Origin of the sequence: Clostridium neonatale, assembly GCF_001458595.1 — a bacterium.
Lineage (GTDB): Bacteria > Bacillota > Clostridia > Clostridiales > Clostridiaceae > Clostridium > Clostridium neonatale.
In genome coordinates, this window is sequence record NZ_LN890328.1 from 2,133,847 (window position 1) to 2,177,742 (window position 43,896).

Annotated in this window: 39 protein-coding genes, 1 riboswitch and 1 other annotated feature; of the genes, 10 read left to right on the top strand and 29 right to left on the bottom strand. The window is 28.3% G+C overall.

Features of this window, described 5'->3' with window-relative positions:
• Positions 1–191: 191 nt before the first annotated feature.
• On the top strand, positions 192–659 hold the full coding sequence (locus tag BN2920_RS16560) for an Lrp/AsnC ligand binding domain-containing protein (protein WP_058296087.1): 468 nt from the start codon (positions 192–194) through the stop codon (positions 657–659).
• Between the two features lie 164 nt (positions 660–823).
• A complete protein-coding gene (locus tag BN2920_RS16565; RefSeq protein WP_058296088.1) occupies positions 824–1,021 on the top strand; it encodes a DUF378 domain-containing protein in 198 nt (65 codons plus the stop codon).
• Positions 1,022–1,156: 135 nt separating this feature from the next.
• On the opposite strand, the gene BN2920_RS16570 is transcribed toward BN2920_RS16565, so the two are convergent.
• Positions 1,157–2,911, bottom strand: a complete 1,755-nt coding sequence (locus BN2920_RS16570; RefSeq protein ID WP_058296089.1) for a phosphoenolpyruvate carboxykinase (ATP) — start codon at positions 2,909–2,911, stop codon at positions 1,157–1,159.
• Between the two features lie 393 nt (positions 2,912–3,304).
• On the opposite strand from BN2920_RS16570, the gene BN2920_RS16575 reads away from it, so the two are divergent.
• Complete coding sequence (locus BN2920_RS16575) at positions 3,305–4,183, top strand: ComEC/Rec2 family competence protein (protein WP_058296090.1); 879 nt, start codon at positions 3,305–3,307, stop codon at positions 4,181–4,183.
• A 165-nt stretch (positions 4,184–4,348) separates the two neighbouring features.
• Positions 4,349–5,806, top strand: a complete 1,458-nt coding sequence (gltX, locus tag BN2920_RS16580; RefSeq protein ID WP_058296091.1) for a glutamate--tRNA ligase — start codon at positions 4,349–4,351, stop codon at positions 5,804–5,806.
• 99 nt (positions 5,807–5,905) lie between these two features.
• Here the strand turns inward: gltX and BN2920_RS16585 are convergent, their stop codons facing one another.
• The 8 genes from BN2920_RS16585 to BN2920_RS16620 all read right to left on the bottom strand — a co-directional run bounded on the left by BN2920_RS16585 (position 5,906) and on the right by BN2920_RS16620 (position 14,922).
• On the bottom strand, positions 5,906–6,679 hold the full coding sequence (locus BN2920_RS16585; RefSeq protein ID WP_058296092.1) for a ribonuclease H-like domain-containing protein: 774 nt from the start codon (positions 6,677–6,679) through the stop codon (positions 5,906–5,908).
• 14 nt (positions 6,680–6,693) lie between these two features.
• The gene (locus BN2920_RS16590; protein ID WP_058296093.1) at positions 6,694–7,422 is read right to left on the bottom strand and encodes an HAD-IB family hydrolase; all 729 of its coding nucleotides are present in this window, start codon (positions 7,420–7,422) and stop codon (positions 6,694–6,696) included.
• A 168-nt stretch (positions 7,423–7,590) separates the two neighbouring features.
• Complete coding sequence (locus BN2920_RS16595; protein ID WP_058296094.1) at positions 7,591–8,127, bottom strand: nitroreductase family protein; 537 nt, start codon at positions 8,125–8,127, stop codon at positions 7,591–7,593.
• Between the two features lie 152 nt (positions 8,128–8,279).
• Positions 8,280–9,395 (bottom strand): AI-2E family transporter, encoded by a 1,116-nt coding sequence (locus BN2920_RS16600; protein ID WP_097919332.1) that lies wholly within the window; start codon positions 9,393–9,395, stop codon positions 8,280–8,282.
• Positions 9,396–9,944: 549 nt separating this feature from the next.
• Positions 9,945–11,636 (bottom strand): arginine--tRNA ligase, encoded by a 1,692-nt coding sequence (argS, locus tag BN2920_RS16605; protein WP_058296095.1) that lies wholly within the window; start codon positions 11,634–11,636, stop codon positions 9,945–9,947.
• Positions 11,637–11,829: 193 nt separating this feature from the next.
• Positions 11,830–12,048, bottom strand: a binding site (T-box leader).
• A gap of 43 nt (positions 12,049–12,091) precedes the next feature.
• Complete coding sequence (locus BN2920_RS16610; RefSeq protein ID WP_058296096.1) at positions 12,092–12,736, bottom strand: site-2 protease family protein; 645 nt, start codon at positions 12,734–12,736, stop codon at positions 12,092–12,094.
• A gap of 91 nt (positions 12,737–12,827) precedes the next feature.
• Positions 12,828–13,865 (bottom strand): hypothetical protein, encoded by a 1,038-nt coding sequence (locus BN2920_RS16615; RefSeq protein WP_058296097.1) that lies wholly within the window; start codon positions 13,863–13,865, stop codon positions 12,828–12,830.
• A gap of 19 nt (positions 13,866–13,884) precedes the next feature.
• On the bottom strand, positions 13,885–14,922 hold the full coding sequence (locus BN2920_RS16620) for a phosphodiester glycosidase family protein (protein ID WP_058296098.1): 1,038 nt from the start codon (positions 14,920–14,922) through the stop codon (positions 13,885–13,887).
• Positions 14,923–15,062: 140 nt separating this feature from the next.
• Here BN2920_RS16620 and BN2920_RS16625 point away from each other — a divergent pair, with 140 nt between their 5' ends.
• Positions 15,063–16,040: a biotin--[acetyl-CoA-carboxylase] ligase gene (locus tag BN2920_RS16625; RefSeq protein ID WP_058296099.1), complete on the top strand. Its 978-nt coding sequence runs from the start codon at positions 15,063–15,065 to the stop codon at positions 16,038–16,040.
• Between the two features lie 92 nt (positions 16,041–16,132).
• Here the strand turns inward: BN2920_RS16625 and BN2920_RS21120 are convergent.
• The 3 genes from BN2920_RS21120 to BN2920_RS16645 form a co-directional block, all read right to left on the bottom strand.
• Positions 16,133–17,556 (bottom strand): IS3 family transposase gene (locus tag BN2920_RS21120; RefSeq protein WP_230132317.1). Its coding sequence is split into 2 segments (ribosomal slippage): positions 16,133–17,067 and positions 17,067–17,556, totalling 1,425 coding nucleotides; the frame shifts between segments, so codons are not numbered across the junction.
• A 92-nt stretch (positions 17,557–17,648) separates the two neighbouring features.
• Positions 17,649–18,656, bottom strand: a complete 1,008-nt coding sequence (asnA, locus tag BN2920_RS16640; RefSeq protein ID WP_276325930.1) for an aspartate--ammonia ligase — start codon at positions 18,654–18,656, stop codon at positions 17,649–17,651.
• 232 nt (positions 18,657–18,888) lie between these two features.
• Positions 18,889–19,845, bottom strand: a complete 957-nt coding sequence (locus BN2920_RS16645; protein WP_058296101.1) for an L-lactate dehydrogenase — start codon at positions 19,843–19,845, stop codon at positions 18,889–18,891.
• Between the two features lie 246 nt (positions 19,846–20,091).
• On the opposite strand from BN2920_RS16645, the gene BN2920_RS16650 reads away from it, so the two are divergent.
• Both BN2920_RS16650 and rd read left to right on the top strand, forming a co-directional pair.
• Entirely contained in the window at positions 20,092–20,712 is a 621-nt protein-coding gene (locus BN2920_RS16650) for a 3'-5' exonuclease (protein WP_058296102.1), read from the top strand.
• A 200-nt stretch (positions 20,713–20,912) separates the two neighbouring features.
• Complete coding sequence (gene rd / locus BN2920_RS16655) at positions 20,913–21,074, top strand: rubredoxin (protein WP_058296103.1); 162 nt, start codon at positions 20,913–20,915, stop codon at positions 21,072–21,074.
• 87 nt (positions 21,075–21,161) lie between these two features.
• On the opposite strand, the gene pflA is transcribed toward rd, so the two are convergent.
• A complete protein-coding gene (pflA, locus tag BN2920_RS16660; protein WP_058296104.1) occupies positions 21,162–21,881 on the bottom strand; it encodes a pyruvate formate-lyase-activating protein in 720 nt (239 codons plus the stop codon).
• 266 nt (positions 21,882–22,147) lie between these two features.
• The gene (gene pflB / locus BN2920_RS16665; RefSeq protein ID WP_058296105.1) at positions 22,148–24,382 is read right to left on the bottom strand and encodes a formate C-acetyltransferase; all 2,235 of its coding nucleotides are present in this window, start codon (positions 24,380–24,382) and stop codon (positions 22,148–22,150) included.
• 382 nt (positions 24,383–24,764) lie between these two features.
• Positions 24,765–24,842, bottom strand: a riboswitch (ZMP/ZTP riboswitch).
• A 188-nt stretch (positions 24,843–25,030) separates the two neighbouring features.
• On the opposite strand from pflB, the gene BN2920_RS16670 reads away from it, so the two are divergent.
• Positions 25,031–26,404: a DUF2334 domain-containing protein gene (locus BN2920_RS16670; protein ID WP_058296106.1), complete on the top strand. Its 1,374-nt coding sequence runs from the start codon at positions 25,031–25,033 to the stop codon at positions 26,402–26,404.
• A 104-nt stretch (positions 26,405–26,508) separates the two neighbouring features.
• Here the strand turns inward: BN2920_RS16670 and pyrE are convergent, their stop codons facing one another.
• The 13 genes from pyrE to ychF form a co-directional block, all read right to left on the bottom strand.
• Complete coding sequence (gene pyrE / locus BN2920_RS16675) at positions 26,509–27,183, bottom strand: orotate phosphoribosyltransferase (protein WP_058296107.1); 675 nt, start codon at positions 27,181–27,183, stop codon at positions 26,509–26,511.
• A gap of 123 nt (positions 27,184–27,306) precedes the next feature.
• Positions 27,307–28,203, bottom strand: coding sequence for a dihydroorotate dehydrogenase (locus tag BN2920_RS16680; RefSeq protein ID WP_058296108.1), 897 nt, complete (start codon positions 28,201–28,203; stop codon positions 27,307–27,309).
• Positions 28,204–28,384: 181 nt separating this feature from the next.
• Complete coding sequence (locus BN2920_RS16685) at positions 28,385–29,128, bottom strand: dihydroorotate dehydrogenase electron transfer subunit (protein ID WP_058296109.1); 744 nt, start codon at positions 29,126–29,128, stop codon at positions 28,385–28,387.
• Between the two features lie 144 nt (positions 29,129–29,272).
• The gene (gene pyrF, locus BN2920_RS16690; RefSeq protein WP_058296110.1) at positions 29,273–30,136 is read right to left on the bottom strand and encodes an orotidine-5'-phosphate decarboxylase; all 864 of its coding nucleotides are present in this window, start codon (positions 30,134–30,136) and stop codon (positions 29,273–29,275) included.
• Between the two features lie 186 nt (positions 30,137–30,322).
• On the bottom strand, positions 30,323–31,519 hold the full coding sequence (locus BN2920_RS16695) for a dihydroorotase (protein WP_058296111.1): 1,197 nt from the start codon (positions 31,517–31,519) through the stop codon (positions 30,323–30,325).
• A gap of 26 nt (positions 31,520–31,545) precedes the next feature.
• Positions 31,546–31,977, bottom strand: coding sequence for an aspartate carbamoyltransferase regulatory subunit (locus tag BN2920_RS16700; protein WP_058296112.1), 432 nt, complete (start codon positions 31,975–31,977; stop codon positions 31,546–31,548).
• Complete coding sequence (pyrB, locus tag BN2920_RS16705; protein WP_058296113.1) at positions 31,978–32,904, bottom strand: aspartate carbamoyltransferase; 927 nt, start codon at positions 32,902–32,904, stop codon at positions 31,978–31,980.
• A 482-nt stretch (positions 32,905–33,386) separates the two neighbouring features.
• Positions 33,387–34,163 (bottom strand): serine hydrolase, encoded by a 777-nt coding sequence (locus BN2920_RS16710; RefSeq protein WP_058296114.1) that lies wholly within the window; start codon positions 34,161–34,163, stop codon positions 33,387–33,389.
• 53 nt (positions 34,164–34,216) lie between these two features.
• The gene (locus tag BN2920_RS16715) at positions 34,217–35,314 is read right to left on the bottom strand and encodes a 6-phosphofructokinase (protein WP_058296115.1); all 1,098 of its coding nucleotides are present in this window, start codon (positions 35,312–35,314) and stop codon (positions 34,217–34,219) included.
• Between the two features lie 367 nt (positions 35,315–35,681).
• Positions 35,682–36,542 (bottom strand): undecaprenyl-diphosphate phosphatase, encoded by an 861-nt coding sequence (locus BN2920_RS16720; RefSeq protein WP_058296116.1) that lies wholly within the window; start codon positions 36,540–36,542, stop codon positions 35,682–35,684.
• A gap of 45 nt (positions 36,543–36,587) precedes the next feature.
• Complete coding sequence (locus tag BN2920_RS16725; protein WP_058296117.1) at positions 36,588–37,694, bottom strand: transglutaminase domain-containing protein; 1,107 nt, start codon at positions 37,692–37,694, stop codon at positions 36,588–36,590.
• Between the two features lie 293 nt (positions 37,695–37,987).
• A complete protein-coding gene (locus BN2920_RS16730) occupies positions 37,988–39,715 on the bottom strand; it encodes a tetratricopeptide repeat protein (protein WP_058296118.1) in 1,728 nt (575 codons plus the stop codon).
• A gap of 272 nt (positions 39,716–39,987) precedes the next feature.
• Positions 39,988–41,085: a redox-regulated ATPase YchF gene (gene ychF / locus BN2920_RS16735; protein ID WP_058296119.1), complete on the bottom strand. Its 1,098-nt coding sequence runs from the start codon at positions 41,083–41,085 to the stop codon at positions 39,988–39,990.
• A gap of 419 nt (positions 41,086–41,504) precedes the next feature.
• Here ychF and pdaA point away from each other — a divergent pair, with 419 nt between their 5' ends.
• The gene (pdaA, locus tag BN2920_RS16740) at positions 41,505–42,338 is read left to right on the top strand and encodes a delta-lactam-biosynthetic de-N-acetylase (RefSeq protein WP_242868465.1); all 834 of its coding nucleotides are present in this window, start codon (positions 41,505–41,507) and stop codon (positions 42,336–42,338) included.
• A gap of 113 nt (positions 42,339–42,451) precedes the next feature.
• Here the strand turns inward: pdaA and BN2920_RS16745 are convergent, their stop codons facing one another.
• Positions 42,452–42,946 (bottom strand): hypothetical protein, encoded by a 495-nt coding sequence (locus tag BN2920_RS16745; protein ID WP_058296120.1) that lies wholly within the window; start codon positions 42,944–42,946, stop codon positions 42,452–42,454.
• 164 nt (positions 42,947–43,110) lie between these two features.
• Here BN2920_RS16745 and BN2920_RS22430 point away from each other — a divergent pair, with 164 nt between their 5' ends.
• On the top strand, positions 43,111–43,248 hold the full coding sequence (locus tag BN2920_RS22430) for a clostri-philic family protein (protein ID WP_230143753.1): 138 nt from the start codon (positions 43,111–43,113) through the stop codon (positions 43,246–43,248).
• Positions 43,249–43,291: 43 nt separating this feature from the next.
• On the opposite strand, the gene BN2920_RS16750 is transcribed toward BN2920_RS22430, so the two are convergent.
• Positions 43,292–43,896 (bottom strand): transposase (locus tag BN2920_RS16750; RefSeq protein WP_198157496.1); only part of this gene is annotated, 605 nt, incomplete at its 5' end.

Consider the following 43,896-nt stretch of genomic DNA (forward strand, 5'->3'; position numbering starts at 1 on the left):
GAATATTATCAAGCATTATAAAGATTTTTATAACTTTCCATATTTACTATTCAGAATACATAAGTGTAAAATTTTATTAAAATATCAATATTTCAAAAATATTTTTCTAAATCGTTATTTTCTTCTTTAAATTTAACATAATATTTGATAAAATAAAAATAAATTATATAAAATTAATTTGAGGTGATATTATGGGTAGTATATCTAACGCTAATTTAGATGAATTAGATTTACAAATACTTGATTTATTAATAAAAGATTGCAGAACTCCTTATTTAGAAATTGCAAGAATCTGTCATGTAAGTGGCGGAACAATACATGTTAGAATGAAAAAGATGGAGGACCTTGGTATAATTAAAGGTTCTAGAATAATTTTAAACTTACCAAAACTCGGCTATGATGTTTGCTGCTTTGTAGGTATCTACGTTGATAAAGCATCATCATTTAATTCAGTATTTGAAGAAATGTCTCATATTAAAGAAGTTGTGGAATTACATTTAACTACTGGTAATTTCTCTATGTTTGCTAAAGTAGTTTGTAGTAATATTTCTGACCTTCAAGACGTGCTTCTTAATAAAATAAATACTATTACAGGCATTCAAAGAACTGATACATTTATTTCATTATCTCAACCAATAGATAGAAATATTTCATTATAAAGAAGAAAGTTAAATTTCTTCTTTAATTTTTGTTAAAATATGGCCTATACATTGCTTTAACAAATGTAATTTATTTATAATGCATAAAATATATACCACTAACGCATACTATTCTTGAATTAAATTATTAATTTTATTTTTTAAATTTAAGGAGTGTGTTTTTAATGAAAGTATTAGATACAATTGCACTTATATTAGTTATAATAGGCGGAATTAATTGGGGATTAATTGGATTCTTTCAATTTAACCTAGTTGGATCTCTTTTCGGATCTTTCTCAATGCTAAGTAGAATTATCTACGCTTTAGTTGGCATTGCTAGTCTTTATAGTATTTCATTCTTTATGAAGGATAAAGTTTCATAAGATAATACATTCTAAAATAAAATAATTTATTATATGTTTTAAATATTGTATATACAATAAATTAAAATTAAAACAACAAGCATGACGTATTAATTACTTTCATACATCATGCTTGTTGTTTTACAAATTAATTTTTTATTTTTTTACTCTTTTAATTTCATCAAATAATTCTATTGCTGCACTTCTAGGACCAGTTTTTTCTTGCCCTTTAACACCCAAACATGTTTTAATTTGACCAACTTTGACTTGATTAGATTTGAACATTAAATCAAAATATTCATCTATTAATATATCAGTTTCTATTTGCTTTTGTGCTGGTCCAAATGGATTTGCAAAATATGATTCTACAAGGCCTTTTTCTGTTGTTGTTCCTTTAGCAATTCTGGCACCTGCTTTAAATGTCTTTTTAGCATCATCCACATTTTCAAAGTAATTAAGATATTTATCGCCTTCTCTTACTTCATCATAATTATTTGCATAGAAGAAGAAATCTATTGGATAGCCCTTAGTTATTTCTTTGTATGATGCAACTGGCATAACTAATCTTGCATTAATCTTATCAGGATTCATAAATATACTTCTATCTATTTCCTTGAATGCATAACCTTGATCTAAGTCATCTAATCTTACAAATGCGCCTATTTCTGTTCCGTAGCCTTTTATTACGCCATCTTCAATCTTAAATGTTCCCATATCATCAAAGATTATTGTCATATCTGAAATATAATCTTCACTTAAACTTCTAAAGGCTTCTAAGCTTTCTGATTTACCAGCGCCACTGTCTCCCATAATAACTACATTAGCAACATCACCGCTCTTTAATACAATGTTAACCATAGAACCATGGATTGGTAAGTAGCCACGCTTAATCATAAGAAGATTATAAAGAGTTAATGTCATCTTCTTCATATAACCAAAGTAATCTATTTTCTCTGAATGATTTACATATCCAAGCATTATATCATTTTTCTTATCATCATAGAAAACTGTTTGAAGCTCTTCTCCGTCATCTTTAGCGCCAAAAACATATATCATTTCTGGCTTTCTTCCTCTAGTTTCTTCACTTCTAGCCATTTCAAACAAGTTACATAATGTTATTCCATGTTCCATAAAATCTCTATGGAAGTATATGAAAATTAGCATCCCACCTATTTTAGCTGGATAGCAGAACCAATGCTCTTTATTTATTTGTGCATATTTTAATGGATTGTAGTCAATCTCAGTAAACATTCCGTCTCTTGTATTTCTCTTAGGATATGTTATAAATGGAGTCTCTAAAAGAATTTTATCTATAAATGGAATATCTTCTAATAGCTCATATCCTTGTGGTCTAGCCCATTCCATTTCATGTATCATAACACATGCATTTCCACCTGCAGGTATTTGTCTATATACTTGTGGTTCATATCCAAGCATGCTCTTTTCTATTTTTCTATACAATTTTAATATTAATACCGAAAAGTTATCATTAGCTTCAGTAAAACTTGCTGCTGCGAGTCCTTCTTGCACTTTATATCTATGAATTATTGTGTACCTCTCAAGTCTTCTCCAGAAAAGATAAAAATCTTCTACAAAAGCTATAAAATCATCTTTTAAACTTAGTAAATCTAAAAACCTTTCATTATGCTCAATAATTTCTTCCACACTCATAACTGTTAAATATTTAATTATCTGAATTATATCTCTTCTTACATCTATTAAGCTATCTGTATTTAATGAATTACTTAAATATCTATATGATTTAGAATTTTTCTTTTTAGATCTTCTTAAATAGATATCTAAAATTCGTCTAAATCCGTCACTTTCTAATACAGCCTCAAAGCTATCACAATACTTTGCAGTAAAGTTAATCATAACTTTGTCATTACTCATTGAAAATTCTTTTTTCATTTTTCGTCCCCCCATTATGAATTTTTTATATCAAAAAAATTTCATTTTATTTCACTTTGCCACGTTCTTATAACATTATACCATATTTTTTGCAATATTCAACCTATCAATTTTTCATTTGTTGCATTTTTCATTTAAAACTTTCTTACTTCATTTAGCTATTTTAGAGTGAAATACGCAGTTTGTAATTATATTTTCATTCAATATATTAATCTTATGCTAAATGAATAATTAATGTGATTTTAAGAACGTTAATATATTTTTCAAACTTTTTATTCGCATTTCATATTTTTCCTTAATATTCTAATTCTTTTTATAATCCTTCCATTCTTGTTAATTTAATGGTAAAATATCCCTAATTCATTATGTATTATTTTTTACGGAGAGAACTTTATGAATAAAAATAAATTATTTAGAAAAAGACACATTTCCTTATTTGCAAATATTTTCATATTAGTTGCTTTATTAATATTTGTTAAACTTTCTTTTAACTTTAATAATTATTCTAATACTTATAAAAATGCCATGCTCGTTCACTATATTGATGTAGGTCAAGGTGATTCTGTTCTTATTCAAGTAAATAATAAGAATCTTTTAATTGATTCTGGACCGGAGTCCAATAAGAATAATCTATTAAAATATTTAAAAAATCTTAATATTGATACATTAGATTATGTAATAGCAACCCATCCCCACGAAGATCATATAGGAAATATGCAGCATATAATAAATACTTATAATATCTCAGCTTTTTATGCACCAAAAGTTACAACTAGCTCTAAAACCTTTGAGCAAATGATAGATTCTTTAAAACGAAAAAATTTAAAAATAAATGTTATAAAGCAAGGTATATCATCCATAGATTTAGGTAATAATACTAAAGTTACAGTCTTCTCACCTAACCATGATAGTTATGATAATTTAAATAACTATTCTCCAATTATGAAGATAGAATATAAAAATACTTCATTTTTATTTACTGGTGATGCTGAAGAAGAAGTTGAAAGTGAAGTTTTAAAGAATAATTTCCCTTTATCTTCTGATGTATTAAAAGCTGGGCATCACGGTTCCTCTACTTCAACCAGCGCTTCTTTTCTTAATGCTGTTAATCCTAGTATATGTGTGATCAGTGCTGGTATAAATAATAATTATAATCATCCAAATCCTACTACATTAAAAAAGCTACAAAAAAATAAATGTATTATTTATAGAACAGATAAACTTGGAGATATATTGCTTATTTCTGATGGAACTACTATTAAAAAAAAATAGTACATGTGACTATTTTCTTTCTATTTACTAAATATAAATTTAATAAAATACCAAAAATAATACTGCGTTGTTAATACAAGAAATATTGACATAAAAAGACCATTGAGATATGATAAAAGTATTGTTAAAATGCAAGTTAATTATTAGAAATTGGGAGTGAAAAACATGGCAAATAAAATTAGAACAAGATTTGCACCTAGTCCAACTGGGTATATGCATGTTGGTAATTTAAGAACAGCTCTTTATGCATACCTTATTGCAAAGCATGAAGATGGTGATTTCATATTAAGAATAGAAGATACTGATCAAGAAAGATTAGTTGAAGGTGCTACAGATATAATCTTTAACACTTTAAAAATGACTGGACTTAATCATGATGAAGGTCCAGATATAGGTGGTCCAGTTGGTCCATATGTTCAAAGTGAAAGAAAAGATATTTATCTTGAATATGCTAAAAAATTAATTGAAAAAGGTGAGGCTTATTACTGCTTCTGTTCTAAAGACAGATTAGATATGCTTAAAGAAAATGCTGAAGCATTAAAGAGACCTTTTAAATATGACAAACATTGTGCTCACTTAACAAAAGAAGAAATAGAAGAAAATTTAGCTAAAGGACTTCCTTATGTTATAAGACAAAATAACCCAACTACAGGTACAACAACTTTTGAGGATGTCATTTACGGAAAAATATCTGTTGATAACTCAGAACTTGAAGACATGATTTTAATAAAATCTGATGGTCTTCCAACTTACAATTTTGCAAATGTTGTTGATGACCACTTAATGGGAATAACTCACGTAGTTAGAGGAAATGAATATCTTTCATCTTCACCTAAATATAACAGATTATATGAAGCATTTGGATGGGATGTTCCAGTTTATGTTCACTGTCCTCCAATAATGAAAGACCAACATAATAAGTTATCTAAGAGAAATGGTGATGCTTCATTTGGTGACCTTATAGATAAAGGCTATTTAAAAGAAGCTGTACTTAACTATATAGCTTTACTTGGATGGAACGATGGATCAAATGAAGAAATATTCAGTTTACAAGAATTAACAGAAAAATTTGATTATAAAGATATAAGTAAATCACCAGCTATTTTTGATAGTGCTAAGCTTAGATGGATGAATGGAGAATATATAAGAAAACTTTCTTTAGATGAATTCCATGAACTAGCAATGGTTCAATATAAGAAAGTATTACACAAAGATTTTGATTTTAAATTTATATCAGAATTATTACATACAAGATGTGAAGTATTAACTGATATACCAGAACAAATTGATTTCTTAGAAGAACTTCCTGAATACTCTACAGATCTTTATGTTCATAAGAAAATGAAGAGCACTGTTGAAACTTCGCTTGAAAATTTAGAAAAAGTATATCCTGTTATTGAAGCTATAGGTGAAGATAACTGGAATATTGATTATTTACATGAAAAAGTATTTGAATTAATTAAATCTTTAGAAATAAAGAATGGTACAATGCTATGGCCTATAAGAACTGCTCTTTCTGGCAAATCATTTACACCAGGTGGTGCTTTTGAAATTGCTATTCTTATCGGAAGAGAAGAATCACTTAAGAGATTACAAAAAGGTATTGAACTTTTAAAAGCATAATAAAAAGGGACCTCTAAAAAAGAGGCCCCTTTTTAAAAGTAAAGTACTGTTTACTTCTAGAAAGAATCTGTGTTTATTCTGTTTATTATTCTATAATCTTTAAGCTAAATTATCCTTTATATCTTCTTTATCTATCTCAACAATAACTTCTGCATTATCATCATCATCTTCTTCAATTTCTTCTATATTTTTTATTTCATCAATATCTTCTATTTCTTCTTCAACTTCTTCAAAAATATATTTTTTCCAATTGACATAAATATAATATAAATTAACTACATCTTGTTCATTATATTGAAGTATTTTATCAATTTTTTCTTGAGGCATTCTTTTAAAATAACTTCTATCTTTAATTACTTTATGAAAAGTTTTAGCTAAATTAGATCCGCTAATTACTTCTCCTTCTCTTACAATATCAAATATTTTTTCAAGATTTTTAAGACCTATTGATGAATTTTTATCTTTTTCATATTCCTTTTGGATATCAATAGAATCAAATTCATCTTCAAAATTATAATATATCTCCTGTTCTTTAAACAGATAGTTAATCACCGTAAAATCATTATTGCCTGAAAAAGTAACTATTGCCTTTTTACCTTTTTCTTTCATATTCACAAAATACTTTTTTGCAAGATATAGTATATACGTTGCTTCGTATTTGTCCTCAATCATATATTGAGTAACTTTGATTTCTTTACTTTTCTTATCATATTCACATGCACCAAAAACCCCTATACATTTGGGCTTTTTATATACGTAGTGCTCAAGGTCAAAAAATATTAATTCTTCTGGTTTATATTCCCTATCTTCAGGTTTTATCATAAATTCATCGCTGTATTCTTCTACCTTCACATTGTTCTCTCGAATAATCACAGTACCACTCTTTCCTATACAAACTGTATATCTTCAATATCTAAATTGTATATTACATCTTTTCTCTCAACAATAACATTAACTTTTTTTATTAACTCTCTATCACTTATAACTTTTTGAAGCAGCTCTTTTGTAGCATTCATACAATATGGGTACTTAACACTCTTAAACATAGTGTAATCTCCAGATGTATCACCATAAGCATAGCTTTTTGATAAATCTATATCATATTTATCTACAAATTTTTGTATAGATTTTTCTTTGCTTTTACTGTCCCACATTGGAATAACTTCACCAGTATAAATATTATCTTCATTTACTATATAGTTAGCTCCAACATAGTCTGTAAATCCATATTTTTTAGCCATTTCAGCTACCATTTCCGAAGGTGAACCTGAGATTATTATTAAGGTATGATTATTATCTTTATGCCATTTAATTCTATCTCGTGTAAAAGTGTAAACTCTATCACCTTTTTGTTCTACTATTTTCTTAGCTATATACTCCATTTGGCTCTTTTCTAAACCTTTAATTGATTCAATATAAATATCTGTCATTTTCAAAAGATAATCATCATAATCGCCCTGCCTCTTATCCCATTTTAAATAATCTGGCCTAACATCATTATACCATCTTTCAGTCTCTATTATTTCATACTTAACCATCTTTTTGAATATTTCTGTTATAAGCCCTTCTCTATATAGTGTTCCATCTAAATCAAAAAATGCTGCTACATTTGACATATTTAATCACACCTTTCTTTTAATAATTTTAATAAGATGATTTATCTATAGTTTTATTATAATAAAAAGATTTAAAAATCTAGATTTTTTTAATATTTATTTTTATTCTACTATATTATATATATTAACATTAAGTATGGAACTACATATATTATAGTTTAACTATATTTATTCAATAAATGTGTAAATCTCACTTATATCTTTTCTTATCTTTTTTCTAACTTCAGTATTTTCTGGATATCCAATAGAAATTACTAATCTTATTCTTTTAGTTTTATTTAATTTTAAAAGTTTTTTTAAAGCTTTTTCATTAAACCATCCAAGAATACAAGTACCAAGTCCAAGCTCCTCTGCCTGAAGACATATATGTTCAGTAGAAATCCCAATATCAACAGATCTATAATCTTGATTCTTTACTAGTTCTCCTGTCCTTGAAGTGATATTTCCATTTTCTTCAACAACTACAATAAAAGCTGGACATTCTTCTGTAAACTTGTTCATAATCTTGTCCCTTATGCACTCAGAAACCTTAAGAGACATTTCTTTATTATTTACTATTAAAAAGTGCCAAGGCTGACTATTACATGCTGATGGAGCTAATCTAGCTGCTTCTATACATTGTATTATTTTTTCTTTTTCTACAGCTTTATTTAAATATTTTCTACAGCTTTGTCTTCTAGAAACCAATTCAAAAAAACTTTCCATATTTATTCCTTCCATTCTCTTCTTAATATGACAATCCCATAACATATATGTTATATATGATTTTAAATTTAGTCAACATATCTTTATTTTATCTATAATAATAAGGCTTCATTTCTTTTAACAATTCGAAGAAATGAAGCCTGTTAATATTTTCACTTTTTCTTACTAAATATATTTGGATTTTTATTTTTAAAATTACTTACCATTCTAGAATAATATATATTTATAGTTGCCATAGTAGGTGATGCCAAAAGCATTCCTATGGTTCCAAAGAATCCTCCACCAACAATTACAGCGAATATAATTCCAAAAGCACTTACCCCCACTTTTTTCCCTATAAGTTTTGGATCAAGATACCATGCATCAAATTGTTGTATAGCTAGTAATAATAAAAATACCACAATTGCTTTTATCGGTGAAACAAAAACTGTTACTAAAGCACCTACTATTTCACCTATTAAAGGCCCAAAATAAGGTATCATATTAGTTATCCCAACAACTACTGCTATAAGTATAGCATAAGGTGCATCTATAATTATTAATCCTACAAACGCTATTATAGCTATTATTAAAGAGTCTACAGCTTTTATCCCAATATATCTTCCTATCATTTTATGATAAGTATTTAGTACGCTTAATATATTATTTGCGGCCTTTTCTTTAAAAATCATATATATTATTATTTTTGCATTGTTCAATAATTTTTCTTTATCTATCAAAACATAAATTGATATTAAAAATCCCAATAATAATTTAACTAAATTAGCCGTTATTGAAAACACTGAAGATATTGAATTTTGTAATAACACAATTGTAAAATTACTAATTTTCGTAAATATCATATCTACCTTTTCAATAAAAGCTCCCTGTGTAATAAACTCATTTAATTGATAATTTTGAAATATTGTATCTGACCAATTTTGAATTTTTTCTATATATGATGGTATTTCAGAACTCATATTAACTATACTTTCAATCAAACTTGGTATTGTAAAAAATAATGCAATAAAAATTAGTGCTGCCAACAAGCAATATGTAATTGATATTGATATCGCCCTATTAAATTTTAGTTTTTTTTCAAATAAATTCACTACTGGATTTAAGATATAAGCACATACTAAAGCATATATAAATGGTGATATAATAGATACAAAGTTCTTTATTATATTAAAGAAATAATTATAATTGTCTATTATCTTATATGTTATAATGGCTATCAAAGCCAAAATAAATATATCAAAATATTTATTATTTTTGTTTATCGTCACTTCTCTATTCTTCATTCCTTTCATAATATAATAAAAATCGATTTATGTTATTATATCACACATGATTTATTTGGTTTGCTATATAATTATTAATTTTTTATTAATGATTTTCTTTATTGTGCAATTGCTTCTAATGTTATAATTATATCCTCTAATAAGACTTTAAATCATTATTTTCTAATATTATATTAATATAGCAAAACCAGATTACATAATAATTCGTCTTTAAAATCTCCTAAATATTCGAAATAACAATCATCATAAATCAATTATTTAACGCGTATAAATATGTATTAAAATAATGTTGTTATCATTTTCCTAAAAATATCCACTTTTATGTAATTACATATCATTTATAATAATCAAATTGTAGACATAACAACATTTATTTAAAACATTTGTACATATAATTAAATATGTATAATATCCCCAAGAATCCATATTAAGTTTATCCATAAGAATATACATAATCATGCAAATCATAAAATTACTATCTAATGTATAGCAAAGAGGTTATACATAAAATATGCATAACCTCTTTGTTATATATTACATTTTTTCAACCACATCTATACCTAGTAATTCTAATCCATTTTTAATTACTTGTAAGCTTGCTTTAACTAAAGCTAATCTTGTAGCCTTTAAATCCTCATCTTCTAAATTTAATACTGAATGTGCATTGTAGAATTTATTGAATCCTTTTGCCACTTCAATAACATATCTAGTTAATATAGATGGCTCTAACTTTTCTAATGCCAATGCTATCATATTATTGAAATTAGCAATACTCTTAACTAATTCAAATTCTTCTTTTGAACTTAACTTGCTATAATCTACAGTTCCTTTTGTTTCACCTGCTCTATTAATTATGCTGTTTCCTCTAGCATATGAATATTGTACATATGGACCTGTTTCACCTTCAAATGATAAAATTTCCTTCCAGTCAAATACAATATCTTTTTCTCTTGAATTCTTAAGATAAGTGAATACAACAGCTCCAACACCGATTTTCTTAGCAACTTCCTCTTTATTTTCAAGATCTGGATTCTTTTCATTGATAACTTCCACAGTCTTTTCTACGGCTTCTCTTAATAAATCATCAAGTAAAACTATTGAACCATTTCTAGTTGAAAGCTTTCTATCTGCAAACTTAACTAATCCAAAGCCTACATGAACACAGTCTTTTGCCCATTCATGACCTGCAAGATCTAACACTTTAAATACTTGTTTAAAATGAAGTGCTTGTGGAGTACCAACTACATATACACATTTATAGAAATCATAAGTCTTCTTTCTGTACATAGCAGCTGCTAAGTCTCTTGTTGCATATATTGAAGCACCATCAGCTTTTAAAACTATGCATGGAGGCATATTATAATCTTCAAGCATAACAACTTGTGCTCCATTACTTTCTACAAGTAATTTCTTTTCTTTTAATTCTTTAACAACGGCATCCATTTTATCATTGTAGAATGCTTCTCCATTTAATGAATCAAATTTAACACCTAATATATCATATACTCTTTGGAATTCTTTTAAGCTTAACTCTCTAAATCTAGTCCAAAGTTTAGTTACTCTTTCTTCTCCATCTTCTAAAGCTTTAAAGTTTGCTCTTGCTTCATCTTCCAAACTTGGGTCTTTTTCTGCTTCTTCATGGAATTTAACATATATTCTTAATAGTTCATCTATAGGGGCCTCTTCTAAAGCCTCTTCATCAACCCATCTGTCATATGCTGATATAAGCTTACCAAATTGTGTTCCCCAGTCTCCTAAATGGTTTAATCCTACTGTGTTATATCCTTCTTTCTTAAACATCTTATATAAAGAGTTACCAATTGCTGTAGTAAATAAATGACCTACATGGAATGGCTTAGCTATATTAGGTGAAGAATATTCAACACATACTGTTTTTCCTTCTCCCACATTAGATGAACCATAACTATCACCTTCTTGTAACACTTTTTCAATTGTATTTTTTGCAAATACACCTTTATCTACAAAAAAGTTTAAATATGGTCCTAAATTTTCTATTCTTTCAAAGCCATCCGTAGACATAGCATTCTTTAATTCTTCTGCTATCATATTAGGAGCTTTTCTCATAACCTTTGATAATTGGAAACATGGGAATGCATAATCACCCATTTCTGGCTTTGGTGGTATTTCTATTAATTTTTCTATTGTTTCACTATCTAAGTCAACATGATTTTTTATAAGTTCTGAAACTTTAGCTTTATAATCCATAAAATCCTCCTTAAACAATTCACAATTCACAATGCACAATTCACAGTTTAGGATAAAATCACTATGTGATTTTCTATTTTTATTATCTAATACTTAACAATGCTAAACTAAAATAATTCCTTTCTGATTTTTGTATAATGTTCTATGTGATTATATTTTTAATTTTTTATATAAAAAAATCATCTCTTATAAACAAAGAGACGATTAAATCGCGGTACCACTCTCATTGTATTTTACCTTACGTAAAATACCACTCAACATTTAACGCATGTTTATCTGCGATCATTTAATATAACTTTACCAAATGATTTCTCAAAGGCTCTCTTCCTTTATTCTATTCTATAGGACTTCCACCATAGCTCCTACTCGCTTAAGACATCAAATAAAGTACTCTTCTTTTCTTAGAATTTTTCTATATTAATCTTCATACATTATACGAATATAATTAAAATTTGTCAACTAAATACTATAAGATTTACAATATTAGATAACCATCTTATGACTAAATTTGCAGGTGCTGATATAATATTTCCCGCAAAATATACTGCTCCAATCAATAATAGTGGTCTAATCTGCCATAACTTCTCTTCAATATTATTTAGCCCTCCTCTAAAAAGATCTTTTAAAGCATGAAATCCATCAAATCCAGGTATAGGCAACAAATTAAAAAATCCAAGAAGAACATTAAGAGTTATCACTTCATTTATCATATCATAAAAAACATTAATAGCACTGTTTTGTGACATATTTATATCCACATATTTTAAAAAGAATGCAAAAATAATCGTAAAAAGTATACTTGTTAGAAAATTAGCAATCGGCCCTGCAATACTAACCCAGAAGTCATCTCTATAATAATTTCTATATGCTGATGGATTAGTCCTGACTGGTTTTGCCCATCCAAATCCGAATATTATTATCATTAAAAATCCAACTGGTTCAATGTGATTTGCTGGATTTAAAGTAAGTCTACCTTCATATCGTGGAGTATCATCTCCTAATTTATCTGCCACAAACGCATGTGCAAACTCATGAAATGCAAATGCAATTAATATAGCTGGTATCATTATTGCTTTATCATAAATATTAAAATTCCCCATTATTCCTCCTCATAAAAATTAATATATAAAATTATAGATGAAAGCAAATTTTAAAAACTAATTTTGCTTTCATCTATTGTCATTAATCAAACTATTTATTTTCTTCTAAATCCATGTATTTTAGATTTCCATTATTATCGACAGTTGCTATGAAGTCCTCTTTTATTTCAATAAGCTTTCCTTCATATTCAACTTCTTTTCCTGTCATTAAGTTTTTAACTTTTCCCTCTAAATTATGATTTATTAATATTTCACTTTTTTCATTAAAATACAAATCATTTTTATTAACTACATCTTCCAGGTCAATTTTCTTCCATGTTGAAGTATCTTCTTCAGGTTTTCCATAAGTTATACTTGATACTTTTTCACCATCAAGTTCACCTATATAAACAACACCTTCTTTATCTATTCCGAGTAATGCCAAATTTTTATTTGAGTTAAATTCTAATCTATCGCTTGGATTTGTTATATAGAACTTATTATTAATTCTATCTTCATAAACCAATCTATCTTCTCTTGGAATTACTTCTATATTTCCAAGAACGTCAGCTCTTATACTTTCTCTTGTCAACTTATCATTTCTATCAATTCTATAAAGAACACTCTTCATACTTCCTTTATAAACATCAATATAGTATACACCAGTAAGAACAGATGCACTGATCTTATTTATTTCCATATTATCTTGATAGTCACATATTGTTTTAACTACAATTTCAGAATTATCTTTTGGATCATATGTAATAAGTTGAATAACATTTGTACCATCTTTCATTATCTTTTCAGCTATTATAAGTCTATTTCTGTCAGATAACCACTTATGATACATTATTTCTCCATTATCTTGCGTCACAACTTCTTGTATAGTACCACTTTTAGCTTCTTCAACAAATAATTTGCCATTTTCTACATATGTAAGATATTTTCCATTGAAAGATATTGTTATTTGTTCTGCAGTACCTGGTACTGTTCCTTTAACATTTTCAGCTTTACCTTTATTTAAATCAAGATCTTCTGAATTAATATTTGAGGTGTGTTTAAATATAGTATTCTCTAATACATACAGTCCAGAAAATTGTAACATTACTGATAATATTCCCCAAACAATGAACTTTTTAAACATCTTCATTATCTTCTCTCCTTAAAGTTTACTTAACAATAATCGCTGATGGAATAGGTCTTTCTCCCATACTATTTGACGGATTATTTATTATTTCACCATCATAGTACATTGTAGTTGATTTTCCACCATCTAAATTTATTGCATTATATGCACCTAATTTGTACATAACTTCTTGAAGTTCTGTTAATGAAGCACCCTTACTTCCAACAAGTGATCTTCCATCTATAACCAAAAGAATTACTGCACCATCTAGTCTTTGACCTATGGCAGTTCTTGGTGCTATTCCCCATTCTACTCCAATCTTCGTCATTTTTCCATTAGATATTAAAACCGGGCCAAAACTTAAAGCTTCTTGCGCTCCAAATTCTCTTAATTCTTTTATAGAATAGTTTCCAACTATCATTTTTCCTTCTTTGGTGAAAGCTAGTAAATCAGTTTTACCCGTTTCTCCACCTATATCACTAAATACAATTCCTCCACCACTCATAATAAGTCCACTAGGTAACCCACCATTTCCTGTCCATTGTGCTGATGAAGATGAGTCTGTAAATGCGCCTCCATTAATAGCAGCAACTGCATCATTATTTTGTGCAATTTGTGAAGTGGTTTCTCCTTCTGTTTTAAGTTTAGAACTATAGCCTACTTTTATTCTAGTTGGATCTTTTACTATAAGATAGTATCCAGTATACTTCCCGTTATCACTATTAAATACCTTTGCTTCAATTGTATCATCTTTAATCGTTGGTATTTGTATATCCGAAACATTTGTAACTTCATTTACTTCAGTAGTAGTACCTTGTATTTCTGATATCTTTTCATCTGATAAAAAAGCTGTAGCCAGCCATTGATGACTCATGCTTGTCATAGCTGCACCTACCCATACTCTTTTTGCCTCTTCAAAGGGACCATAAAGTAGTATGAACGGAAATGTACAAGCAGTAAACACTGCTTCAAATATAAGAAAAGAAACAATTATCGAAAATAAATTCTTCTTATTTTTCTTTTTAACTTTTTTTATCTTCTTTTTTCCTTTTCTATTTACATTCTTTCCATTTGTATTCATATTAATATCCTCTCTAAATTGTCTAATAAAAATATATTTCCGTATTTATTTATAACAAAATTAATTATATAATACTTCATTATAAAACGCTAGAGTATATTTTTTATTATGATATAATTCCATATAGGAGGATATTTATTATGGAATATGAAATTTTAACTTTACTAAAAAATGCTGAAGATTATATATCAGGTGAATATATAAGTACTAATTTGAATGTCTCACGAACTGCTATATGGAAACATATTAATAATCTAAAGAAAAAAGGCTATATAATAGAAGGAATTTCAAATAAAGGGTATAAATTAATTTCAGAGCCAGATTTATTAACATCAAATTCTATTATTCCAAATTTAAAAACTAAAACAATAGGTAGAAATATAATTCACTTTGATTCTATAAATTCTACAAATATAAAAGCAAAAGAACTAGCTTCTAATGATCTTACTGATGGGAGCCTTATAATATCTGAGGAGCAGAATGGAGGAAGTGGACGTTTAGGCCGTAAATGGATTTCTCCTAAAGGTGGAATATGGTGCAGCTTAGTATTAAGACCTAATATTCCTCCAATTGAAGCACCAAAAGTGACTCAAATTGCAGCTGCTGCTGTATTTAAATCCTTAGAAGACTTAGGAATAAAATCCACTATAAAATGGCCTAATGATATACATATAGATGGAAAAAAACTTTGTGGAATTCTTGTTGAAATGAAAGGTGACATGGATGCCGTAGATTATTTAGTAGTTGGTACAGGCATAAATGTAAATATAGATTCTGATTTCTTTGATGATAATATTAGGAATATTGCTACTTCTTTAAAATCAAAATTTAATAGAGATTTTGATAGGAGTAAAATTATAGCTGGATATTTAAATCATTTTGAAGAATTATATTTAGATTTTTTGAATAATTTAGATTTGAAGAAAACTATAGATATTTGTAGAGCTAATTCTATCATATTCGGTAAAAAAGCTAAATTGATAACTTATAATAGTGAAGAAATTGTTACTTGCTTGTCTTTATCTGACAGTGGCAATCTTATTGTTAAAGATAGTAATGGTAATGAAAAAACTGTTTTATCTGGTGAAATAACTTTTAACGGATTAAACAACAATTAAATTAAAAGGAATTGAATGTTCATAAGAACTGAGGTGACCCCAAAAAGTTAGACTTTTTAAGCGTAGCAGTTTTAATGGCTGCTACGCTATTTTTATGCAGCCAAGAGGTTGAGCCTGTATTCTACGGGACTCATCCATCCTAGTTTCTCTTTAATTCTTTGTTCATTGTAGTACTTGATGTATTGTTCTATTGCCTCTTTGAGTTCATCATAACTGTAGTAAACAACGCCGTAGTACATTTCCTGTTTCATTATTCCAAAGAAGTTCTCCATTACTGAATTGTCATGGCAGTTGCCCTTTCGGGACATACTTTGAAAAATTCGATTTTCTTTAAGAGTGTGTACATAAGCTTTCATTTGGTAAGCCCAACCTTGATCAGAATGAAAAGTTCTTCTGTATGGACAATCAGCTGTGATTTCAATTGCCTGGTTTAGTGCTCCCATGATATTGGCCGCTGACGGATGTTGAGATATTCCATAGCTTAAGATTTCTCTATTACACATATCCATGAATGGATCTAAGTATAGTTTCTTTATTATCATTCGTCCCTTATCATCAACCTCATAATACTTAAACTCAGTAGTATCTGTTGTGATTTTCTGATGAGGAATCTGTGTGTCAAAACGTCTATGAATTCTGTTAGGAGCAACCTTTCCAACTTTACCCTTGTATGAACTATACTTACGACTCTTTCTTGTAAAGGAAGTCACCTGAAGATTAAGCTTTTGCATAATTCTCTGAACTTTCTTTTTATTTATAAGTATTCCTTGTTTACGTAGTGCTCCGTATACACGTCGATAACCCCAATCTTTATTAATACTACGTATTTCAAGGATCTTTTCTTCTAGTTCTTTATTAGGATTTTCTCTATTAAATCGCTTTTGCCAATACATGTATGTCGCTTTTGGAAAGCCTACAACTGCGAGAATATCTTTTAATTTGAATTCTCCTCGGAGGCTGTGGATGATTCTCGCTGTTTTTTCAGAAGAGCTTCCTCCTCTAAACGCAGCCTCCTCAGTTCTTTTAAATATGCGTTCTCAATTTTGAGCTTGAGCAATTCATCTTCAAGCTGTTTTACATGTTCAGCAGTAGTGTCAACTGAAACAATTTCGGCGGATTCTGTTTTACTAGACAATTTATTTGATGATTCCAACGATATCTTTCGTCCCTTCTTCTTCGGCCGCAAAGCATCAGGACCAGCAATTCTAAAATCATTTACCCACTTAACTATTTGCGTTGGATTATGTATCCTTTCTTGAAGGGCTAACTCCTGATATGAGACCTCACTTGTTAGATATAATTCTACTACATGAAGTTTATATTCGAAAGTAAAAGATTCATTTTTTCTTGAACGCATCAACGCTTCATCGCCTAATGTACGGTAATTATCAACCCATAATTTAACCTTGCTTGGAGAAGGAATACCAAACTCTTTCGCAAGAAATTTATAACCACCTTTACCATCCAAATACGCTTGAACAACTTCTTTTTTGAATTCATAACTATATTTTGCCAAAAAACCGACCTCCAAATCATTAGATTTTTGGTCTAACTTTTTGGGGTCGGTTCAAACTCAATTCCTTTTAATCTCAAAAAATCAAATATGATTTACAATAAAGTTATTCCATGCTCTTCACATATATGCATATTCTTATCATCCCAAACAGAAGCTTGAACTTCTCCTATATGAGCTTTTCTTAAGAAATACATACATATTCTTGACTGACCAATTCCGCCACCAATTGTATAAGGAAGTTCTCCATTTAGAAGCATCTTATGGAATGGAAGTTCACGTCTATCGTTACAGCCTGAAATATTTAACTGTCTATCTAGCGATTCTTCATCAACTCTTATACCCATAGAAGAAACTTCAAAAGCTCTTTCTAGTAAAGGATAATAGAATATTATATCTCCATTTAAATTCCAGTCATCATAGTCTGGTGAACGTCCATCATGTTTTTTACCAGACTTCAATACTCCACCTATTTGCATTATAAATACAGCACCTTTTTCTTTTGCAATAAGATCTTCTCTTTCTTTTGGTGTCTTATCTGGATACATATCCTCAAGTTCTTGAGTTGTAATAAAGAAAATTTCTTCTGGTAAGAATTTATCTTCATTAATTAAATTTTTGCATACAAAATCTTCAGTAGACTTAAATACTTCATAAATTTTTTTCACAGTTTCTTTTAAAGTGTTAATATTTCTATCACTTTTATTTATTATCTTTTCCCAGTCCCATTGATCTACATAAATTGAATGTAAATTATCTAACTCTTCGTCTCTTCTTATTGCATTCATATCTGTATAAAGACCTTGGCCACATTCAAAGTTATATCTATGAAGACTGTATCTTTTCCACTTTGCTAGTGAATGCACTATTTGAACATCTTTTTTAGCTTCTAATAAATCAAAGCTTACCGGTCTTTCTACACCATTTAAATTATCATTGATTCCTGTATTAGGTTCAACAAATAATGGTGCTGATACTCTAGTTAAGCATAATTTTTCCGCCAAAGCTTGTTCAAAAAAATCTTTTATTTTTTTTATGTGCACTTCTGTTTCTATTAAAGAATTTTTAGATTTATAATGTTTAGGTATTATTACTCCTTCAATATTCATTTTAGCCTCCTAAAATATTTATTAGCTTAATGCTAAATTTCTTTATCTTTATAAGTAGTAATTTATATACTCTTATACTCTAAATCTTAAATATTTATTATTTATAAAATTATATATGTTTAAATTTATATATTAAAAGGTTAAGAATGTACACATTCTTAACCTTTTAAATGCTATATTTATTATATTAAATTTTTTTCTTTACGTCAAATGAAATTAAAATTTATTATTTATTGTCAATAACTTTATGAATATTTTCTTTTAATACTGCTGCTGAATCTCTTAATTTCTTTAATTCTTCTTCATCAGTTATTTCAGGATTTACTATTCTTACCGCACCATCTGCATTAACAACTGTTGGTACTGCTAAGTAAACATCATCAATTCCATATTCACCTTGCATTAATGTTGAAACTGTTAAGATTGTATTTTCATCTCTTAATATAGCTTCTACTATTCTAGTTGTTGCAAGACCTATTGCAAAGTAAGTTGCACCTTTTCTATTTATTATTTCATAAGCCGCTCTCTTAACGTCATTTTCAAGAACTGCCTCTACTTCTTTGTTCCATTCTAAGTTAAATTTCTTAGCATATTGAGCAAAAGTTTCACCAGCTATGCTTCCTGTACTAAAACTTGCTACTTCGCTATCACCATGTTCTCCTAATATATATGCGTGAACGTTGTTGTTATTAACATTAAAGTACTTACCGATAACGTGCTTTAATCTTGATGTATCAAGAACTGTACCTGATGCTATAACTCTTTCCTTAGGGAATCCTGATAATTTGTAAGTGATGTAAGCTAATACGTCACATGGATTTGAAACTACTAATAAAATTGCATTTGGACTTGCTGCTGCAATTTGTGGTATAAAGCTTTTAAATATATTATAATTCTTTTCAATTAGGTCTAATCTAGTTTCGCCTGGCTTTTGAGCCGCTCCTGCTGTAATTATTACTATATCAGAATCTTTAGTTTCACTAATGTCACCTGCATATATTCTTACTGGCTTAACAAAAGATGTTCCATGAACTAAGTCCATAGCTTCTCCCATTGCTTTGTCTGCATTGATATCAGATATACAGATTTCAGTAGCTACACCACTGTTCATTAAAGCATATGCAGTTGTTGCTCCAACAAAACCTGCTCCGATTATTGATACTTTACGTACTGTTTTTGCCATATTAAAGCCTCCTAATACTTGATAATCATATTATTAGCACTAATATAATTATTTATTAATTGTTATTTTTTCCTTAATAGGTAACAATATATTTCAATAGTTAATCATTCCCTATTAATAATAATTATTATTATAAAATCCGTATACATTATATATCATTTGAAATTTCTCGTAAATACTATATAATTAAATTTAACAAGTTGATAATAAATATACAAACTTATGTACAAATTGGAGGTACAAATAATGAAATTATTATTTTTTGATACTGAAACTACAAGCGTAAAGCCCGGTAGTATATGTCAATTAAGTTATATAACTGTAGATGCAAGTGCAAAACCTCAAATTACAACTGGTAAGAACTTCTTTTTTACCGTTGATGAGATGGAGCCATCTGCAGAAGAAATACATGGATTTTCTCTTGAAAAACTTTATGAACTATCAAATGGTCAATATTTTGAAGATTTAGTTCCAGAATTTATAGATGATTTTAAAGAATCTGACTTCTTAATTGGACATAATGTAAACTTTGATGTTAGATTTTTGAAACATGAACTACTTACTCTTGGAGAATTCTTTGAGCCAAAAAATATTTTCTGCACAATGGCATACTATAGGGATATCTGTAAAATTCCAAAGGCTAATGGAGAAATTAAAAATCCAAAATTATCTGAAGTAATTGATTGGCTTAATATTTCAGAAAAACAAATTTCAGATACATCTGAAAAATTATTTGAAGGCAGTGGAAATTATCATGATGCTAGGTTTGATACTGCCGCAACATATCTGACAGTTATAGAAGGTTTAAAAAAGGGTCACTTTCCAAAAGGATACTTTTCAAATATATTAAATAACCAAATGAAATAACAAGTTTATAAATAAAATACTCTCTCCACATATTTTTTTATTATAAAATTTATATGTGGAGTATTTTTATGGATTTTTAATAAATTATTAAGTATTAACCAATTATAATATAAATCATATATTATAATATATTTACCTAAGAATTTTTAATTTCTAAATTCTTAGCTTTAGTTTTTAAGAATTCTAAGTGAGGTGATAATATGCAAAAATACGTTTGTGAAGTGTGTGGATATATTTATGATCCTAAAATCGGAGATCCTAATAATGGAATTAAACCCGGTGTAGAATTTTCTGATTTGCCTGATTATTGGGTATGCCCGATTTGCTTATTTAATAAAGATAATTTTTCTCCAATTAAATAACCATTACTAATTCACTTTCAAAGACTATATGATATCTATTTAGTTGCCTTAATTTGAATGCTCATATAGTCTCTTTTTATTCTTTAGTTAATTATTTTTTAATTGGTTAAATATTTCTTCCTGATACTTTTTAGTAAGATCCTTATCCATGGCCTTTACCCCTTCAAGAGGATATTTAACCTTCATTACTTCATATTTATTTGCTCCTAATAAGTGATAAGGTAATAATTCTACCTTTTCTACATTAGGTATATTATCAATGAACTTTTTTACATTTTTCAAGTGTTCTATATCGTCTGTTATTCCTGGTATTACCACATGTCTTATCCACATTTTAGTGTTATTTCTTTTCATAGCTTCTAAAAAATTTAGCGATTCATCTATTTCCATCAAAGTAACATCTTTATAACCATCTCTACTTATATGTTTTACATCAAATAAAACTAAATCTGTATACTTTAATATTTCATCGTAACCTCCAAGACCATATCCAGCTGTATCAATGCATGTATGTATGCCTTTGGCTTTACAGAGCTTTAATACTTCTAGTAAAAATTCTGGTTGTCTTAATGGCTCTCCACCCGAAAAAGTTACACCACCGCCACTGCTTACAAAATAAGTCTTGAACCTTTCAATTTTTTTCACCAATTCGTCTGGAGTATACTCATTTCCTCCATTATACGCCCAAGTATCTGGATTATGACAAAATTTACATCTTAAGCTGCACCCTTGAAAAAAAATCACTGTTCTTATTCCTGGTCCATCCACTAGTCCCATTGATTCAATTGAATGAATCTTTCCTTTCATATTCTTCACCTCTTTTCACTGCTTTAAAGATATAATATTTTACATTGATTAACTTTCATTTTTCAATACTAAAATATCATTTTTATTAAATTTCCCAAAAACTTCTTAAAATTCATATTCAAAATTTTTATATAAATATCTTTTAGTAATAATTAATAATCTAACATCAAGAATTATCAAGTTTCTTAATTTAAAAAGGGAAAGGAATTTATATCCCCCTCCCCCTTATAAAATATATGATATATTTTAATGTAACGTAGCTATATTTAAATACTTTCGTGGAATGTTCTCTTTATAACTTCTTCTTGTTGTTCTCTTGATAATCTGCTGAAGTTAACAGCATATCCAGATACCCTAATTGTTAGTGTTGGATATTGTTCTGGATTATTCATTGCATCAATTAATGTTTGTCTGTTAAGAACATTAACATTTAAGTGGAATGCACCTTGAGTGAAATATCCATCTAAGATGTTAACTAAGTTTACACTTCTTTGTTCTAAATCTTTTCCAAGTGCGTCTGGTACAATTGAGAATGTATTTGATACACCATCTTGACATACATTCATCCATGGAATTTTTGCAACTGAGTTAAGTGATGCTAAAGCTCCATTTTCATCTCTTCCATGCATTGGGTTAGCACCTGGTGCTAAAGCTTCTCCTGCTTTTCTTCCATCCGGAGTTGTTCCTGTTTTCTTACCATACATAACATTAGAAGTTATTGTTAACGCTGATAATGTATGCTTAGCATTTCTGTATAATGGATGTTTCTTAAGTTCACTTGAGAATTTATTAACTAATTCTACTCCTAAATCATCTGCTCTATCATCATCGTTACCGTATTTAGGGAAATCTCCTTCAACTTCGAAATCAACAGCAATTCCGTTTTCATTTCTTATCGGTTTAACTTTTGCATATTTAATAGCTGATAATGAGTCAATTGCAACTGAAAGGCCAGCTATACCAAATGCCATTAATCTGCCTACTTCAGTATCATGCAATGCCATTTGTACTGCTTCATAAGCATATTTATCATGCATATTGTGAATTATATTCATTGTATCAACGTAGATCTTAGCAACATATTCTAAAACTTTGAAGTAGTTTTCTTTTACTTTAGCAAAGTCAAGTACCTCATCAGTAATTGGTTCAATTCCTGGTACTACTTTGATTCCCTTTAATTCATCCACTCCACCATTAATAGCATATAATAATGATTTAGCAATGTTACATCTTGCTCCGAAGAATTGCATTTGCTTACCAACAGTCATTGAAGATACACAACAAGCTATTGCATAATCATCTCCATGAACTGGTCTCATTAATTCATCATTTTCATATTGAATAGCATCTGTCTTTATTGATATTTCAGCACAGAACTTTTTGAAGTTTTCTGGTAATTTATCTGACCATAAAACTGTTAAGTTTGGTTCAGCTGAAGTTCCAAGGTTTATTAATGTATGAAGATATCTAAATGAGTTCTTTGTTACAAGCGGTCTTCCGTTTATACCCATACCACCTATTGATTCAGTTACCCAAGTTGGATCTCCACCGAATAATTCGTTATATTCTGGAGTTCTTAAGTGTCTAACTAATCTTAACTTGATGATAAGTTGATCTATAATTTCTTGAGCACCTTTTTCATCTATTAATCCTGCTTCTAAATCTCTTTCTATATAAATGTCAAGGAATGTTGAAGTTCTACCAAATGAAGTAGCAGCTCCATTGTTTTCCTTAATTCCTGCTAAATATCCAAAGTATAGGCTTTGAGCAGCTTCTACTGCATTACTAGCTGGCTTAGAAATATCTATTCCATATTTAGCAGCCATAGATTTAAGTTCACCTAAAGCTCTAATTTGCATAGAAACTTCTTCTCTTTTTCTTACTAATTCATCGAGCATATCCCCGTGTAAGCTTTCGCTATCTAAATCTGCCTTCTTTTGTTCAATTAAATAATCTACTCCATATAATGCAACTCTTCTGTAGTCACCAATGATTCTTCCTCTACCATAAGCATCTGGAAGTCCAGTTAAAAGTCCTGCTGTTCTAGCAGTTCTTATTTCTTTTGTATAAGCATCGAAAACTCCTTCATTATGAGTCTTTCTATATTTAGAGAAATGTTCTGTAATAGCTGGGTCAAGTTCATATCCATATTCTTTTAATGAACTTTGAACCATTCTCATTCCACCAAAAGGATTAACAATTCTCTTAAGTGGAGCATCTGTTTGAAGTCCTACTATAACTTCATTATCTTTATCTATATATCCAGCATCGTAATTATCAACACCTGATACTCTATCAGTTGCAACATCGATAATTCCTTTTTTAACTTCTTCTACTATTAATGCGTATGCCTTATCCCATACTTTCTTTGTCTTTTCACTTGGTCCTTCTAAAAAGCTGCCATCACCTTCATATAATTTATAATTCTTTTGTATAAAGTTTCTTACGTCAATTCCTTCTTGCCAAGTACCTTCTTTAAAGCCTTCCCATTGTTTAAACATAGTCACCCTCCTCCAAATTTTATAACTTCAAAATTAAAGTTTATAATTATTTTATATACAATCCCAAGAGTTTGTTAAATTTTTCTCAAACTCTTCACTTATATTGTAACCAATTGCATTAAGCTTGTCAATGAAAATTTTTCTCAATTAAAATCCATTTTCGTTAATTTATTCTTTAAATACACTAATAATGAATTAATTGATTATTATTCATCTACTTGATTATTAAGTATTATTAATAAATATATTGGTTCTAATGATGTTTTTATATTTTTAGTAATAATGTTCATGTAATTACATATAATTCTATAAAAATATTTTTTATATTTATGCAATATTGTAGTGGGATTTTATATAAATAAAAAAATAGCCTACTATCTGTGCTTATTGCCCAGACGGTCGGCTATTTTTTGTCATACTCCACGTGGTTATCCCACTTCCGTCAGTCATATGACTAATATAATATAAAAATACTATATTATTATATTATTGTCAATATTTTTATTATATTTCTTTATTATATAAAATACGTTTTTATTAATATGTTTTTTGAATTTTAACACACTTTTGACACATTTTACATTTATAATTGATTTTATTTACAAATATTGTCCATAGAAATAAACATTAAAGGAATGTGATGCATTTATGAAAAAGAAATTAAAGGTATATACTTTGGTACTTATATCTTTCAGTATACTAGCTCTCTTTTTTTATTTTAACTGTATAAATGATATCCCAATATTAATTAATAATAATTTATATTCTTCAAAACTACCAAGTAATACTTTTAAAAGTTCATATAATCCCAAAATATTATTCGAAAATATGCCTACAACAAAAGTACGTGGAGTTTCATTAGATATTTTAAGCGAAAAAAATATCACGAATATTCCAATGATACTTAAAGCCCAACGATATTATATTCCTTTACCTTATATTTGCAAAAAGCTAGATTATTCTATTACACCATATAAAAATTCTTTTAAGTTAATTAAGAATAATAGTAACGATGTAATAATTCTAAGTAGAAATTCTTTTACTACAAATTCAAAAGAGAAAAAACTTCGCGGCAATTTATTGAAATATAATAATGAAAACTATATTTCTATATCTGACATAGAAGAAATTTTTAATTTAGAAGCAATTTTTAATTTTGAGAATCAAAATATACAATTGCTAAATTCAACAATAAAAAAAATACAACCTAATCCAATCTATAATAAATTTAACCGCCCCATTGCAATGATACGTTTTGAAGATTTTACTTGTGGAGATTCAAATTTCTCTGATAAAAATCAAGCCAAAGTAAAATTTATGGCTGATTATTTATATGAAAATAATATCAAATTCCATGTTGGATGGATACCTAGATTTAAAGCACCTTCTGATAATATAGATAATGATTTACTATCTAAAAATAATATGGTTAATGTTGGATTTGTAAATTTACTAGATTATTTAATAAATAAAAATGCCGAAATAGGTTTGCATGGCTATACTCATCAGCATGGTAATTCAAGAAGTGCTGTAGGTGAAGAATTATCAAAAGACATAAATAATAACGTTTCTGATACTAAAAAAGTTGTTGAAAACGGAATCGATACCGCTTCTGCATTAAATATTCCTATCACTTTTTTTGAATCACCTCATTATAGTGCCACAGAATTACAAGAAAATGTTATAAATAATTATTTTCAATTGCTTTACGAGCCATATAATGATTCTATAAATCATTTATATAAAACAAAGACTAATAATTTATACGTTCCAACACCTCTTGGATACATTGATAAGCCTAAAGATACAAAAAAATTAATTAATGCATTGAATAATACTAATCCAGAAATTTTTCATAGTTTCTTTTATCATCCATCAATTGAAATTCGATATATAGATTTTGATACAAATAACAATTCCATAAACATTCGATATGATGAAAACTCACCATTAAAACAAATTGTACAATCATTAAAAGAAAACAACTATGCAACAATACACATTAGCCAATTAACAAAATAGTAATTATAAAAAACATAGAGTAACTTGTTATTCACAAATTATCTCTATGTTTTTATAATAATATTATTTAATATACTATTAAAATTTATTTATTGCTAAAATAATTATTTAGCTCCATATTGTGCATAATATTCATCAATTCTAGCTTTTATTTCATCATCTATAAGTATTTTACCATCAATTTCTTTATTATATAAATATTCTATAACTTCTGCCATAGTAACAATTGCACAAGTTTTGAAGCCAAACTTTTCCCTTATTTCACATAAAGCTGATTGTTCTCCTTGACCTTTTTCCATTCTGTCAACTGAGATTATAAGGCCTTTAACATCAACATCTGCTTGACTTTTTAAAATTGGCATTGTTTCATAAATTGAAGTTCCTGCTGTTGTAACATCTTCAACTATTAAAACCTTGTCACCATCTTTTAATTTACTTCCAAGAAGTATTCCTGTATCACCATGATCTTTAACTTCTTTTCTGTTAGAGCAGTATTTAACTTCTATATCATAATTATTAGATAAAGCTATAGCTGTTGTAACACCTAGCGGAATTCCCTTATAAGCTGGTCCAAATAATATATCATAATTGTCGCCGAAGTTTTCTTTTATAGCTTCTGCATAAAATTCTCCTAGTCTAGCTAGCTGGCTTCCTGTTTGATAATTCCCAGTATTAACAAAGAACGGAGTCTTTCTTCCACTCTTAGTAACAAAATCCCCAAATGTTAACACTCCACATTCTATCATAAAATCAATAAACTCTTTTTTATAAGCTTTCATATTTTCATCCTCCATCTTTTAATTCACAGTTTTCACTTAATAATTGCCAGGTAGTATACACAATCTATTTAGAAAAACCAAAATTTTTTTCTCTTAAACTGTTAACTTTCAATTTCCTGCTTATTAAATTATTCCTACTATTTCATTTATATCTTTAATCCCTTGTGATTTTAAGAAATTTTCCATTTCTTCGATTATTTCTTTACCTGCCATTGGATTAAAGAAGTTAACTGTTCCTATTTGTATTGCACTTGCACCAGCCATCATGAACTCAATTGCATCTAATCCATTTGATATACCACCAAGACCTATCACTGGAATATCAACTGCTTTTGAAACTTCATAAACCATTCTAAGTGCTATAGGTTTTACAGCTGGTCCTGAAAGTCCTGCACTTACATTATTAAATACTGGCTTTCTCTTATATGGATCTATTGCCATACCTTTTAGTGTATTTATTAACGATATAGAATCAGCTCCTGCTTCTTGACATTTTACAGCCATGTCAACTATATCTTCTGCATTAGGAGATAATTTAACCATAAGAGGTTTAGTAGTAAGGCTTCTTACTTCCTTTACAACATCATACGCCACATCCGACTTAATTCCAAATGCCATACCTCCATGCTTTACGTTTGGACAAGATATGTTAAGTTCAATTATATCCACATCAGTTTTATCTATTTTACTTATAGCAGCTCCATAATCTTCTAAACAGCCACCACCAACATTAGCTAATATATTTGTACCTAATTTCTTCATTTTAGGTAATTCTTTTTCTATAAATGCATCTATTCCTGGATTATTTAATCCTACTGAATTCATCATTCCAGATGGTGTTTCAAAAACTCTTAATCCATCATTTCCTTCTTTAGGGTTTATAGTAAGTCCCTTAGATGATATCCCACCTAGAATTCCTACGTCATAAAAATTATTATATTCTGCACCAAAACCAAATGTTCCTGATGCAGCAATTACAGGGTTTTTAAATTCTACTCCATTTATATTAACCTTTAACATATATCCACCGCCTTTTGCAATTCATAATTCACAATTCACGATTCACAATTATTAGATTGCAATTTATATATTTTTTGCTAAAAATACATACTATCAAATCTTTTTTGATTTTTTCTTAATTTCACTCTATACATTCTAAAGATCATAAATTGTACATTGTGCTTTATAAATTTTTAATTGATTAAAGTTCTACATAATATCCATCAAATACTGGACCATCTTTACATGTTCTTTTATTTCCGTCTTTAGTCTTACATGTACATACTAAACATGCTCCTACTCCACATGCCATGTGTTTTTCCATAGAAACATATACTTTTACATTCTTTTCTTTACACATTTCAACTACAGCTTTCATCATTACTTCCGGTCCACAACATAATACAGTATCATATTCTTCTACATTTAGAATTTCTGTAACAAATCCCTTATGACCATGCTTACCACTGTTAGTAGATATTTTTATATCATTTACATATTCTTTAAAATCATTCACTAAGTAAATTTCATCTCTAAAGCCTGCATATAAATCTATTTTTTCATCTCTATTTTTAGATCTTAATTGCTTTGATAATTCAAGAAGTGGTGCAATCCCTATTCCTCCACCAACTAAGGCTACTTTTCCATACTCTTTATTTAAATCAAATCCATTTCCAAGTGGACCTGTTAAAGATATAGTATCACCTTCTTTAAGATCTACATATTCTTTAGTTCCTGTTCCAACTACTGCATATAGAAATGTTAATTTATCATCATTTTTTTCACATATACTTATAGGCCTTGGAAGAAGTGTTTGCCCCTTATGCTTTAGCATATAAAATTGTCCTGCATTTATTTCATTTGTATCTTCTACACTCATCTTAAATATTCCTGTAGCAATTTCTTCATTTGATATTATTTTCGCATCTTTGTATGTAATTGACATAATAACCTCCATATCAATTGTCAATTATCAATTGTCAATTATCAATTAAACTTAGAAATGCTATCTGCATTCCTTTAAATTTTATGTACTACATATTATTGTTTCATCATTAATTGATAATTGAGCATTGATTATTGATCATTATTATCTTTTTACTGCTTCTCTTATAGCATCTCTCATTTTTATTGCTTCTTCTCTTGCACAAGCTGCAAACTCTTCTGGCTTACCAACTTTTTTATACGCAAGTAATATTCCTCTTGAAGAATTTACAACTCCACCATTTCCATCTTTAAGGTATAATGCAACATCTTCTGCTGTTCCACCTTGTGCTCCATATCCAGGTATTAAGAAGAACATATTATTATAGCTTTCTCTTATTTTCTTACCTTCTTCAACATGTGTACATCCTATTACTCCGCCTACTGGTGCATATCCACATTCACCTATACACTCTTTTGACATTTCTGATAACTTATCTGCTACCACTTCAAATACTTTCTTTCCTGTAGTCACATCTAAACATTCAATATCATCTGCTCCAGGATTTGAAGTTCTAACTAAAACAAATGCTCCTTTTTTACCATTTTCAAAGTATGGCATATATGGTTCTATACTATCCATTCCCATATAAGGGCTTAATGTAACAAAGTCTGCTTCAAAATCTCCTTCTAAATGCGCCTTTGCATACATTTTAGCAGTTGCTGCTATATCTCCTCTTTTAATATCAGCAATTATTATTTCATCCTTGCTTCTTAGGTAATCCAATGTCTTCTTATATGCATTTAACCCTTCTAATCCTAATGCTTCATAATAAGCAATTTGAACCTTAAAGCATGCAGAAACATCATATGTAGCATCTATTATTTGTTTATTAAATTCAAATATAGCTTCACTTATACTTCTACCTTCTTTTATGTGATCCGGTACATAATCTATTGCTGTATCTAATCCTACACAAACAACGCCTCTTTTTTCAACTCTATCATATAATTTATCAATTATGTTCATTAATTAACCCCTCCATTTTCAGTTGACAGTTGACAATTGACAGTTGACAGTTTTATTATTCTTCTTTTCTATCAAATGTAAAATATCGGTTATCAATCTACTTTTCATTTTTTAACATTTCTTAATTATCAGCTAAAACTACAAGCCTTTACCATAAATTCAAACTTGATTACTATAGTTTAATAATTATTTTTTATACTTAATTACTCCACCTTTTACAGTTGCAAGTATATCTCCATAGAATTCCATTCCCTCAAATGGAGTATTTTTACCCTTTGATGCAAATTCACTGCTACTTACTTTAATTTTAGTATCTGTATCTACTAGTACTAAGTCACCTTCTACTCCAACACTTATTTTACCTTTATTCATTCCAAGAAGGTTAGCTGGATTGTATGACATAAGTTTACTTAATGTATTTAAGCTTATATTATTTTTCTTAACTAAATTTGTGTAGCAAATTGCAAATGCAGTTTCAAGTCCTACCATTCCTGGTGATCCTTTTTTCTTTTCTTCTAGCGTATGAGGTGCATGATCTGTTCCTATTGTATCTACCATCCCAAGCTTTATTGCATTTATAATTGCTTCCACATCTTCTTTTTCTCTTATTGGTGGATTAACTCTATAGTCATTTACATCTCTTGTTAAACCTATATGATGAGGTGTAACTTCAAGTGTAACATTTGCACCACTCATTTTTGCATCTATTATATACTTAATAGCTTCCTTTGTACTTACATGACACATATGTAATCTTGCACCACTTAATTTGGCAAGTTCCACATCTCTCATTGTCATCATGTTTTCTGCTATTCTCATATCTACTTTTGAAAATTCCGGACTTTCTGCATGAGACATTATGATCCAGTTATTTTCCTTAGCTATTTTCATAGCTTCAAGCATTGTATTTGAATTTGATACTCCAACTCCATCATCTGATAGGGCTTTAACTCCTTTATCATCTTTTAATTCTTCTAAATGACTTAATGTTACTCCATCAAAGTTCTTTGTAACTGATGGACATTGATGTATATCTATTAAATCTAATTCTTTAGATTTATTTCTAACATAATCTAATGTTTCTTTTGTAGAACATATTGGGTTAGTATTTGCCATAGTACATACGCCAGTATACCCACCTCTTAATGCTGCTCTAGAACCTGTTTCAATGTCTTCCTTCCATGTAAGCCCTGGGTCTCTAAAATGTGTATGTGTATCAATAAATGATGGCATTATTGTTTTGCCATGACAATCCAATATTTCTACTCCATCCTTTTCTATTTTAGAAGCAATTTCTTTTATTAATCCGTTCTCAATATATATATCACCATGAAAATCTTGAGTTACATCTATTATTCTTGCATTTTTAATTAATAATCCCATAACATCTAGCTCCTATTAATTTATTATTAGTTTTCGCTTAACTTTGTTATTACATCACAGTATTCACATCTATATCTTCCATTTTCCTCATCCACTAATATAAATGAATGTGGAACATATTCTTCTACCTTAGTTATACAGCTTGGATTTTTACATTTTATTATATTGTGTACTTTATTAGGAAGACTTGGTTTTACTTTTCTAACAATCTGTTCATTTTTTACTTCACATATTGTTATTTTAGGTGAAAGTAATGCTAAAGTTGTATAATCTATTTCACCACAGTTTTCTATTTTGATTATGTCTTTCTTACCCAATTTTTTACTATCTGCATTTATTATTAATGCTACACTATAATCACTTTTATCTAACTCTAAATAGTTAAATATCTTTATTCCAAGACCTGCTTCAATATGATCTATTACTATACCATTTTTTATACTAGTTATTTCTAACATCTACATCACCCCTAATAGTTTAATCATAAGCGCCATTCTTACATACATTCCATATTCAGCTTGCTTAAAATAAGAAGCTCTTTCATCTTCATCTACTTCATATGCAATTTCATTAACTCTTGGAAGTGGGTGCATAACTATCATCTCTTTTTTAGCTAAATCCATTTTTGCTTTATCTAATATATAACTGTCTTTTAATCTTAAATATTCTTCTTCATTAAAGAATCTTTCTTTTTGAACTCTTGTCATATATAAAATATCTAAATCTTGTATAACATCTTCAAGTTTTTCAACTTCAACATATTCTATATTATTTTTTTCTAATACTTCTTCTCTTATATATTGTGGGATTGCAAGTTCTTTAGGTGATATTAAGACAAACTTGTTTCCTGAATATCTTGACATTGCTTTTATTAAGGAATGAACAGTTCTACCAAACTTTAAGTCTCCACAAATTCCTATAGTATGATTCTTAAGGCCTTGCTTTAAGCTTGTTATTGTTAGTAAATCTGCTAATGTTTGAGTTGGATGCTGATGTCCACCATCTCCTGCATTTATAATAGGTACACTAGAATAAAGGCTTGCAACTTTTGCTGATCCTTCTTTTGGATGCCTCATTGCAATTATATCTGAATATATTGATACCATTTTTATAGTATCAGCTAATGTTTCTCCTTTAGATATTGACGTAGAACTTGGTTCTGAAAATCCTAAAATCTTTCCTCCAAGTCTCATCATAGCTGCTTCAAAACTTAATCTTGTTCTTGTACTTGGTTCATAAAATAATGTTCCTAAGATTTTTCCATCACATATATGTGCAAAATCTTCTGGACTTTTCATTATTTTGTTTGCTAAACTAAATAATTCGTCTAGCTCTTCAACAGTAAAATCTCTTGGCTCTATTAAATGTCTAATTTCTCTTGTCATTTTAATCACTCCTTCGTAACCTCTCTGTGTTAATTTAAAGGGAATATTTCAATTATCATTTATCAATTGTCAATGATCAATTTAAGCTGAAATTCCAATAGAATTTCTTAAATTATATTTTTTATTTTGCTTAGGCAAAATCATCTTCAATTGATAATTGAGTATTTAAAATTGATTATAAATATGTAAAAAACCTTCCTTATTAATAAAGGAAGGCATAATAATCCTGTGTTTTTGGCATTACATTACTTCCTTATTGATCTCTCAGTATCAAATTAAAGGTTTTTCTTTGTGTAAGGATACCACTTCTTTTATTGCCTGTCAATATGCAATTAGATTAATATATTAATAATTTATAATATTTACATATTATAAAAAAACAACAGATAAACTAATTAAATTTATCTGTTGTTTTTTGGGCAAAATCAATAAATATCTTTTTAAATAAATATCTATTTAATATTTTAATTCAAATATATTACCTAAAAATTATTAGTTACGTTATCCCACATCATCTTTCCACATTTAGCAAGTGTAACTGTACCGTAAACACTATTTGGTATTCCCATTGATAAAACAGTGAAAGTATATGTTCCCTTTTGGAGATGAATTAAAGCTGTATCATTTTCAACTCCAGATTTATCACCAGTTTTGCTTGATATGTCATATTTCAAATCATCTGGAATATAAAGAGCTAATTTATTTTTCATTTGTTGTCTTTGTAAAATATCTGCAAGCATTATGCTATCTTTTTCATTCAAAAAAGTAGAATTATATAGATGCTTCCATACTTTAGATAAATCTAACGCACTTGTGATATTTTCAATTCCACTACTTGCGGCTCTTTCATCTGAAGTCTTCCTATTTAATTTTGTATTTTTTAATCCCATGGCATCTATATCTTCATTAATATTATCTATTCCAACTATATCGATTAATTTATTAGCTGCTGTATTATCACTTTGTATAAGCATTGCGACTAATAATTCAAATATTGTATATTCTCTATTATCAAATTCATGTAGTATTCCTGTACCATAAACTTTATCTTCTTCTTCTATCTTTATTTTATCTAAAAAGGATGCTTTTCCTTTTTCAACATATTTAATAACTGACATTGCTATTGGGAGCTTCATACATCCAGCACTTGTCATTTGCACATTTTCATTATATCCAAAACTATATCCACTTTCTAAATCCTCAAAAAAGAATGCATATGTTCCAATTCTAGTTTCTAAATATCTTTTTATTTCTTTCATAAAAGTCACCACTTTCTAAATAGTCTTAATTATCACTTGGCTTATTATTTCAATTAATCTGCAAAGCAAATGCCTATCTTTTTAGCAACTGTAACAAGTTCTCCATTTGGATCTACCTTTTTATTGTTTCCTATTACATTTTCTAAGCTATCATAAGTTACTTCATTACCTTTTAAACATACCATACTGCCAAACTTGCCTTGTTCTATAAGTTCTACAGCTGCCACACCATATCTTGTTGATAATATTCTATCAAATGTACATGTAGTTCCACCTCTTTGAATATGCCCAAGAACTGTACATCTAACTTCTCTTCCATTAACTAATTTCTCCAAATCTTCTGCTAGTTTATTTCCAATTCCACCAAGTCTAATTGGATCAGGACTATCTTCTACAATTTTAGCTACTATAACATCTCCATCTTTTGATTTAGCACCTTCAGCAACTACTATTATTGTAAATAACTTTCCTTGACTTTTTCTCTCCTCTACCTTCTCTACAATTTTGTTAATATCATATGGAATTTCAGGTAATAAAATCACATCTGCTGAACCAGCTATTCCTGATTCTAAAGCTATAAATCCTGCATTTCTTCCCATTACTTCAAGTATCATTATTCTATGATGCGATTCTGCTGTTGTATGGAGTCTGTCTAAAGCTTCAGTCGCAATATCTATTGATGTATTAAATCCAAATGTAATATCAGTTGAACCCAAGTCATTATCTATAGTTTTGGGAACTCCTATGACTTTAATACCTTTTCTTGCAAAATCTCTTGCAGATGTTAATGTTCCATCTCCGCCAATAACTATTAAGACGTCAACACCTTCTTTTTTCATATTATCAACTGCTACATCCGATACATCTTTTTTTACCATATTGCCATCTTCTTCTACAAGGTAGTCAAATAAATTATCTTTATTTGAGCTATATAGTATAGTTCCTCCCCTAGGAAGAAGGCCTGATACTGTTTTCAAATCTAGTTTTATGAAATCATTATTATATAATCCTCTATACCCAAATTTATATCCTATAACTTCATATCCATAATTTAAAATTGCTGACCTTGTAACTGCTCTTATAACTGCATTTAATCCGGGGCAATCTCCACCACCAGTGAGTAATGCTATTTTTTTAATACCATTTGCCATATAAACTTCCCCCTATACCACATTTTTTGCTGCAAGAAAATAAAATTTTTATAATATTATTTATTTTCTGACTATTTTTTAAACTTCTTTACCATATCAATAAAACTAACCATACAAATTCTTCCTGGTATACGATTACTTCCATTTATTTTATGATATCACAAACTTTATTATATGAAAAGCATTAATTTACATAATATTCTTTATTTTATTAAAATCTAATTTTCATCCAATATATCCCTTTAAAGATTCTACCTTTTATAATATAATCCTTTAATTCTTTTTAGAACTAAATAAAAAAATAACTGTAAATTCTTATTTTAATAATTTTACAGTTATTTTTTTATTTTTTTATTTTTTTATTAATTTAAACTGAAATAGCTCCAAATGCTAAAAGTATAGTAAATACAATTGCAGCACCTATTCTATAAACAGCAAATACTCTCATAGGTCTCTTCTGTAAGTAAGCTATGAACTTTCTCATAACTACTAATGCAACTATAAATGCAACAATGAAACCAATTATAAGTGCAATAACATTTGTCATATTCATAAGACTATAATCAAACTTTACAAGTTTTAAAGTTGATGATCCAACCATTGCAGGAATAGCTAAGAAAAATGAAAACTCAGCAGCTATAGTAGTTGAAAAACCTGTAATCCACCCACCCATTATAGTTGATGCACTTCTTGACATTCCTGGCCACATAGCTAGGCATTGGAATAACCCTACAATAAATGATTGAGTAGGATTTATTCTATCTATATCCTTAACAGCATGCTTTTTTCTTCTATATTTATTTTCAATAACTATTAATAATATACCTCCAACTAAGAATCCAACAACAACAGCCCATGGAGAAAATAGTTTTTCTTCAATATAATCATCGAAGAGTAAACCAAAAAACATAGCTGGAATAGAACCAACTATAATGTTAATTCCAAATCTAAATCCAACTTTTCCTTCTTGACCTTTAGTAAATATATATTTAAAAAATTCAATAACACTATTCTTTATCTTCTCCCAATATATAACGACAACTGCCAATATAGCTCCTAATTGAATAACTACATTAAACATGTCTACAAACTTCTTAGGTTCTGAAAAACCTATAATACTTGATGTCAAAATCAAATGTCCTGTAGATGATACAGGAATAAATTCAGTTAAACCTTCCACTATTGCTACAATTATAGCTTTAATTATAAATAAAATATCTAATCCCACTATCTAGTTCACTCTCTTTCTCTGCCATATTAAAATTTTACATTATTATTTTTCTCTATTAATTTCAACACTGCTTATTGGTGTTTGACCATCTAAAGATAACTCTATTGAAGTTTTTCCCTTTTTAAGTTCAGTATTTGTATAACTATTTATTTTTTCATATCCTTTTCCATCTATATTTACATAGCATTCTTTAATTACACCACTATCCTTAAATCCAGCAATTATTACTTCTGTCATATTTTCATTACTTTCTTCATTTTTAGAATTTATTAAAGATAAAATTAAATAAGCCTTTTCATCTCTACCTATTCTTCCCTCATACGGACTTTTTTCGAATAATTTAGTTTCTTCAGTAAATATTGTTGGAGGAGCAAATCCATTAATGTATTTAAGTTCTAATGCATCTTTATCTTTTAAATAAGTAACATAACTATTACTCTTATCATAAAGAATAGTATTATCAATTTGTAAAGAATATGAATCTAAATATTTCTTTAATTTATTTTTATAATCCTTTTGGCTTGACTTCCCTAAATATGAAACATCTTTAAAATTATTTGTAAGTACCTCAATTGCAGATAGTTTAGTATCTCCATTTACAAAGTATCCTTGATCTATACAATCCACAGCAATCCACTTACCATACTCTCTACTCCAAAACTCCACAATGTAATATTGTGACTTCTCTTTAAATTGAGCATTTTTACTTCTATAAATTCCAACACGACTCTTAATTCCAATAGAGCTTAACATATCTCTTGTTATTATTGCCAGGTCTTTATTAGATACTTTCTTTCCATCCCCCTTTTCGACTAGTATATCATAAGCACTATTCAAATTTTTACTTTCTATATCATCATATTCTACTATTTTGTTTACTATATTAGTAATCTTTATTGCTTTGTCTAAATCAGTTTTTTCATCTTTTGTAGCTTCTTTTAAATGATATGTATCTTCTAAAAATTTTATCTTATCACTTGAAAAATCTTCATAAAAAAATACTATATTACTTTCATTATAATAATTATCCCATTTTTCAACTTTAATACCTTTATAGCTCATCTGATTAACAATACCAAGTAATGCTCCACCAAAGACCACTACTGTTCCAAGGATAATTTTAAATATATTTGCTTTCATTGTACTCATATAAATTCCATCCCCTAAATATTAATATGTAATAATATCCCCCCTGAAGAACACTATTTAGACAATTAAATAAAATAACAAGCCAAAAATGCACTGTTTTTATTATATAACATAAAGTTATGTGTATTTATAACAAATTTATTAAATAATATAATAAAAATCAAAAATGCATTAATGACATGTTATTTGTATATAGTAATTATTCCAATTACTATTTTTCACCTGTTAATAAAATTTCATTTTCTTCTTTTGAATATTTGCTTAACTCATCAACTCTTAATTAACCATGTATTTTAATAAAATAATTTAAAATCTGTTAATGTCAAAGCACTATTACTATTTCCTTCAATAGCTTTTACCCTATTATAATTATCAGTTATTATTTTTCTTTGCTCATCTGTTGTATTTTCATCCATTCCATCATATGCGGCCTTAAGATTTGTTAGAGCTCTAGATACATTTTTTTCAACAATAATATAGTAACATCCTGCATTATTTAAATTTAAAACATCATCCTTATCTTTTGCATATCCTTCTCTTATAGCCTTTATAGCTGAATCATTCTTCTCTTCTGTTAAATATATTGATCCTAATGCTCTGTAATATTGTGATTTTGTACTATCAATTTTTATGGCTTTATTTAATAGTTCTACTGCTTCATCTATTCTTTGTGTATTAACTTTTATAATAGCCATATCATAAAGTATATCGGCATCTTTTGGATTAATTTTTGATGCAAATTCATAATAATACAATGCTTTATTGCTGTCTTTAAGTACACTTGAATAGTAATCTGCCATTTTTAATATTAATCCATAATTATATGGCTCTTTTTCTAATGCTATCCTTAAATATGGTTCTTCAAGCTCATTTTGTTTAAGTGCATCCATTATTTTTGGAAGCATAACACTATAATTGGCTGCATAATCTCTATTCAATAATATACTTTCTTTACATGAATTTAATGCTGATTCATATTCTGACAAGTTATATTCATTTATTGCTTTTGCATAAGAGCCAACATAAGATTCTTTATATTCTTCATATATCCCATTTAATATTGATTTTGATTCCTTTGTTTTACCCAATTCATTATATACATCAGCTTTTATAAAACTAATATTTAAATTTTCAATATTTTTTTCTTCTAATTCTGATATTAATTTATCTGCTTCATTTAAAGTCTTAGAATCTAAAGAATATAACTTTGCTAGCCATACTTTATAAATTGTTTCATCTTTATTTTCTTCAGATAATTTTTTTACTTCGGTTAATATATATTCTTTGTTATTTGAATATATTTGCTCTAGCACATTTAGAATTTCTAAATTATCATTATCCATATTCCATGCTTCTTTTAATAATTCTAATGATTTCTCATAATTATTAGTTAATGCATTCATATCCGCTAATTTAGTTAAGTCACTACTAGTTATTTCATTAGTCGGATATGTACTTAAAATCATTTTAGCATTATTAACTTTATTGTTAAGCATATAAACCATAAACATTGTGTTCATTATATTTTTATCATCTGGATATTCTTCTAAAAATACTTCTCCGTATTCTAAAGCTTTTTCACTGTCTCCATTTATCATTGAGGTAAATAATATATCATTTAATAATTTTTTATCTTCTTCTATATGTTTTTCTTTTCCATCAGCATCTATAATCTTATTTCTTTTTTCATAAACGCTTTGAAGAACATCATTTGACTTTATAAAGTCACCTTGAATGGAGTAAATCTTTGCTATTTCCATTTCATAAGATGGCCATTGTTCTTTTTCTTGTAATATTGTATACTCAGCTATAGCATTATCATATTTTTTCTCATAAACTAAAGCTTCTGCTGAATTATTTGCTATAGATACTGGTTCCTCTTCTTTCATTATAAACTTAGTACATACCGCTATTGCCAGTGCTATACTTATGTAAACTATAATATATATAAACGAATTCATCCATTGTTTCGAGTTTGTATTTATATCCTTCTTCCCTTTATGATTATTTTCTTTTTGCATTATATTAATCACACCTCATTATTTTTATATTTAGATATAACCATCTTTAGTGTAACAAAAATTCAAATAAAAATCTACTTTTTTGCACGATTCATCTCTTTATACTATTTTTTATAAGATTTATTGATTAATATTTTATATGTTTTACTTTATTTTTACTAAATCATCAATAGTTTTTAATAGGTATTTTAAAAAATAAAATAAAGATATATACAATATCATAATATTTAAATTATTTTGACACTGTATATATCTTTAGATATATATTTGTATTAAACATTAAATCTGAAGTTAACTACGTCTCCATCTTGCATTATATAATCTTTACCTTCTAATCTAAATTTACCATGTTCTTTAGCAGCAGCTTCTGAACCACATTCAACTAGATCATCATATCCAATAACTTCAGCTCTTATGAAACCTCTTTCAATATCTGAGTGGATCTTACCAGCTGCTTGTGGTGCTTTAGTTCCTCTTTTTATAGTCCATGCTCTAACTTCTTGAACTCCAGCAGTTAAGAAACTCATAAGTCCAAGTAACTTATAACTTGCTTCTATAAGCTGATCAAGTCCTGATTCTTCAAGTCCATATTCTTTAAGCATTTCTGCTTTTTCATCATCTTCAAGCCCTGACATTTCTTCTTCTATCTTGGCACTTACAACCATTGTTCCTGAATTTTCAGTCTCTGCATATTCTTTTACTTTCTTAACATAATCATTTTCAAAGTTACCTTCCATAACATCATCTTCACTTATGTTACATGCATATAAAACTGGTTTTGAAGTAATTAAGAACAGACTCTTAACAAATACCATTTCATCGTCAGTAAATTCTATTGTTCTAGCTGGTTTATTTGATTCTAGTTGTTCCTTAATTCTCTCCATGATACCATATTCATATTTTGCAGTTTTATCGCCTGATCTTGCAAGCTTAACTGTCTTTTCCATTCTTCTCTCTAGTATTTCCAAATCTGAAAAGATCAATTCTAAGTTTATTGTTTCAATATCTCTTATAGGATCAACAGAACCATCAACATGAACAACATTTCCATCATCAAAACATCTTACAACATGAACGATGGCATTAACTTCTCTTATGTTTGATAAGAATTTATTTCCTAAGCCTTCACCCTTTGAAGCTCCTTTTACTAATCCTGCTATATCATAAAACTCTATTGCTGTGTATACTTTCTTCTTTGTATTATACATTTTTTCTAAAACATCTAATCTTTTATCTGGTACACTTACTACACCAACATTTGGTTCAATTGTACAGAACGGATAGTTTGCAGATTCTGCACCTGCCTTTGTTATTGCATTAAAAAGTGTGCTTTTACCTACGTTTGGTAAACCTACTATACCTAATTTCATTATATGTACATTCCTTTCCAACTTTTAATATACCTTATGAAATTATACTCTAGTGGGCTATTTATTTCAATAACTATACACTAAAATCTCCAAGTTTATGACTTCATAAACTGCAACAATTCTTATAAATATATTATTTATAAAATTTGATTAATGCAAAAGATTTAATTAAGTTTCTCAATCCCACTTTAAAACATTACTTCAATCAGTTTTTAATGATCATTCTAGTTTTTAGGAACATTTGAAAAATTATTTGCCATATTACCCAAGGATTTTCAACAAAATTCTGACTATTTTTAATATTATCTACAAATAATATATGTATATTACATTAGAGAGAGTTATAATATAAATATAACCACTATATATGATTGAGGGTGATAATAATGAAATTATTAAAAAAAACAACTTGTATTACAATGCTTTTTAATTTCTTTATGACTTCAACACTTTTACCAGTATATGCTGCTGACACCAATGAATTAAATTGGTATTACATGGCTAAAGGTAAAGGAAATGTCGCTGAACAGCCTAAAGAATCTGCAGATTTTTTGAAAGACTGTGCTGGTTATTATGTAGGAGATACAACTCAAAAAGTGATATATCTTACATTTGATGAAGGTTATGAAAATGGAAATACTGGAAAAATATTAGATATATTAAAAGAAGTTGAAGTACCTGCTGCATTCTTTGTAACTAAGCCATATATTGATTCACAGCCTGATTTAATTAAAAGAATGGTAAATGAAGGTCATATCGTTGGTAATCATTCAGTTCATCATCCTTCTATGGCTTCAATACATGATAAAGAAAAATTTAAAGCTGAATTTACTGGTGTAGAAGAAGCATATAAAAATCTTATCGGATCTGATATGCCAAAATATTTTAGACCTCCAATGGGAAAATACTCTAAGCAATCATTAGAAATGACTAAAGAGCTTGGATACAAAACTATCTTTTGGAGTTTTGCATATAAAGACTGGCTAGTTAATTCACAACCATCTGAAAGTTATGCTATTGAAAAAATAACTAATGGTGGTCATCCTGGCTGCATAATGCTTTTACATGCAGTTTCTATTACTAATACTAATGTTTTAAAAACTGTTATAGAATCTCTAAAAGCAGATGGATATGTATTTAAATCATTAGATTATTTAGATAATTCTAATGAGACTGAAGCTGAAGCACAAGCTAAATTTAACTATGCTCCACAAAAAATACTTGCTCAGCAATACACAACTATTAATCAATAATATAAAACAAGCGTGGCGATGCCACGCTTGTTTTAGTGAAAAAGTAAAAGTGAAGAGTTAAAAGTAAAAAATTAAATCCATTATTTTTTCACCCATCACTGTTCTCTCTTGACTTATTTCCTAATTTCTATTTCTTTAACTTCTTTGCTTACCTTTACACTTTTATTAAACTTCAATATAGTATCTCTTAGTTTTGCTAAATCATTTAATGAATATTCACTTGTGCAAATATCATATTTTTTACTCTTAGAATCCTTTTTCTTACCTGTAGCACTAAAAGAAATAGTTAAAAACTTTTTGTTTTTCTCCTTATTTTCTTCACCTTTTCTTAGTGAAAGATTACTGATTTCAGAATATTTTATTGATTGTGTTAATTCTTTATTTTTATAGAATTCAACTTTATTTTCCCCTATTTTAATATCCCTGCTATATTCAACCCATACTGAAAGTAAAGTTATAATTCCTGTTACTACAAAAATCCACATTGCTAAGCTTTTTATTCCTTCTGGAATTACCCATACTAATCCGAATACGATTTCTGCGATTCCAACCGAGATCATAAAACTATTTTTTTTCTTTATTGTAATAGGATATTTTAATTCTTCCACTATTTTTCCCCCTTATAAGATATACTATTTAAATGCTATTCCATAATAAAAAGTTTATCATTTTATATTACATAATACAACATTTGTTATTTTTATTTTTTTATAAATAATGAATTATTTTATTTAATATATACAAACTATATTTGAGAGAGGATGTGTTTTTCATGAGTAATAAACCTTACGTTGGTAATCCCATACAAAAAGGCAATAGACGACGAAAGATTCACGATCATCAAGACAATGTTGGTGATCCCCAAAACAAACCAGAGTACAAAAATTTTGATGGTAAGGAAATAAAGTAATCATATTTTGCATTAAAATAAGCACCACTAAAATTAGTAGTGCTCAGTTTGTAGACAAAAGAGGGTAAATGAAATTTGCATTTACCCCTTTTGTTATTATTAATAGAATTTTTTCTATATTTTTCATTAAATTGGCCAATAAATTGTCCGAACCGGTAGGCAATAGTCCATTCCGATCCAGCCATGTGGCTAATTTTTTTAAATTCATGCATGCAAATAAGAGGTTAAGCTCCATCTTAACCTTTTTTATTCCACGATATTGTGTATATCTCATACCATGCTTTTCTTTTGCATCCGCAAATACACGTTCAATTGTTTGACTTCGTAACATATAGATTTCTTTCATACCTTTTATATGTCTTATATCTTCTACTTGCTCCATGTATTCTTCCCAAACATGCCTGCATATTACTTTTACATGATTTTTACTTTGAGTACATTGATTAAGAAATGGACAATTAGCGCAAGTCTTTTTGTTACTTTTATATTCTTTATAACCGTCTCTATTAGTTGTAGAATATTTTAATATTTGGTTATTAGGGCAAATATAACAATCATAGTATTCATCATAAGCATAGTCATATTTTTTGAAGAATCCTTGTTTAGTCATAGGGCGTTTATAAGGCATTATTGGTGTCTTTCCATCAT

What these genes read in the sequence shown, in the direction of transcription:
- BN2920_RS16560 (WP_058296087.1), top strand. Translation starts at nt 192, where the DNA reads ATGGGTAGTATATCTAACGCTAATTTAGATGAATTAGATTTACAAATA.
- BN2920_RS16565 (WP_058296088.1), top strand. Translation starts at nt 824, where the DNA reads ATGAAAGTATTAGATACAATTGCACTTATATTAGTTATAATAGGCGGA.
- BN2920_RS16570 (WP_058296089.1), bottom strand. Translation starts at nt 2,911, where the DNA reads ATGAAAAAAGAATTTTCAATGAGTAATGACAAAGTTATGATTAACTTT.
- BN2920_RS16575 (WP_058296090.1), top strand. Translation starts at nt 3,305, where the DNA reads ATGAATAAAAATAAATTATTTAGAAAAAGACACATTTCCTTATTTGCA.
- gltX (WP_058296091.1), top strand. Translation starts at nt 4,349, where the DNA reads ATGGCAAATAAAATTAGAACAAGATTTGCACCTAGTCCAACTGGGTAT.
- BN2920_RS16590 (WP_058296093.1), bottom strand. Translation starts at nt 7,422, where the DNA reads ATGTCAAATGTAGCAGCATTTTTTGATTTAGATGGAACACTATATAGA.
- BN2920_RS16595 (WP_058296094.1), bottom strand. Translation starts at nt 8,127, where the DNA reads ATGGAAAGTTTTTTTGAATTGGTTTCTAGAAGACAAAGCTGTAGAAAA.
- argS (WP_058296095.1), bottom strand. Translation starts at nt 11,636, where the DNA reads ATGGATTATAAAGCTAAAGTTTCAGAACTTATAAAAAATCATGTTGAC.
- BN2920_RS16610 (WP_058296096.1), bottom strand. Translation starts at nt 12,736, where the DNA reads ATGGGGAATTTTAATATTTATGATAAAGCAATAATGATACCAGCTATA.
- BN2920_RS16615 (WP_058296097.1), bottom strand. Translation starts at nt 13,865, where the DNA reads ATGAAGATGTTTAAAAAGTTCATTGTTTGGGGAATATTATCAGTAATG.
- BN2920_RS16620 (WP_058296098.1), bottom strand. Translation starts at nt 14,922, where the DNA reads ATGAATACAAATGGAAAGAATGTAAATAGAAAAGGAAAAAAGAAGATA.
- BN2920_RS16625 (WP_058296099.1), top strand. Translation starts at nt 15,063, where the DNA reads ATGGAATATGAAATTTTAACTTTACTAAAAAATGCTGAAGATTATATA.
- BN2920_RS16645 (WP_058296101.1), bottom strand. Translation starts at nt 19,845, where the DNA reads ATGGCAAAAACAGTACGTAAAGTATCAATAATCGGAGCAGGTTTTGTT.
- BN2920_RS16650 (WP_058296102.1), top strand. Translation starts at nt 20,092, where the DNA reads ATGAAATTATTATTTTTTGATACTGAAACTACAAGCGTAAAGCCCGGT.
- rd (WP_058296103.1), top strand. Translation starts at nt 20,913, where the DNA reads ATGCAAAAATACGTTTGTGAAGTGTGTGGATATATTTATGATCCTAAA.
- pflA (WP_058296104.1), bottom strand. Translation starts at nt 21,881, where the DNA reads ATGAAAGGAAAGATTCATTCAATTGAATCAATGGGACTAGTGGATGGA.
- pflB (WP_058296105.1), bottom strand. Translation starts at nt 24,382, where the DNA reads ATGTTTAAACAATGGGAAGGCTTTAAAGAAGGTACTTGGCAAGAAGGA.
- BN2920_RS16670 (WP_058296106.1), top strand. Translation starts at nt 25,031, where the DNA reads ATGAAAAAGAAATTAAAGGTATATACTTTGGTACTTATATCTTTCAGT.
- pyrE (WP_058296107.1), bottom strand. Translation starts at nt 27,183, where the DNA reads ATGAAAGCTTATAAAAAAGAGTTTATTGATTTTATGATAGAATGTGGA.
- BN2920_RS16680 (WP_058296108.1), bottom strand. Translation starts at nt 28,203, where the DNA reads ATGTTAAAGGTTAATATAAATGGAGTAGAATTTAAAAACCCTGTAATT.
- BN2920_RS16685 (WP_058296109.1), bottom strand. Translation starts at nt 29,128, where the DNA reads ATGTCAATTACATACAAAGATGCGAAAATAATATCAAATGAAGAAATT.
- pyrF (WP_058296110.1), bottom strand. Translation starts at nt 30,136, where the DNA reads ATGAACATAATTGATAAATTATATGATAGAGTTGAAAAAAGAGGCGTT.
- BN2920_RS16695 (WP_058296111.1), bottom strand. Translation starts at nt 31,519, where the DNA reads ATGGGATTATTAATTAAAAATGCAAGAATAATAGATGTAACTCAAGAT.
- BN2920_RS16700 (WP_058296112.1), bottom strand. Translation starts at nt 31,977, where the DNA reads ATGTTAGAAATAACTAGTATAAAAAATGGTATAGTAATAGATCATATT.
- pyrB (WP_058296113.1), bottom strand. Translation starts at nt 32,904, where the DNA reads ATGACAAGAGAAATTAGACATTTAATAGAGCCAAGAGATTTTACTGTT.
- BN2920_RS16710 (WP_058296114.1), bottom strand. Translation starts at nt 34,163, where the DNA reads ATGAAAGAAATAAAAAGATATTTAGAAACTAGAATTGGAACATATGCA.
- BN2920_RS16715 (WP_058296115.1), bottom strand. Translation starts at nt 35,314, where the DNA reads ATGGCAAATGGTATTAAAAAAATAGCATTACTCACTGGTGGTGGAGAT.
- BN2920_RS16725 (WP_058296117.1), bottom strand. Translation starts at nt 37,694, where the DNA reads ATGAGTACAATGAAAGCAAATATATTTAAAATTATCCTTGGAACAGTA.
- BN2920_RS16730 (WP_058296118.1), bottom strand. Translation starts at nt 39,715, where the DNA reads ATGCAAAAAGAAAATAATCATAAAGGGAAGAAGGATATAAATACAAAC.
- ychF (WP_058296119.1), bottom strand. Translation starts at nt 41,085, where the DNA reads ATGAAATTAGGTATAGTAGGTTTACCAAACGTAGGTAAAAGCACACTT.
- pdaA (WP_242868465.1), top strand. Translation starts at nt 41,505, where the DNA reads ATGCTTTTTAATTTCTTTATGACTTCAACACTTTTACCAGTATATGCT.
- BN2920_RS22430 (WP_230143753.1), top strand. Translation starts at nt 43,111, where the DNA reads ATGAGTAATAAACCTTACGTTGGTAATCCCATACAAAAAGGCAATAGA.